A 57671-nucleotide genomic window follows, 5' to 3' on the forward strand; every position below is an offset into this window, starting at 1 on the left:
AAGGTCAAGCACCTTCTACTCTTTACCACCCGCGCCGAATCACTAATTCAAGCCCAGTATCGTCCACCACTATTTTTATCCTAATAAAACTAAAAAAAAGACCAAAAGGTCAAGCACCTTCTACTCTTTACCACCCGCGCCGAATCACTAATTCAAGCCCAGTATCGTCCACCACTATTTTTTATTCTAATAAAACTAAAAAAAAGACCAAAAGGTCAAGCACCTTCTACTCTTTACCACCCGCGCCGAATCACTAATTCAATCCCAGTATCGTCCACCAATACTTCAATAAGTACCTATTAGTTATCAAAAAAGATAAAGGATTCTAAAGATAAAAGTATTCGAATATAAAAAGGTCAAACACCTACTACTCTTTACAACCCGCGCCAAATCACTAATTCAAGCCCAGTATCGTCCACCACTATTTTTAAATCATACATAAACTATTCAGTAAACAACGTCGGCTTCTCTTAAAAAAGCATTTGAACTTTTGCGTCCTATTTTCAATTAATTAAAATATTAAGCGTAAAAGTAAGTTTATAAATTAACGTGGAAATATGAATTATGATATGCACAAATAAAATGTAGCAAAGGCTACAAGACTCTATCCCACAAAGAGTGAGCAAGCATTAGCATTTGATAATGCAAGTTGAAAAAGTTTTGTCTAATCTATGAGAATCTACCTGTTTACTTATGATTTATAAACTTAAGCGAAACATTCGAAGCCGTAAATAATTTTACTTTTATAAGTTTGAGTTGGCTCATAATGAATACTGGCGAAATGCTCTATATTGGGTGCATCAACAAAACCATGACACTCTAAACAAATTCCTGCATGTTTCTCAAAAGGTTGTGCTAGATAGTTGCCAGTGTATATTTGCATGGTTGGCTGGTCAGTAAACACAGATAACAAGACTTTATTATTTGCATTGTAAAGTGTAGATTTCTCTTGAGATAACGGGCCATTATCTAAAATAAAACAATGATCTATACCATTATCTTTTATAACTTGTGGGTAATCACAGTTATCAACAAAGTCTTTAATTAGCACACCGGCTCTCAAGTTATTTTCGAGAACCTTGGTCGATTGTATTTCACCTGTGGGAATACCATTATCAAAACGCGTTAAAAATGAAGACGTTCTTACATTTAAGGTTAAATCCATACAAGAAGATTGCCCTAAATTGAAATACGCATGATTTGTTAAATTCATAGGCGTCACCCTATCAGATGTACCTGAATAACAAATTACTAATTGGTTTGATTCTGTTAGTTGATACTCAACAGTAAAATGATTATTTCCAGGAAATCCTCTATCTAAATCGCTTGTTTTAAATAGAAACTTTACATAACTTGTAGTACGAGAAGACGCTTCTATTTCCCACATACACAAGGCAAAATTATCTTCCCCACCGTGTAAACAGTTTTCATTGTCATTTTCTGACAAGTAATACGTTTGATCACCAATAAAGAAACTAGCATTTGATAAGCGGTTACATACAGGGCCACATGTAGCCCCAAGATAATACTCATCAGATAAAAATTTTTCAGCGTCATCGTAAACGACGGTCATCTCCGTTAACTCCCCTTTTACAGGAAACTTAATTGAGCTGATACGAGCGCCAAAATTAAGAAGTTCAACTTCCATTCCATTGGCATTTGTTAACGTGACTTTACTTAATAAATCATTCAATTTTGATAGCCTTGTGGATTATTAGACTGCCAGCGCCAAGTATCTTCCATCATATCTTGTAAACTTTTTGTCGGCTGCCATGCCAAAATTTCTTGAGCTTTGCTTGAGTTTGCCCAAAAAGCAGGTAAATCTCCACTTCGTCGAGGTGAAAATTCATAACTGATGGTTTGTTTGGTAAAGTTTTCAAATCCATGAACAATATCTAACACAGAAAGTGGCTCTCCGGTTCCTAAGTTAAATGCCTCACAACACCCCTGCTCTTGTTTTAGTAACCAAGTTAGCGCATCAATATGACCAACAGCCAAGTCAGTAACGTGAATATAATCACGTAAACAGGTTCCATCTTTTGTTGGGTAATCGTCACCAAAAATAGCCAATTTATCACGTTTGCCTACCGCCACTTGGGCAACAAATGGCATTAAATTATTCGGTATGCCATTAGGATCTTCTCCTATTTGGCCACTTGCATCTGCACCAATAGGATTAAAGTAACGAAGGTTAGCAATTTTAATTTCAGGATCGCTAACAGCGACATCCATTAGGATCTGCTCAACCATAGCTTTGGTTTTACCATAAGGGCTCGACGGGTTGCCAAGCGGTTGGGTTTCAACGTATGGTGGCTGGTTAGCTTCTCCGTATACCGTCGCTGAAGAGCTAAATACGAGGCAATTGGTGCCGCACTCTTTCATGACTTCAACTAAGGTTAGTGTCCCTTCGACATTATTTTGATAATACGCTAATGGTTTTAAAACTGACTCTCCTACCGCTTTTAAACCGGCAAAATGAATAACAGCATCTATCTTTTCTTTTTTAAATATATTAATAAGTGCAGCTTTATCACGAATATCTGACTGATAAAATGTCAATGATTTACCTGACAGCTTTTCAACACGAGTCAATGATTCTTGTGAGGAATTAAATAAATTATCTACGACTACAACCTCATAGTCGCTTTTTAACAATGCCAAAGCTGTATGACTTCCAATATAACCAGCACCGCCTGTAACTAATATTTTTTTCATAATTAACTCTTTTAATGATTACTTTAAATGACGGCAACGCCTTTAACAGGTTGGCTAATATAAATGCTTTCTTTTAATCCAGAAAATGTTTGATATTTTTGTTCAACCACTGAGGTCACACTGGCAACAAGGTCATCGGGTACTAAAGCAACTATGCACCCGCCAAAGCCACCGCCGGTCATTCTTACTCCACCTTGACTACCAAGTACTTCATGAATAATTTCAACCAAATAATCAATTTCAGCAGTGGTTATTTCAAATAAAGACTTCATTGATTCGTGACTCGCAGCCATTAACGAACTAATTTGCGAGATATTACTTGAATTAAATGCTTGCATCGCATCTAAAGTGCGTTGATTCTCGTAAACAATATGCTCAGCACGCTTTGCCACAACGGGAGATAATTCATGTTTATGTGATTCAAAAAGTGCGATAGAAACATCACGTAAATGACTGACATTAAAATGCTTTGCTGCCTCTTCACATTGCTCACGACGAACATTATATTCGCTATCAACAAGGCCACGTTTAACATTAGAATTAATCATCATAATTGTCATACCGTCAGGTATATGTACACCTGTTAATTCCAGACTTCGACAATCAATACCTAATGCCATTTTGTCTTCGCCACATGACGAAATAAGCTGGTCCATTATACCGCAAGCACAACCAACAAAGTTATTTTCAGCCGCTTGACTAATAAGCGCGATATCCTTGTTATTAATGTTTAAAGAACAAAGGTGATTAAACGCATACGCTATACCAACTTCTAGCGCAGCAGAAGAACTTAAACCGGCTCCTTGCGGCACATTTCCCGTAACTGCAATATTACAACCAGATAAACTATGACCTCTTTTGGCTAATTCAGACACGACACCACGAATATAATTAGCCCACATTTTGTCTTCAATAAAAACAAGTGGTTCATCCAAAGCAAACACATCTGTTTGACCTTCATAATCTAATGCAACCACTTTAACTTGATTATCATCACGTCGAGATACCGCAATTAATGCCGAATAATCAATACAACAAGGTAAAACAAAGCCATCGTTGTAATCGGTATGCTCACCAATTAAATTCACACGACCTGGTGCCTGAACTATAAAATCTGGTGCGTGGGAAAAGGTTTCGGCAAAGCCAGTATTTACTTTATCAATGAGTTCCATACTTTACTCCTGAGACGAGTTTGATTGTGACAAATAATGAATATCAGATAATTCAGCGAGTTTTGATGCAGCTTGCTCAGCCGTTAAATCACGTTGAGCTTCTGCCATCATTTCATAGCCAACCATAAATTTTTTCACACTTGCAGAGCGTAATAGCGGCGGTAAAAAACTCGCATGAAGAGTCCATTCAGGATGCGTATCACCATCAAAAGGAGCACCATGCCACCCCATAGAATAAGGAAATGAACATTGAAAAAGGTTGTCGTACTTAGTCGTTATCTTTTTCAATATATCTGCTAGAGTAACTTTTTGAGATGAGGTCAATTCTGTCATTCTTGCGACACTAAATTTAGGTAATAGTAACGTTTCAAACGGCCAGGCCGCCCAATAAGGAACAACGACGACCCAATCACCATTACTAGTAACAACTCGCTCTTCATTGAGTAATTCTTTTTGCATGTAATCATAAAGTAGGTTTGAACCATACCGCTCATAATAAGCAGATTGGGCCTTTTGTTTTTTCTCAACTAAAGTGGGTAATTGCTGTTGAGCCCATATTTGTCCATGTGGATGAGGATTCGAACAGCCCATCACAGCCCCTTTATTTTCAAAGACTTGCACCCATTGATAACTTCGACTTAAATCAGAGTACTGATTTTGCCAAGTATCAATCACATAACCGATTTCTTTAACCGTTAGCTGCGGCAGGGTTTTACTATGATCAGGAGAAAAACAAATTACTCGACTTTCCCCTTGTTCTGTTGACATCCTAAAGAGTGGGTCATTATTTTCAACTTGCGGGGTATCTTGCTTTAACGCTGCAAAATCATTGGTAAAAACAAACGTATTAGCATAGTTATCATTAACCTCGCCATTAATACGCGTATTACCCGCGCATAAAAAACAGGTTTCATCATAAGCAACCTTTTCTTCCTCACTCGATGATTCTAATTGACCTTGCCATGGACGTTTTGCTCGATGAGGTGAAACCAAAACCCATTCTTCTATTAGAGGATTAAACCGACGATGTGGATGTTCTGTCGGGTCAAATTGATCACTCATAATTAAACACCTAAATTATAATTAATAGTTACAAGATAAAATGTAAACGTTTTCCCCTTATTGTGCAAGAAAAATTTCATGAATATCCATCACAACTTTACCTTCCTTAATTTAAAGACCCACAAATCATCAACCCAATCAAAAACAAAATGTAAACGTATACCTATACAGGCAATTAAAATATTGCTCGTATTGAAAATGTCTGTGTAGAGACCATTTTAAGGGTTGTTAATAACGCAGCTAAAGTCAGTCAAAACATAATCGAGATAGTTTCTTAAATAATGAGAATATTAGTTCTACGCCAAATAAATTGGAGTATTTAACTAGTTATAATAAGTAGAAAGGATTTGCCCGTATTGACAAATGAATAATCAATACGAGCTAGCGCTAAAAAACTGACTATTTAGCGTTGATATATTGGAAAGGGCCAGTCCAGTGATAAGTTTGACCTTTTAGCTGTAATTGATGCTTAGCCGCTTTTTCAATCTGCTTATTAGCAACAACAAAATAGCGGGTATTTCCTTTCACCGTTTTAATGGCTACTGCGGTATAGTTGTCATCATCTTGTAGCACAGTTAATTCAGCAATATTACTGTTTGAATTATGGGCTGACTCAGAAACGGGAGTATAACTGCCATGTGGCTCAATCACTGATGCAAAAAGTGTTTGTTTAGCATTCGCTCTGCTAAAGATAATAGCGGGATCTTTACGTAGGTTAAACTGAGGATCATTCGCGCCAATACGAGCAAGTAACACTTTATCGTCTTTTTCTGTTGCCATAGTTAAGGTATAAAAACTGCCTTTATCTAACCATGAAAATTTAGTATTACTATTATTGGCTTTAGCTTGCGCTTCTAAATAAAGATGTTGATAGCCATTTTTATCGCCTAAAGGTTGTAAACTACTCGGAATTTGGTAATCAACATTTGATTTTAAAATTTGACCAAAATAATAAAAAGGTAAGTCATATTGATGACTGTTTTGTGCATCTGCTTTAAATAAGTCTAAGACAAAGGCTTTTTCAAAATCTTCATCTTTGATCATGGCCATTGTTCTTTGCATTTTAGTACCTGGGTAGGCGTTTAGTTCTTCAGCACTGATCACTTGAACATTTTCATTTGAAGCATCGTAAAAGCGCAATTGAGAATGATGTTGGCTACCTATTTCATATTTTCCAGCAAAATGCGAGGTTCTATTTTGCACTAAGGTATTATGAGCAATGGTTTGTTTTGCCCAAGTTTTATTTTCAGGCAGGTAATTACCGCCACCTTTTTGCTCAATATTAACAAAACGTGCTAAACCGTAGTCCTGCATAATTTCTTCGCCTTGCCCATATAATGAGAATGATAATTTGTCATAATGTCCATGACTTAAGCCTTGGGCAGTATATTTAAATAACAAGGTTAATGCTTCATCACCATGACGTAATAAACCTAAACCACCTTCATCACCCTCTGAGCCATCTGAGTAATTCTCAGAGCCTTTAGTAAACTTTTTCGCTAAGCCATCACGAATACCCGCAGCAACGGCATAACCGGTGTCATCAAGTAACACGCGACCTTGTTGTTGAGCAATACTCAATAAGCGAGGATCTTTATTGCCATAAAAATAGGCGATATTAACCGCCGTGACTACCGCATCATTGTAGTAAGACATGCCTTTTTGGCCATCATTTATAGGGAAAAAATCACCATCAGCGTCAGATAAATTAAGTAAAACATCTACCGCTTTTAATAACACACCATTTTTATAATTTAATACGTCAAGGTCAGGTCTTGCATTATTTAAGGCTTGCGCAAAAACTAAGAACGGGTACATAGCGTAACGTTGATAATAAGGGCCTTCAGTGTAATATCCATCAGGTGAAAAAGGTTCATTTAAGTTTGCGAAAAAACCAGCCCCCTGTCCTTCGACTTTAAGGAACCCGCCGTCATCATCTTTAGCGCCAATTTCTAAGCCATCTTCTTCTAAACCATATAAAGCGCGTTGGATAAGTTCTTCATCTTGCATCACTAAACCTATCATACCAACCGCAGCAGCTCCCCAGGTACTATGGTTGTGAACACGATTAAAAAACTGTGGGCTATCTATAGAAATATGGTCAGCAAAAGGTCTAAATAAATTATCTTCTAAGACTTTTCTATCTGAGGCTGGTAACCAGTCATAAATAGCATCGTAGGCTTGCGCCGCATATACTAACCAATTGGAATCATTGAGCGATTGCCAAAACAGTTTACCTCTTGCATATGAACGTGTTTGCGGATGTAAAGGTAGATCTTTATACATAGCTTCATATTGAAAAAACATGTCACGAACATAGTTTGCGTACTTTTCATCTGCTAAAATTTGAAAAAGTACACCTGCCTTCTGTAATAAAAAGAAATTCGCTTTATGTCGTTGATGAGTATAACCACCAGAAAAATCACGTGGTACAGGTGTATCAATACCCTTAGCTATTTCGGCATCTACTTCTAATTTCAATTGTTGTAACGTTTTATCAAATAAAGGTGTTTTTCCTAAATTTGCTTGAATTTTCGTTATGCCTTCTTTTGTTAATATTAATCCTTTGCGATCACTTGCATTACAGGCTGACAAAACAAGCCAGTTGAAAGCGATTAACAGCAAAGCAATAATTATATTGGGCTTCATGTAGTAGATACCTCATCCATTATTTGAATAATAAAAATAATTAACCATTAGGTTAACACTTAGTTATGCCTAGAAACTTACTGTACATTGTTAACGTTCAGCGCGAATATTAAAATTTTTTGATGGTTCTAACCAAATTAGCCTATATTAATAAATATTAACTCTCTAATTCTGCGTTCAAGCTTTAGATATTTAACACACCATCCCTGTTTTTCTATTAACAATTCACACCAAATTTTGGTTAACACGTCCTTAGTATGAATTAAAACACCTTATTACAAATTGGTTAGAACATCTTCGAGTTAATGTATATAAAAACCCTTAATTGGTCAACCAAAAAGCAATTTAAGGCAGTTAATTCCATCATTTTTAGCTTTATTTTGTTCATTTTACAAACTAATTGTCGATTAATATTTTACCAACTTTTGCTTTCTTCATGACAATCCAAATAAAAAACAAACTAATATTTATCTTATTAATTTCAAACAGATGGAACAAAAACATACCAATTAAAAGCTAGATAACATACAAATTAAACCACATTGGTAATAATAAAATTAGATAAATTTAATAAATACCCTTACCAAAAAGGTTGACCTTTTAGTTTTTAATTGTAAGTATAATGGTAATTCTTTGTAAGGAACTGATGATTTTTTATAAAGAAGGGTTTATCAAAAAAAGCATATATAAAATTTATTCAATAAAAGTGTTAGGTAAAAGAACATTTTTATTTTTAATGATAAGAACCACACTGGGGAAAAACATGAAACAAAAACTATCGAAAATAAGCTTAGCGGTACTTTCTGCTACTGCGCTTAATATGACTACATCTGTCTACGCGCAAGATACAGCGCAAGATGCAGTAAAAAAAGCCAAAGAAGTTGAAGTAATTGAAGTTACGGGTATGCGTAGTTCACTTACAAGCGCACTTTCAGAAAAACGTGATACAGATAACTTAACCGAAATTATCATGGCAACTGATATTGGTAAATTACCTGATCAAAACTTAGCAGAAGTACTTGAAAACGTAACAGGTATTCAAATTACTCGTACCGCTGGTATAGGTACTGGCGTTCAAATCCGTGGTAGTAATGCTAACCGTGTAGAAATTAACGGTGCTTCAACGGTAGGTTCAGGTGCTGGTCGTAGCGGCATGAATTTTGAAGATTTATCTGCAGCTATTATTGCAGGTGTTGAAATCACTAAAGCACCAGAAGCTAAAACAACTGAAGGTTCTATCGGTGGTACAGTAAACTTACGTACAATTCGTCCTCTTGAATTATCTGAAACATTAGGTTCTTTACGTGTTCAAGGTGAAGACAGTAGCCTTACAACTGATGGTGTACAACCTCGAATTTCAGGTGCATATGGTGACAACTGGGAAACTGACTCTGGCCGCTTTGGTGTGGTAGTTAGTGGTAGCTATACGAAACAAGAAGCGACATCTTTCCGTCCTCGTGTTGACCGCGATGGTAGTCTTGTTGAAAACGTAAATGCTGATGTTTACCGCAATGGTTCATTAGAAGATCAAGCGACTAAACGTCCAGTAGCTCAATCTTTTGACTTTTTAGGTGTTCAATTCTTAAACCAAGAATTAGAAAACTTTGAATATGAAACTACTAACTTAGCTACAACGTTTGAATTTGCACCAAATGCAGATATGAAATTTTTCTTTGATGCTATTATTACTTCTCAAGAACGCCGTCAAGACAGTACTCGTGTTCAAGCATCAGGTGTAAGCAGTGTTTTAAACTATAACTTACCGACTGAATTTGAAACGGTAGATTTTGGTTCTTTAGACGGTGTAGATTTAGGTAGCATACAAGCGGCATTACGCGGTACAGTTCAACCAAACTTAGGTGTGGATGACGATGATCCTAACTTACGTTTTAACAGTGATACTGGTGCTCGTGTAACTGACACTCAAGTATTTAGACTTGGTGGTGAATGGCAAGGTGAAGACTTATTTATCAGCGCTGAAGTATCAACTTCTAGCTCTGACACAAGAACACCTTCTTTAAACTCTCAATTAAACTTTATCAACCCGAATCCACTGACACCACTTGATGGTTCAAGTAATGATAACGCGGTACCATTTATTTATGATTTATCTGGTAATGCATTATCTTTTGGTGTTGATTTTGACTCTCCTTACGCACCAACTGTGGAAGACTTATTAAGTCCTAATAACGTTGTACTAGACCAAGTAGATTTAACGCGTAGTACAGTAGATAATTCAGACGACGCTTTCCGTATTGATTCAACCTACTTTATCGACGATAACATTATAACTTCAGTTGACTTTGGTTACCGTTATAACAAAGCAGAACATAGCGCTGTTTCTATTACTGACCGTATTGGTGGTTTCAGTAAAATGGTTGATAGCCCGAACGGTTCATTATTCTCTGAAATTTTAGTTAAAGGTCCAAGTCACTTTGGTGATGCCGATGGCCGTGAATTAGCACACCGTAACTTCTTAATTGTTGATCCTAACCTTGCATTCTCTGACCCTGATAAAGTGTTATCAGTTCTAGAAGGTGCCATGGCTACTCATGGTGGTAGTCAAGATTATTCAGATCTAACACCTGGTGATACAGCGGCATTTAACATTGAAGAGAAAAATCATGCGTTATATGCTCAAGCAAACTTTGAATATGAAATGATCCGCGGTAACTTTGGTGTACGTCACGTTAAAACTGACATTGCATCAACAGGTAACACGGTTGTTAATGGTGTAGTTACACCAACAACAAACACAGCAGATTATAGCTTTACATTACCTCGTTTAAACATTGTTGCTGATGTACATGAAGATGTGCTGGTTCGTTTAGGTTGGGGTAAAGATATTTTACGTCCTAACTTTGGCGACTTAAATACTTCTGTATCATTTGGTACTAACGAAAACCAAGCGGTTTCATTAGGTAATGCGGCACTTGAGCCAGAAGAAGTAACATCTTTTGATATTGGTGCTGAGTGGTATTTTGCTGAAGCTGCTGTGGTAAGTATTGGTTACTTCAAGAAAGAACGTACTAACTTATTCGTTACCGAATTAGACAGTGCTTCACTTGATGCTAACGGGATGAGAGATGATAACCCAGCCTGTTCTGGTGGTGGTATTTGGAACCCTGCTACACAGCCTAACATCCTTGGTGATCCTAACACTGTAGGTTTATGTGTTGACCGTGAATCTAAATTTAACGATTCAGCAACAACAACTCAAACAGGTATTGAAATGGCATTCCAATATGACTTATCAAGCTTTGAAGAGCAGTTAGGTTGGGCGTCAGGATTTGGTATCGTTGCTAACTATACTATTCAAGAATACAAAGGTGGTTCTGCATTCTATACTTCTGCAACACGTGGTACTGATATCTTTAATGCCATTAAAGGTGTGTATGATGACGGTCAATTTGTTACTTACACTTCAGAACGTGGTCTTTTAGATTTCTCTGAAAATGCTTATAACGTTGCTGTTTACTACGAGAAGCATGGCTTATCAGCTCGCTTACGTTACACATGGCGTGATGCATTCCGTACAGAAGATACTGCTGCGGGTGCAAGTCTTAACTCAACGTTAGGTTTCCCAGTAACTACACATGCTAGAGGCCAACTTAATGCAAGTGTTAGCTATGACGTAAACGAAAAGTTAAACTTAGGTTTAGAAGCAGTTAACTTAACTGAATCAGATATTACACAATCTTGTGTTAACGAAGGCGCATTATTATGTGCTCAAGGTATCACAGACCGTCGTATCACATTCGGTGCTAGCTACCGATTTTAATAGCACGTGAATATATTTTCTTGATATATTCACCAAATAGCTGCAATGAAAAGCAAGCCTGATGGCTTGCTTTTTTATTTATATCTTTAACGTCTCAGAAATATTATAAATTAGGTCATATCGCATCTCTTACAATCATAGCTATGATTTATTTACGAATAAAATACATTTGGATACCACTGTATAAGGTTACATGTTATTTAAGCATTTCAATCTCGCTTTCGCTCCCAAAGTGAGTTAGAACTTAAAAATAAATCACACTTTGATATCAGCATGAATATGCAATCAGTAAAAGGTAGTTGGGTGATTTTTGCAGACCATAGCCAAATTTTGTATACGTTTAATCAAGTTTTACATTTTAAAGCTCAATACTATTTAACCATTCATTTGCATCTTTATGGTTATCAAAATATTTAATCTCTACATTGGTTAAAACTACATGTGTAATTTTTAGAACTTCTACTTGAAGATGAAGACTATAAACTACCGCCAAATATTTCAAATTATTCTCATTTAGCCATAGGTTAAAGTCATGTACGTAAGTTCTGATATCTGGAGTCGCTAACTCCCATTGACTTAAATCGACTAGACAAACCCAAGGTTTATCAATTATACCATTTAGAATTGCTTTTGTTTCAGCTCCCCACTTTTTTGCTGTCTCAAAATTCCAAGAACCATATGCTTTTAGAATGTGAGTTTTCTCTTCAATTGCTAAATCATATGAACCATGCTCTTCCATCTTAACCTCAAGGAAAAAGTGATTAAAAATATCCTATATCATGCATCTTCTCGCCATATTGACTTAAAAATCAAATAGGTGTTGTATTACTGTTTAAAAGACAATGACAAGATTGAACAAATTGTTAGTGTGATAGCTGTAAATTTTATTTCTTTCAAGTTAACAGCTACCACCATGCTCAATATGAAAAGGGATTATAATAGAGTCGGTTGCTCTATTAATGAAAAGCTCTGCAGCCTTAATACCTTTTTTTTCACTATTTTGATGAACCGTTGTAATTGGAGGGTTCGAACGCAGCGCTTCATCAATACCATCAAAACCAGTTACTCGTATATCTTCAGGAATATTAAGCCCCATTGAATTAATTTCTTTAATAGCTGCCAAGGCAATCAGATCACTCATACAAAGTAAAACATTTGGCCGAGGAGTAGATGTTAGTGCTTCTCTAACAGCAATCAAAGCAGAATGATGTGTGCTTTGGGGAATATTCCACACCCTATCAGCCCTGAGATCGACATTTAATTCTTCAATAGCCTTGTGATAACCATTTAATCGTTGATGAGCTATAGAACATTGAATGTCTGTATTGGGTAAATCATACACTCTACATGTCAAATTTGAGTCGAGTAATCTTAATCCTAAAATAGCAACAAGATCATCTTTTGTATTTATAGCCAGTTTAGCTATCTCATAAGCAGCTTGCTGATTATCAATACCAACCGAAGCATTACGCTCTATATCAAAATCTGCCGTAACTACTTTTTTTGATGTTGTTCTTAATTGATCAATCAATTTAGTGTTTCGGGGGCTACCATAACAAATAAAACCATCTACGAAGTCTGAAACCGCATTAATATTATCTGATGTTCCAGAGAACAATAATAAATTCACTTTGGACTTTTCTAACACTGACGAAACGCCTTTTACAAAATTACTTGCTACAGGGTCTGTTATCATATATTCAACACTGTCAGGCAACACTAAAGCGACAATATTAAATTGACCCTTTCTTAATGACTGAGCTGCTTTATTAGGGCCCGAATATCCCAGCCTTTCACATGAAGCAAGAATATCCTCCCGCTTTCTTTTAGAGAGCTGATCGGGTCGGTTAAAAGCATTTGAAACAGTTGCATTTGAAACACCAAGTTCTTTTGCAACACTTTTAAGTGTCCATACTTTTTTTTCAGTCATGTGTACCTTTTAAATTTTCTATAAGTTAACTATTTCGTTTTCATATTTTGAATCGTATTATACGCCTATTTCTTTCTAACTTTAATGCGGTAAAACACAACCTTTTAAAGTTTATTGAGCAAAGTATTTAGGCAGATAGTACTTGTTTTATTACCTTCTTTTACCTCAATTAAAGCGCTTTTTTCTGTTCGGTTGAGTAATAAAACTGCGCTCTGCTCACCTTTAATCCACTTCATTTTTAACATTGAAGCATCACTGCTAACTGCAAATTTACCATTAAAAGTTTCACAACTATTACGTAACTGAATAAGACGAATCATCGCTTTAGTAAAAGGTTTACTTAGTGCTTCTTCAATACTTTCGCGATTTAAATATGGACGGTTAATATCTCTTCCCACATTCGTTTTTGCTAATAATGTCATTGCATTTTTTTCCGCTAACAAACCTGCATAATAGATTTGTGGTGTGCCAGGTGAAAAAAACTGAATGGCTCTAGCAACTAAATAGTCAAAATCATTTCGCCCAAGCGCATCATAGTACGTGCAATTCACCTGATACAAATCAACATTGCTTGCTGCTGCTCCTGTCGCTTTTTGGCTTTCACCTTCACTATTTACATGAATGGTTTCAACCAGTTCATCTATTTGGTCATTAGTAAGTAAACCCGCTTTACCATTCATTGGTCCAACATCAATAATCCCAATTCCATCATGTGTATCTAAAACAGTAATACAATTTTTGGGTGATATTGTTAACCACTTAGTTAATGCTGTGAAATCATTACTAAAAAGGCTATGTAAAATCAAAGGAGGTAAGGCAAAATCATAAACTCGATCAACACGTTTAGCTATTTCTATTTGAGTTTTATAGTAGGAATGAATTTCTACTAGCGTTTCTATCCCTAATTTATTTGCTGATTTACTTAAATCATCAATAAATTCAAATGTTTCATCAAGCATGAAACAACTTGTTCCAGCCTTTTTTAGTGCATAACCTGCTGCATCTAAACGGATCATTTTAATATTATTTTCTGCAAACGTGTTTAAGATACGCGTTAAGTAGTCTTTTCCTGATTTAGATCTAACGTCTATATCTATTTGATTATCAGTAAAAGTTGTCCAAAAATCTGCACTTTCATTATTAGGCAATGAAAAATTAGTAAAACAACTACCCGGTCTTGGTCGATAAATTTTCTTTCGCTGCTCTTCACTTAAGCCGTTAGGAAAAACTTTATCTTTAGTTAAGAATAAATCCCAAAAAGGAGACTGTTCACCGTTAGCTAATACATCTTTAAATTCTTTAGACTTAGCCGACATATGGTTAACAATAAGATCTGCCATTAATTCATAGCCTTCTCCTAATTGTTTAACATCATTCCAACAACCTAGCCTACTATCAACTTCAGTATGATCTATTGGATCGAAGCCTGCATCACTGCCATCAATGGGATAATAAAATGGTAACAAATGAACACCTGAAAATAAATCTGCGAGTTGATCATTTAAAATATTATTTAAAGTTTGGGTATTTGATCCGGTTAACCTATCGATGTAGGTGATGAGTTGTACATTATTTTTCATAACTATACCATTAAATTCTAGTTGCATCTTAATCGATTAAGATCTATCTTTATATACATTAAAACTTTAATCAAGAAGAATTTTATTTATTTTAAGTTGTTAAGAACAGGCACAATAGAACAAACACTTAATAACACATTTATTTATTTAACTATTTCTATGTAAAAACATAGTATTTAGAAACACAAACTGCTTTGATACTGCTTTGTTCATGTGTAGTTAAAAACGTAGCCAGAGGAATAATAAAATGACAAAAGCATCTTTTACTGCACCCTTATCTTTTAAAGAAAAAGTAGGTTATGGCGTTGGTGATATGGCCTCAAACTTCTATATGGGGTTCTTTTCGCTATTTCTTCTTTATTATTACACAGATGTTTATGGTATTTCGGCAGCGGCTGCAGCAACCATGTTGTTGGTGACAAAGTTTATCGATGCTATTAGTGATCCTGCGATGGGATTACTTGCAGATAGAACTACCACTAAATGGGGTAAATATCGCCCCTATTTACTATGGATGGCGATCCCTTACGCGTTATTAGGCTATCTTTTATTTTTGGGTCCTGAATTTGGCGACACAGGAAAGTTAATTTTTGCCTATGTATCATATTCATTAGTTATGTTGGCATATACAGCCATCAACGTTCCCTATTCAGGATTAATGGCCGTTATTCATCCCGAATCAAGAGAGCGTACTAAAGCGGCCCAGTTTAGGTTTATTTTTGCATCAATTGGCTCTTTGGTTGTCGGTGCATCCGCTAAACCTTTAGTTGAGTTGTTAGGTGGTGGAAATGAATTGCTAGGTTTTCGTTTTACTATCATTTTATTTGCAATACTCTCTGTAGCTGTATTTTGGTACACCTTTGCCGTGACTAATGAAAGGGTTATAACTAAGAAACATAAAGCTAGCATCAAAGAAGATTTATCAGCTTTATTGGTAAATAAATCTTGGTTAATCTTAGTGTGCACAGGTATTTTTATTGTCGTTGGCTTGGTAGCGCGTTTTGCTTCAATCGCCTATTACACCAAATATTATATGGGCGACGATGGAGTAAATATTTTCTTATGGATGGATCAAACCACGCTGATAATTTCCTGTGGTTTACTAGGGCAATTATTTGGTGCGCTTATCACACCATTTTTGGTGAAACACATTGAAAAACATAGATTAATGTTCGTCATTAACTTATTCCATGCAATATTACTATTCTTCGGTTTTACGATATCACCAGACAACCTTTCATTGACAGTTATAGTTCACACATTAGGCATCATTACTTTTGGTATTGCTATCACCCTATTATTTACTATGTATACAGATTGTGTAGAGTATGGCGAATGGAAAACGGGAAGTAATAGCGCAGGATTAACTGTGTCAGCTTCTATGTTTTCGTTAAAACTTGGCTCTGCAATTGGTGGGGCGTTACCGGGGTTTATCCTTGCTTCATTTGGTTTTATTGCCAATCAAAACCAATCACCTGAATCAATTGAAGGTATACGATATATGTTTAACCTCTTACCTGCCATATTCTTTTTATTGGGTGCAATATTAATCTTATTTTATAAGATAGATCGTCAGCTTCTCACTACAATTGAAAATGACTTAGCTAAACGTCGTCCTTAAGGCTACAATGCCTTCTCATAAATCCAAATAGCTATTATTACTCACAAAGTGCCATGATTTTACATAAAAATCATGGCACTGCTTTAAATCTAAATGTAACAATTTCAAAATTTAATTCCGTTTAAATCGATTCATCATTTATATTTTCAAATTAAATATCTCTGTTTTTCAATAAATTAATTTAATCAGTAAACTTTTTAAAAAAAAATACTTGCAAAATCACTGCAATTCAACCTAACATTATCTTAATCGATTAAGACGATTTGAAGTATTATTAAAAAATTATAAAAAGACTTTAGAAACATGGGGTGAGAAGATGAAAAAAGTTACATATAAAAAATTATTATTAAGTGCATTAGCTATGGCTATAAGTTCTAGCTTAAATGCAGCAGAAACAAATGCTGATGAAGCAGTAGAAAAGAAAGGACTTGATTTTGAAAGAATCGTGGTGACTGGAGTTGCGGGCAAAGGCTCTACGGTAATGGCATCAAGTGTATCGGTAAGTAGCTTATCAGTGGATCAAATAGAAGTAACAACACCAAGAAGTTCAGCTGAGGCATTCAGGTCAATACCCGGTATACGCTCTGAATCTTCTGGCGGTGAAGGTAATGCAAATATAGCCGTACGTGGTTTGCCGGTAGCAGCCGGTGGAGCCAAATTCTTACAAATACAAGAGGACGGTTTACCTCTTTTACAATTTGGTGATATTGCTTTTGGTAATGCAGACATTTTCCTTAGACTAGACAGTACAATGGAGTCAATTGAGTCTATTCGTGGTGGCTCTGCTTCAACTATAGCAACAAACTCACCTGGTGGCATTATCAATATAATCAGTAAAACAGGTGAATCTGACGCTGGCAGTGTTTCTACAACAATCGGTTTAGATTACGACCATACTCGAACTGATTTTGAATTTGGTGGTGAGCTTAGCGACAGCATGTATTTTCATCTTGGAGGCTTCTATCGTCAAGGCGAAGGCCCAAGAGATTCAGGTTATACCGGTAATCAAGGTGGTCAAATCAAAGCAAATATCACTAAAGAATTTGATAACGGTTATGTAAGACTTTACTACAAGCATTTAGATGATAAAACGATTGCCTATTTACCTATGCCTTCAACGATTAGTGGTGGCTCTGTAGGTGACTTTGACCCATCAAGTGACACACCACATTCAGCATACTTTACTTCATTATTGACAACAGATGGTAACGGTAACCGTCGTCGCTCAGATATGCGTGATGGAATGAATCCTAAGGTTGATTCTGTTGGTGTTGAAGCGGCATTTGACTTAGGAAACGACTGGTCAATTGAAAATAGATTTAGAACTTCAAGCACTAAAGGAAGCTTTACGTCTCCATTTCCAGAAAGCATTCAAAATAGCCAAAGTCTTGCCGACAGTCTAGCAGGTTCAGGAGCTACACTAACTTATGCCAATGGTCCTTCTCAAGGTAAAGCCTATACTGGTGACAACTTGATGCGTATTCATACCTTTGATGTTGAAATGAGTAATTTAGACTTCATGGTTAACGATTTAAAAATATTAAAAACGATTGGTGATACTAATATCACGTTTGGTTATTACAAATCATTGCAAAACATTGAACAATCATGGCTTTGGAACTCATATTTATCTGAAGTTAAAGGTGACAACGCAGCACTTATCAATGTTTCAGCGGCAGATGGTACTAGTTTCTCTGACGATGGTTTAATTGCTTATGGCGTACCTGCTTGGGGTAACTGTTGTACACGTAACTATGATCTTCAATATGATGTCACTGCACCTTATTTTGCCATCAATTCTGTTTTTGGTGACTTTACTGTTGATGCCAGTGTTCGTCATGACAGTGGTGAAGCATCAGGAACCTATGCCGGTGCAGTACAATCTCAAATTGATATGAATAGAGATGGCGTTATCTCAGTACCTGAAATGAGTGTTTCCTCTGTGAACAATGCATCGCCTTCTCTTGTTAATTACGACTGGAGTTACACATCATACTCAGTCGGCGCTAACTACATTGTAAATGACGATTTAGCTGTTTTTGGTCGATTAAGTCATGGTGGTACAGCTAATGCTGACCGCTTAGCATTCGGAAAAATAGCAGCCGATGGCTCTGTTAATCAAGAAGATGCTGTTGATGAAGTTGATCAATTTGAAGCGGGTCTTAAATATCGTCAAGATGAATTATCTGTATTTGCTACAGCTTTCTTTGCCGAAACTCAAGAGCAAAACTTCGAGGCGACAAGTCAAAAGTTCTTTGACCGAGTCTATGAGTCATATGGCCTTGAATTAGAAGGTGCCTATTACATTGGAGATTTTGACATCCGTGGAAACGTGACTTGGACTAATGCTGAAATCACTAAAGATGCGGTAAACCCTGGTTCTGTAGGTAATACACCAAGAAGACAAGCTGATTTTGTGTATTCATTGATTACACGTTATAACTTTGAACAAGGTTCGGCAGGTATCAGTTTAATCGGCACAACTGAAGCTTATGCTCAAGATGGAGGAGATCAAAATGCTGCAGATATCCTTAAATTTGATGGATATACACAAGTAAATGCATTCGCTCAATATTATTTATCTGACTCATTTAGTATTGCACTAAATGTAAACAACTTGTTCGACACTACAGGTATTACCGAAGCTGAAGAAGGTAATATTCCTACAAGTGGTATTATCAGAGCAAGAACCATCAACGGTAGAACTAGCAGTATTACGCTTAAGTACGATTTTTAATCGTCTATTTAATTTAATCTAATTAAATCATAACAAAGCCCATATATTTGGGCTTTTTTTTCAAAGGTAAATTTATGCTTTCTTTACTCAGTTATGGAGAAGTGTTGGTCGATTTTTTACCCACTTCGTCAAGCCCCTCTACATACATGCCATTAGCCGGAGGTGCTCCTGCCAATGTTGCGGTAGCTTTCGCTAAATTAGGCGCAACAAGTTACTTTGCTGGTGGTATTAGTGAAGATAGTTTTGGTCAAATGCTAATAAAACAACTAGACCATGAAGGCGTTAATACTACTTTCGTTAAAAGAGTAAAAGATGCAAATACCGCCTTAGTTTTGGTTAGTTTAGATGATTCAGGTGAGAGAACCTTCAATTTTTATCGTCATAATACTGCTGATACGAAATATGGAAAAACACAAGTTGATGAAATCAATTGGCAAGGAATTGGAATTTTTCACTACTGTTCCAATACATTGACTGAAGAGATTATGTATGAAGACACACTTTACGCCTTAAAAAGTGCTAAAGAAAATCAAGCTTTGATCAGCTTTGATGTTAATTTACGCCAGCAACTTTGGCATGGAGTAACGCTATTACCTGAACGAGTTGAAGCATGTATTAAACTAAGCGATATAATCAAGTTAAGCCGAGAAGAAGCTGAGTATTTGGCACAAGCAAAACAAGTAGATGTGAATAGTTATATAAATCATATTTTATCGCTTGGCGCTAAACTTATTGTAATTACCGATGGGGAAAATGCTGCTCAAGCTATTACAACTGATGATTCTATTACCATTAATGTGCCTAAAATATCACCTATTGACACAACCGGTGCAGGCGATAGCTTTATTTCAGGCTTTCTTTTTCATTTAGTCCAATCAGCCAAATCCGACGAAAGCCCCCAAGGGTTATTTGATGCAATTAAACAGATTGATAGAGTTAAAACGGCTGTGTCATTTGGTGCTAAATGTGGTGCATTTACTTGTCAAAAGAAAGGTGCATTCACAGCACTACCTAAAATAACTGACCTCAATTTTTTATAATTTACCTATTATTCTGAGAAATAACATGCAATCTAGAGAACAATTAAATAGCTGGCAACAATTAACTCAACATGCGCAACTGATGAAAAATCAGCATATGAAAGATTTATTTGCACAAGATAGTCAACGGTTTAGTAAATTTTCAATAAAATTGCCATCTATACTCTTAGATTATTCTAAAAACACCATCACAGAAGAGACATTGTCTTTACTCACTGATTTAGCAAAAGAATGTGAAGTTGAAGCATGGCGTGAAAAAATGTTTTCTGGTGTGAATATTAATAAAACCGAAGATCGTGCTGTTTTACATACCGCATTAAGAAATAACGCTAAAACGCCTTTTTTTGTTGATGGAAAAAATATTTCTCAAGAGATTAAAAAAACATTAAATCAAATTAAAGAATTTAGTGACAACATCCGTCAAGGACATTGGAAAGGATATTCAGGTGAACCCATCACTGACATTGTCAATATTGGCGTTGGCGGCTCTAACTTAGGCCCACAAATGGTAACCGAAGCATTAAAACGATTTAGCGATAATCGCGTTAATGTTCATTATGTTTCTAACGTTGATGGTACTCAAATAGCTGAAGTACTACGTCCACTTAACCCAGAAAAAGTTTTATTTATTGTTTCGAGTAAAACATTTACCACCACTGAAACCATGTTAAATGCTAAAACAGCGATAAAATGGCTAACCGCATCATCATTTGATCAATCCGTTATTGCAAAACATTTTATTGCCGTCACTGCCAATAAAGAAAATGCCATGAAATTTGGGATTTCTAAAGAAAACATCTTTGATATGTGGGACTGGGTTGGCGGACGGTTTTCATTATGGTCGGCTATCGGCCTCCCTATCGCGATTAACCTTGGCTTTGAACGATTTCAAGAGCTGTTAGATGGTGCTTATGAAATAGATTGTCATTTTTGTTCTACTCCTTTAGAAAATAATATTCCCGTCATATTAGCTTTATTAAGTGTATGGAATTGCACCTTCTTGGGGGCTCAATCTCAAGCCATTTTACCTTATGATCAATCCTTACATATGTTGTCAGCTTATCTGCAGCAAGCTGAAATGGAAAGTAATGGTAAATCTGTCAATTGGGATGGTGAAACGATCACTTATCCTACAGTTCCCTCAATATGGGGAGAATTAGGTATTAATGGTCAGCATGCTTTTTATCAATATTTGCACCAAAGTAATAATATTGTTCCAGCCGATTTTATTGGCTCTGTCGAAAGTGTTACGCCAATAGAAGGTCATCATGAAACCCTTATGGCAAATTTCTTCGCGCAAACTCAAGCGCTAATGGAAGGCGTTGATGAACAACAAGTTAGGGCTGATTTAGCCGCAAAAGGACGTCCACTTAGCTATATTGATAAAGTTGCCCCACATAAGGTACATAAAGGTAACAGACCAACAAATACATTATTAATGAATAAAATATCTCCTTTTACCATTGGTAGTTTAATTGCCATCTATGAACATAAAATATTTGTACAAGGTATTATTTTACAAATATGCTCATTTGATCAATGGGGAGTAGAACTTGGTAAAGGCTTGGCAAGTAAAATTGAAGATGAACTTCATAATAATATTCAAAACCCATCACATGACAATTCAACTGCTAACCTCATAAAACATTATCAAGAAGTGAAAAATCGTATCTAATGTTAATATATAAATAAAATTATCAACGTGTAAATTTAATATGTTGAAGTTAAAAGAATAAGAATTATTATAAAAAACAAACCCATAATTGATAAACTCTTAAACATAAAAGCTATCATACATATTGCTTACAAACGCCATTAAGTAGAAAAATTAAGCAAACAACTGTCGTAAAACTTTTTAACTTGTAGCCAATATATAAGTTCATTTTTTTCTGGAACATTCGTTGCTAACTATTGAAATTCACCGTAACTATAATGCCAAGACGAGTTGTTAAAATGAATGTCTAGTTTCTGGCGAGTAATTACCTGATACAAAGCGAGATATGAAAAAACATATTCATACCCAATACCACTTTAGAAAGTATAAGCCTGAATAAATAAGTCAGTAAATATTGAAGTGTTATTTAATTAATAACTATATTTTAAATGCTTAGCATCAGGCGTTCTCAACACCTTAATCAAACTATGGTTTATTTTTCTTAGCTCAGCCAAAACAAGTTGCGCGACTTCTCGTGCGCCTAATGCGTTTAAATGGGTATTGTCTTTAATGCCATTAGGGTAATTAGGGTGTAAATTTGCTTTGATATGCATAAACCTTAATGCTGATTGTTCATCACCTAACGCTTGAAAATATGCTTGAGTGACTTTTTCCATATCGATAAAAGTCACCTTAGTTTCATTGGCGACTTCTTTGACAAGATCAGCATAAATAGGATGTGTATCTTTAATTTTGCCATCTTCAGAAAAATAACGCCTGGTAATTGGCGTCATTAAAATTGGCGTAGCATTTTTATTTTTTGTTTGATTAATAAAAAGCGTTAAATTCTTTTTAAACTCAACAGGAGCCGTGTACCGGTCTACTTTATGTTTTGATTGATCATTATGGCCAAATTGAATAATGACATGATCACCTGGGCTCAATTCTTCAATAATCCCTTGCCACAACCCATCGCTAATAAATGTTTTAGTACTTCTACCATTCTCAGCCCTATTTTCAACGGTGACTGTTTCATCAAAAAAATAACTAAACGGCACGCCCCACCCCATCTCTGGATAATCTTTCACATGTTTGATCGACATAGTTGAATCGCCTGCCATAAATATTTTAGTCATAACCTCTGCCGATTTTGCAACTTTACTGACTGCAAACAAGCAAAGTATGCCGTATATCATTACAATATTTTTCATCTCTTAAACTCACATAAAATACTTTTTTCATTAAAATCACATTTTAATCAACTCTCTCGCCTCTTCTAAACGAAACTAAAATTTACGTAAAAACACATAAAAATTTATTATTGATTAAAAATTGACATCCTTATTTGATTGATGCTACATTTTTATGCCACCGGTGGCAACCAATAATTTTAAGCTGATAATAACTTAAGACTAAAATTTAATTAGGATTGAAAATTAATTAATGCTGAATGATTAAAAGTTATGATTCCGGAAAAATAAAACAACAAATACGATAGGCTATCAAAGGATCAAACATGACTAGCATGAAACTAACTACTCTAGCAACGGCGTTAGCAATAGCAATACCTGTTTATGCTCAAAATGCGGAGACACCGCCTAGTAACCAACAAACATCACCACAAGAAAGTGCGGATAAAAAGCCAACTGAACCAAAGTCAAGCAACGAAAATGCAGATGCAATTGAAGTGATCACGGTGCAAGGGGTTTTTCAAGCAGACTTAAAAGCACGAGCAATGGAACGAGACAGTGACAGTTATAGTAATGTCATTGCCACTGATGACTTAGGCAATTTTGTTGATCAAAATATTGCTGAATCTTTACGTCGTGTGCCTGGCGTTACATTAGAGCGAAGTGAAGGTGAAGGAAAATATGTTGCTGTGCGTGGACTTGGCCCTAAATTTGTTGCCGTAAGCATGAACGGTGCTGAGTTATCTGGCATTGGCGATGATCGCAAGGTAGGTTTAGATGGCGTATCAGGTGACTCTCTTGGCGCCATCGAAATATTCAAAACACTCACCCCTGAAATGAACTTAAATTCTATTGGCGGCGCAGTCAATATTAAAGCCATTTCTGCATTTGATCGCAATAAAGACACCTTAAAAGCAAAATTTCAAGAATCTTACAATGAATTAAAAGGCGAATTTTCTCCTAAATTCAGTATTGACGGTACAAAATTATTACTAGACGAAAAACTCGGTATTGGCTTTGCTCTCTCTTACGAAGATCGTAAAACGCAAGTCGATGAAAATCGCCATCATAGCACGCGTGAATTGAATTTTTTAAAAGGCGGTATTGGATTAAGTCCTGATGAATTAGCTATAGCGCCTGAAATATTGATCCCTGCTCAAGTCGAAAACCGCCGCGAATTAGCAAGAAGAAAACGCACCAATGCGACACTCAATATCGAATTTAGATCAGACGAAAATAATTCTTATTACCTTCGCGGCAACTATTCAAATTATACCGATGATGATATTGCCTTACGTGAATATTATAACTTTTATAATGGTGATCAAGATGACGAAGTTATCTTTGTTGATGGTCAAACTAAAGCATTCGCGGTTTCTGATGTTGACGTAATGAACCAATACTTCATTCAAGAAGGCGAGAAAACCACTAAAAACTTCAGCATTGGCGGTCAGCATTTTATTGGAGAGAGTTGGACGTTTGATTATGAATACGCTCACTCTGAAAGTGATGATCTTGGTGTAGGAGACCGAAGAGTTCAGTTTAGAGAAAGAGAAAATATCGTTTATGGCCAAGCCTTTAAAGATCATATCGATGCGCGTGTACTAACCCAAGCAGAAGCAGCTGCCTTGGGTGGTTTTGAATTAAACCCAGATTCAGATGTTTTTAACGGTGAAGCTGATGCTGATATTTCGACTTTATCCAATATGGAATTTGATAATTTATTTATGGAAGACAGCGTCAGAACAGACAAAATAACCAGTATTAAAGCTAACTTACGTAAAGACTTTTATTGGGAGCATTTAAACTATATAAAAACTGGCTTTACTTACAATGCACGTGAACATAACAATAACAAAGATCGTTGGAGTTATGATCCAAGCACTGAAGATTGTCTAGGAAATGAAGCATGTATTTACACAGTAAACTCAAATATTACTGATTATGGCCATGCGATCCCTGACGACCATTTTGACTACCCATTAGCCTATCGTAATGAGGTTGAATTTATTGTTGATAATTCAGTTATCACACGCGAAAGTGCTACCGGTGGCGAGGCTTCAATCGATAGTACTAAAGATGATTATTTGTTAACTGAAGATACCTATGCAGCCTATATAATGGCAGAACTCCCACTAAGTGATGAGTTAACGATTATTACGGGTGTTAGGTATGTGAATACTGAATTTTCTTCAACGGGTAACCTTTCGCTGGAAAATGATGATTGGAATTTTGGTGGCACTCACACCTTAGATGTTTCAGTACCATTACCTGAAGCGTCAATAGAATACAGTGAATATTTTCCTAGTTTACATTTGAGGTATGAACCTGCAGATGACTTATTAGTGCGTGGCTCTTTATGGACAAGCTTTACTCGTCCTTCATTCAAGCAAGCACGTGGCTTTGCTAAGTTTGATGATGACATCACCCTCTGTGATCCAACCGTTGAACAAATACCAGAGCAAAGTGGTCAAGAAGGCTGTTATGCATCGCCAGAAGGACAAAGTGCCATTGAGTTACAAAATTATACCTTAGGACAAAATAATGCAGTTCAGGTAGGTAACCCTAACTTAGTCGCAATGACATCAAACAATTTAGACACTTCTGTAGGTTGGTACCCGTCTAAAGATTTATTTGTTGAAATCGCGTTATTTTACAAAGATATAGATAATTTTATTGTCGATGTAAAAGGTATTCGAAAAGGTTTAGATGAACTACCACTTACCCTACCCGTTGACCACGTCACCGACTTTGTTATTCCACAAGATCTAGCGTTAAACCAAGTGGATATTACATTAAATGGCGATAAAGCAACGGTTTACGGTATTGAACTTAGTTATAACCAGTTCTTTGAAAATGGCTTGTTTTGGCAAAGTAATATGACCTTTGTACACAGTGAAGCGGAATTAGATCCAACCATTCGTGATGAAAAAATGCCTTTACCAGGGCAAGCCGATACCACGGTAAATATTTCATTTGGCTGGGAAGATGATGATTTATCACTGCGTTTAATTGGTAACTACCGCGATAAAATTCTTGAAGAAATAGGCTCTTGTCCAGCAGGGATTGATGTCAATGATCCACGCTACTGTAAAGACTGGATGGATAGATATCAAGACGATCTAGTCACTGTTGATTTTAAAATGAAATACGATATTTCCGATCGAATGTCCGTATATTTTGATGCCATCAATATCACTGAACAAGCTGATCTACGTTATTTACAAGGCAACAGCTTATCAGGCGGCAACGTGCTATATCAAAAAGAAAAATACGGCTCTACCTACCAATTAGGTATTAATTACAAATTTTATTAGTAACTAAAAACAAAATAAAGACAACAACTTAGATACTAAATCAAACTTATTTTACGCAGTGAACTGTTAAAAATAATCAATCATTCCTAGGGGGGGATGTATGAAAACAAAAAATAAACTTGCAACGAGTATATTTACCGCCATAGCCTTAATTGGCTGTGGTGCAGAATCAACCGTAAATGTAAAAGAAGCCCCATTACCGCCTATTCAAGGTGTTATCGTTGATAGTCCAATAGCGGGCATTTCCTATAGCAGTGATTCGGTCAGTAATGGCACCACTAATGCTGATGGACAATTCGATTACTTTCGCGGAGAAGCCATCACCTTTTCGATTGGTGAAATCGTTTTTCCTAGCGTTGCGGCCACGAATATAATCACACCATTAGAAATTTTTAATACTGATACGGCTTTTCATCCTGCGGTGATCAATGCGCTGCGTTTATTACAAACACTTGATAGTGACGGCGATCCTAGTAATGGGATTTCCATTAGTGAGGCAGCGAAAAGTGTCGCCCAATTAAACTTGGCAGAAGGACAAACTGTCACTGACTTTTTCAGTCAAGACGCTGCCGATTTTGATGCTGCTATACACACTTGGCTTGCTGACGCTGGCACAGTGAACACTGCGCTTATTTCAGCAGATCAAGCAATATTACACTTTGTTGATTATCTCTATGAACAATATAACAGTACTCAACCGAATGCTTTTGCAACGGCCAGTTTTACTGGTGAAGTGTTTAATCCATTTTTAGCCGGTAGTACCGCAAGTCTAGAGCAATTACTTTTTTCACCGGCTGATGATACCAACCAGTCAGGCACATTTTCACGCCAAGTTGAAGGCGTAGAAATCGCCGCCGGCAGTTATGAGTTTTTATTTGGCAATCGAGTACTCGCTTTCACCCCTAGCGATTCATCTGACACTCAATATATTATTTCTCGCTCACATAATACGGTTAACGATGCGTATAGTGTGTGTGTTACGAGTGATGCAAGTGCCCTTGCCTCACTCGTGTTAACTTGCGATAACGATGAAGATGCGAAAGATAACATCCTAGTTTTCTCTCAAGAGCAAGCCACCAGTGAGTTAGAAAAACTAACAGAACTTGCCGATCAAGTTGGCATTGCACTTTCTGAAGATTTTGATACCAATACCGATAATTTCTTTTCTTCCAACCATAAGAAACTCTCAGATGAGCAAGGTGCTGGCGCGCTTTACTTCAAAACGGGTGGTAGTCCAAGCTTAGATGAAGCATTAGGTCAACTTACGTTAGCCGGTGCTCGTTTTAGTATTGGTAACACCACACCAGAAGTTGAGACAAAAAGCAGTAATACCACGAGTTCAGGTATCTATAATATCAGTGAAGGTTTTACTATTAGTTTTGACGTTATTGCGCACAATAGCTCAGGCTCACTTTCACTTTATGTAGATAATAACACGACAAGCCAAGGGAATTCGGCACATGGTGATGCCTCTAAATTTTATGGAAAATCAATAAATGAAGAAAACACGCCAGCAGGTCAGCGCTTTAGCTACACTTATGTGCCGGGTGAGGACGTTGTTACGGGTAGTGACTTAACGTCACCAGATGCGCGTGGTGTGTTATCAGCGAGTATTCAAACATCGTTTTTTCAACTTCGTACAGACAGCGCCGCTTCAATCACCATCAATAATTTAACCATTGAAACCATTGCGACAGACGTACCTGATATTGAACCACCCGTTGAGCCTCCTATTGAACCACCAGTGGAGCCACCGGCAACGATCCCGAATGTTGGGCTACCTTTTTCCGCTGACTTTATCGGTGTCACTGCAGATATTTTTTCTGTGGATTACCAAACCATTGTTGATGCAGATGGTCTAGAAATACCAACGTATACCCGTACAGGCGGTTCAGTCAATGTTGTTACTGACGGTCTAGAAATTAGCAGTGGTCGTTTTACTATTGGTAACACCACACCAGATGTAGAGACAACAGCTGATGATACTAGCACGACCGGTGTGTTTGACTTATCTCGTCCTTATAATGTCGTGATGGATATTATTAGTATCGACGACCCTGATGGTGACAATAATTTCCAAATCTACGTTGATAACAATACCTCAAGTAGCTCGAAATCAATTCATGGCGGTGACTCTAAGTTCTACAGTGAATTAATCAATAATTTAACACCGGGTACTACACTAACGGTGCCAGGCTTTATTGCCACTAAAAATTCATTCCTGCAGTTACGTACAGAAAGCGGTGGGACGGTTGTGGTCAATAATATTCGCATTGAATACATCGATGAGAATTTATTATTAGAAGAAACTTTTAATGGTACGACAGCTGACACTTTCTTTACTGCACAGTACAAAGCATTACCGAGTGATACCACAGCGCCTTTATACAATATCACGGGCGGTGGTAGTGCAATGGTATTTGCCAATGATCAATTAACATTAAGCGGGAGTCGCTTCACTATTGGTGAAACCAATCCAGGCACAGATACTGCTGATGGTGTCATGCCAGCAGGCGCTCTTGATTTAAGCAAACCTTATAAAGTATTTGTCGACATTGTTGCTATTGATAGCGCAAGTACCATGACAAAAGACTTTCAAGTGTATGTAGATAACAACACTAGCAGTAGCTCTAAGTCTCACTTAGGGGGAGATTCTAAATTCTTTGCGTCAGATCTTGCTGATTTAACTGTTGGCCAAACGTTAGAAATTGAAGGTTTATTAGCGAGTTCGCATTCATTCTTACAATTTAGAACCGAAAGCAGTGCCACAGTAACCATAGACAATATTCGTGTTGAATATCTTGATAATAAAGAAATTCACAGTGATGATTTTGAAACTACGACTGAGTTATTCTTCACAGCTGATCATCGTAGTTTACCCAATGATGACACCACGCCGCTTTATAAAAAAACAGGTGGTACAGTCGTTATTGACGCCGGTCAATTAAAACTAGACAGCGGCCGTTTTTCACTTGGCAATACCACGCCCGATGTTGATACTTCAGGAAATGATACCATGACAACGGGTGTCTTTGATTTATCAAAGCCTTATAACATCAGTTTTGATGTAGTGTTAGCCGAAGAGCCAACTGACGATCAAGGAAACAGCTTTCAAATATATGTCGATAACAACACCTCAAGTAGCGCTAAGTCGATTCACGGTGGTAGTTCTAAATTCTATAGTATGCCGATTGCAGAACTCACCACCGGAAAAATGGTGATCGAAGGATTTATCGCTACTGAAACCTCTTTCCTCCAATTACGCACAGAAAGCGGCGGTGTCGTCGTTATCGACAACTTAAAAATTGAGTATTTAGCAGACCCTGAAGACGATACGTTTAGCTGTGCTAAAGCAACTGAATTATATTTCTGTGATGACTTTACCGGTGGTAATTTAAATCAATGGCAAATATTGGCCTCTACCAGTGGCTCAACAGCAGAAGGGACATTTGACATTCTGGCCTTAGAAGATGGCAACAAAGTGATGCGCTACACTGCCGGCGGTGCAGGCGGTGAATTAATTGTCGCCTCTGATGCGGCAATGACTAACGTACCAGAAAATGGTAACTACTTTGTAGAAGCGACTATTCGCCCACGTCAAAACAGCACAACCGCTAACAAACAGTTATATTTATTAGGCCGTTATGACAGCGCGGGCAATTGGTATGGCGGTGGTTTAAACCTGCAAAATTCATCTAGCAGTACCCAAGTTGAAGTTGCAATTTCGACTGATGGCTCGATTTCTCGTCCCGTACAAAAAAAATCCCCGCTGTTATTAGGTGAAAAAGACGGTATCGACGATGGCGTTTGGTATACCACGCGTTTTGAAATGATTGATGGTGATTTAACCGTTTATTTAAACGGCGAAAAAATGGGGTCAACAAATGACTCCACTTATACTGCCAAAGGATTAATCGGTATCTTTACCAACAATCGCTCTTTTGAATTAGATAATTTAAAAGTAGGTGATCCAAGTATTAAGCCTATTCAGTTAACCCTTGATTATAAAGAGCCAACCTGGGAAACAACCACAACAACGGCTCCATTAACAATCAATGTGTCAGCATTTCAAGATGACGGTCTTACCGCTGACTCATTTACGGTAACATCAAGTAACCCGAGTGTTGTAGAGGTATCAATTGACGGCAACGTTATTACACTCACGCCAACAGGTGAAGGTGACGCCACCGTTACCTTTGTCTCAGGATCTGATACTAATATCGTACGTACCATAGAAATTAGTGTCGCATCAGGCTTTGTGATGCCTACGGCAGAATATGGTGATATTAGTGATGTCGTCACCCCGACAGTCAGCAGTATCAGTCAATATATAGATACCAATTTATCAATCACTTTTGATTCAGCAATCACTTTAGGTGCTTTAGGTGAAGTCCGTATTTATAAAGAGTCTGACAATTCAATTGTTGATTTGCTGAAAGTTGACCGTAAAAAAGGGGCAAATGTCGATGTAATTTCCGCACCTGATAAAACACGATCACTAAACTACACCCCTATTTCTATTGCCGATGACGGTAAAACACTTAACATTGACCCACGCAACGACGTATTAGAATACGGTGAAAGCTATTACGTTGTTATTAGTGACGATGTGGTAAGCGGCGCACAACTAAATGGCATTGACTTTACCGGCCTAGGTGAAAACAGCAACTGGACATTTACCACTAAATTTACTGCGCCATCGGGCAATGAAATCTTAGTTGATGATGACGGTGCTGCTGACTTTAGAACCCTTCAAGGCGCATTAAACTATGTGATGAATAATGTCGCTAAAGATGACCCTGCGACCATTTCAATTAAAGATGGTATTTACAACGAAATGTTATATTTACGTAATCAAAATAACATTACCATTCAAGGGGAAAGCCGCGAAAATACTATCGTTCAATATGACAATTATGAATCATTTAACGGCGGTTCAAGTGGTCGTCCGGTATTTTTAGTTGAGTCAGCAGATATGCTTGTTCTCAACAACTTTACCTTAAAAAATGCCCATATTCGCAGTAATGAATATTCAAATCAGGCTGAGGCTATTTACTTTAATAGTAGCTATCGTTTAGTGGCAAACAACATGAACTTTATTAGTGAACAAGATACGTTACTTGTCAAAGGTTATAGTTGGTTTTACAACACGTTAGTCGCTGGTAATGTCGATTTTATTTGGGGTTACCCTGTAGCCGCTTTATTTGAAGAAAGCGAAATTCGCACTATTGGAGATTCCAAAGATGGTGCGACCGATATTCCTGTTAGCGGTGGCTACATTTTACAATCACGTACACCTATTGAAACAGACCCAGGCTTTGTTTTCTTAAATAACGAGTTTACCAATGGACCTGGTCCATTAGGAAATACCGTTGCTGACAATTCAACCTATATCGCGCGAAGTGCAGGTAAAGCTGACGCATTCGATAACGTTACCTTGATCAACAATAAACTCGATACACATATTATTACTCAAGGTTGGTATGAGTCACCGACTGCAAACCCTGAATTTCCAACAGTTGCTAGCGGTTGGAGAGAATACGGTAGCATGGATATTAACGGTAACCCGCTCGATATAAGCGGCCGTGTTGGTGGATATGAACTATCTGAAAATGAAACCACAAACTTTTTAACTCGCGCCGCTATATTTGCTTCTTTCAATAACAATGCAGGATGGGATCCTCAACCTTTAGAGACCCCTATTTTGCCTGACGAGCCTGCTGGTGGCGCAGACACGCCAGAAGCAACCATTGGTTATGGCTTTGCAGGCTACAATTTTGAAGTGACAGGTGGTGCCGGTGGCACAACAATTACTGTCGATAATGGTGCTGATTTAATCGCTGCCTTAGCAGATGCGAAATCAAGTAATACCCCCATCATTATTTATGTTGATGGCACAATTACCGACGCTAATAGCGGTTCAAATGGCACAGCAATCGATATCAAAGATATGGATAATGTCTCAATTGTTGGTGTTGCTGACAGAGGGGAATTTGACGGTATTGGTATTTCAATTCGCCGTGCTAATAACATCATCATTCAAAACTTGAAAATACACGAGGTATTAACCCAAGGTAAAGATGGTATCTCTATCGAGGGTGATGATGACGGTTCAACGACCTCAAATATTTGGATTGATCATAACGAACTATATGGTTCATTAGAGGTTGATAAAGATTATTACGACGGATTAATAGACTCAAAATCTGGTGCAGAAAATATTACGATTTCGTACAACTATCTACACGACAGCTGGAAAACCTCATTACATGGCCATAGTGATAATGATGATAGCCCGAACAAAAATCGTCATATCACTTTTCATCATAACCGTTTTGAAAACTTAGAGTCTCGCGTACCCTTATTCAGATTTGGTAAAGGGCATATCTATAATAATTATTACAATAACATCCATTCAACCGCCATCAATTCACGCATGGGCGCTGAACTACATATTGAAAATAACTATTTTGAAAATACGCAAAATCCGATAGTGTCTTTTTATTCAGATCAAACAGGTAGTTGGCATAGCTCAGGAAATTTCTTTGGTGAAAATGTCACTTGGACAACACCAGATTCAGGGGATTTAAGTGCTGAAGACGGAGCATCGACAAGTAGCTATCAAGCACCATACGATTATGTGTTAGAAGATGCACAAGCTGTGAAAGCGAGTGTGATTAATAATGCCGGTATCAATAAAATTGACCAAAGTGACTTAGACATTCCTGAGATCACTGAAACAACGCCGGTTGATCCTCCTATCCAAAGCACCCTTGATTTACCTTTTGAAGAAAACTTCTCTGCCGCGGATGCTGATGCATTTTTCAGTAATAGTTACCGAGACCTTTCAGGCTCAGCCGGTAGTGATACCCCTTTATTTCATCGGGTAACAGGAAGCGTTAACGTATCAAACGGCGAGCTAACGATGACAGGTGCTCGTATTAGTATTAGTAATACAACACCTGAGGTATCAACGACGGATGGTGACACAACCACGACTGGGCTTTTTGATTTATCAGTGCCGTATCAAATATCGTTTAAAGTGATTGCAATAAGTGGCAATACGGATAAAAACTTCCAAATTTATGTCGACAATAATACCTCTAGCAGCAGTAAGTCTATTCATGGCGGCGCTTCTAAATTTTATTCTGTTGCATTAAAAGATCATGTTGTTGGCCAAACTTATGTCGTCGATGGTCTTGTTGCTTCGTCAACCTCGTTTATTACGCTTAGATCAGAGAGCGATGCCACGATTACGATAGATGATTTAACTATTGAATAATTGACCAAATAATTTAATAGCAGTCGTCGTAATAAGTCATGTAACCTAAACTCCCTAGGGTTACATGACTTACCTTTTTCCTTGAGAAAATAATGCCCTCCCCCAAGTAGCACCTGAACACTTATAATCGGTTAAAGTGACATATTCGTAATAATAGCTACTAGAACAAAAATCTTACCTAGTTCACTCAACCCTTATATTGAATAAAAGTACAAAAATATAATTTTCATATCTAAACGAAAATGTGATGACTTATAATTAAAAGTTAAAATAATAATGAATTTTTTAAAATTCTTCCGATAAAAACCCATAGCAAATCTGCCACCGGTAGCAATTTCATTGACTTTCAGGCAATCACTTAACTATAGGCTACGTATTTACTAGTAATACAGCTTAAATTTTTCTTATATAAATTATTTGACAACCTTAATATTACCGTGTAGTTTTTTATTAATGCCACCGGTAGCATTAATCAAAAAATGATAATAACTCGCACATTTAGTTTAATAATTTTAAAAAATACGTTATTAACTTCAATCGATATGCCACAGGTAGCAATGTGTTAAAAGTCTAAAAAAGACAAAGACAGTACTTAAGTAATGTCTCATTAAATAAAAACATAATCTCGGGGAAAAACATGGAAACTAATCTGAAGAATTTTAAACTCAATCGCTTGCTAACCTGTATGCTATTAAGTAGTACTATTTCCGGTGCTGCGTATGCAGCTGAACAAAATACAGCGACTACGCAAGAAAACAAACAAGCTGCTGATGAAATAGAAGTGATTGAAGTTACCGGTAGCTTTAGAGGGGCACTCAGCAGAGGTCTTTTCGAAAAACGTAACGCGACGAATTCAAAAGACACCATCATGAGTGAAGATGTCGGTAAAATGCCAGATCTCAACCTTGCTGAGTCGCTACAACGTGTACCTGGTGTCGCTATTACACGTGAAGGTGGTGAAGGTCGAAATATCACGGTACGTGGTATGGGCGCAACTTACTCACAAGTCACGTTAAATGGTATGCAAATTCCAGCATCAACGGGGGGGTTAGATTCTTCAGGTGGTGTTAACCGTGGTCGTTCTTTTGATTTCAACATGTTTGGCTCTGAATTGTTTGGCCAAATGGATATACACAAAACGTATGCGGCAAGTTTAGAAGAAGGCGGGGTCGCCTCAACAGTTTCTCTGCATACGCTACGCCCGTTAGATAAGCCAGGTTTTCATGCGACGGGCTCTCTACAAAGTTCGTACAACATACAAAATGGTGATACCAATCCCCGTATCAATGGTTTTGTCAGTAATACATTTTTAGAAGATACTGTCGGTGTGTTAGTAGGTGTCAGTACTAGTAAACGTACTGTTAAACAAGAAGGGTTTGGTACCGTTCGTTTTACAGGTCCTCACGTCAGTGGTGAAAGTTGGGCAGACACAAGTTCAACCATTATAAATGGAACACCTAACCCTTCAGCGAATAACCCAGATTTTGTTGATGGTGTTGATGATCCGCTTGATTCTATGTGGACACCACGATTACCTCGTACAGACTTATTTAACCAAGAACAAAGTCGTAATAGTTTTTTAGTCTCTCTACAAGCCCGTCCAATGGATGATCTTGAACTTAGCTTAAATATTTTGGATTCAACACGTGATGCGGATGTGGAATCATATAACTTCTTTGCTCAGTTTCGTAATGTATATGGTACGCTTACACCAACAGAAGTCACCTTAGATCCTTCAGGTCGTTATATCACCGCAGGTAAGTTCAGTGGTGTCGCTCCTCGTTCTGAAAGCCGCGGGCAATATTCTACCAGTGATTTTAACCAAACCGTCTTTAATGCTGATTATCAACTAAACGATGATATCACCTTAAGCTTTATGGCAGGTAAAGCCACGTCAGAGCATGATGAAGAGCAATACCGTTATAACTTAACCGGTAATGCCACCACATTTGAATATGACTTTACTGGCAACAGTAACTTACCCACCATGTCTTATGGCTACGACATTACTGATTTTACTAACTTCAGTTGGACAGGCCCACATCACCGCCGCGATAATGTCACGCGTGAAAATGAGACAATACGCGCCGATATTACGTGGGAATTTAATGATGAAGGCTCAACCCTTAGAGCGGGTTACACTTCAAATAGTCGTGTAATTGACTCAACTCACACTCGTCAACCTGGTGGTTTAACGTCCCCTAATGACCCAAGTGCAAGTAATACTAAGAGTTTATCATCAATTGCCTCTGATTTTGGTGATACTATTGGTGCGCCCAGTGGCATGTTCTCTGACTGGTTAGTGGCTGACATTGCTGTTGCACGTCAAGAATACAGCGCTGGCACATTTTTACCAGACAATCGCAGTGGTAATTATGTTGTCTCTGAAGATACGGAAGGTTTTTATGTCGATGTTGATTACTATTTTAATGAACTCACTGTAAATGCAGGTGTTCGATATGTAGAAACTACCGTTTCAGGTGATGCGAGTGATTTAGAAGAAACCTATGACAATACCTTACCAGCATTAAATTTAACGTATAACGTCACTGATGATTTATTGGTGCGTGCCGCATGGTCAAAGAACGTTGTTCGCCCTAATCCTCAGTCTTTAACAGGTCAAGTAATTGGCACACCTATCAATGGTAGTGCGTCAGTTTCAAACCCTGGTGTAGGCCCAGAAACTGTTACTTCAATAGATGTCAGTGCAGAATGGTATTTTGCAGATGAATCATATGTTGCCTTTGTTTATTTCCAAAAAGACATCACCGATGCGATCACTTCAACCACCCAAAATGGCGTGACACTGCCGGCTGAATATGCGGAAATAATTGCAACAGATCCTATTTACAATGTAGGAAGCCCAAGTTATGACCCAAGTGCTGTTGACGCTTATGCGACCAACCAGTGGAACTTAACCACTCAATCAAACTCTTCAGAGGTTGATGAGATTTCAGGTTTTGAAATTGCGGCACGTTACGTATTCCCAATTGGCGTAGGTATCGATGCAAACTACACCAGAATAAAAAGTGACGACATTGTGCAAGGTTTATCTGAAAACGCTTATAACCTAGGTGTTTTTTATGAAAACGATACCTTTGGAGCGCGCTTATACGTTAACGCACGTGACGATTACCAAACCGGTGGTTCAGCTAATGGTAACTTGACCCAAAACAACACTGGCCCGACTCGTGTTGACTTCTCATCATCATATAATTTCAGTGAGACTTGGACTGCCACACTAGAAGTTATCAACCTGACAAATGAGCAAGAACGTAATTTTACCACTGGCCCAACGGGTGACATGAATTTAATTCGAGAGTACAACTCAACCGGTACAGAGTTAATTTTAGGTGTTCGCGCGACATTCTAAGTTAATCACACAGCGTTTATCACTAAAAGCTCGACATGAAAAGGTCGAGCTTTTTTATATCAAAAGAACGCTTTAATTCTCAAAAAAATATACGACTTTACTCGGCTTATTACTTGAAGATGAGACGCAGTTAACTCTGGCTAAACTCACAAATATGTAGCGAATAAGCTAATAAAAAAGTGACAACAATGTCACCCCACGTAGAAGGTTTTTAACTTTTATGAAAAATTTTTCATTAAAAAACAAAATATCTCATCTATTGATATGCAGTCTGTTTATCAGTATATCAGCGCATGCCAACAATGATATCCCAGCAAGTGTTTCAAACAATGATTGGGCAATGGTGGATAAAATACTTGCCAAGATTCAACTACCTAACATTCAATCACAACGCTTTACTATTTCAGACTTTGGCGCAATTTCTGGCGGTACAAATGATACTAGGCCAGCCATTTTGGCAACCATCGCACATGCGGTAAAACACGGTGGCGGAAAAGTCGTTATTCCTCAAGGTATTTGGTTAAGTAACGGCCCTATTATTTTACAGTCGGGCATTAATTTACACCTTGAACAAGGCGCTACATTACTATTTAGTGCTAATGCTGACGACTATTTACCTGTGGTAAAAAAACGTTGGGAAGGCACAGAAATCTTTGGCTATTCTCCTATGATATATGCCCATAATGTTGAAGACGTCGCGATCACCGGTAAAGGGGTAATTGACGGTAATACCGATAGTGACTTTCATTTATGGCACGCCAAGCAACAGCCAGATATCATCACATTAAGAACTATGGGCATCAAAGGTGTACCGGTAGAACAACGACAATTTGGCCAAGGGCATTTTTTACGCCCGGAGCTCATTCAATTTTTTGGCGCTAAAAGAGTGTTACTTGAAGGTTATACAGCGAAAAACTCCCCCTTTTGGGTCAATCATTTAGTCTATACCGATCATGCTACTGTGCGCGATATTAAAGTAGACAGCCATAGAAGTAACAACGACGGGATAGATATTGAGTCAAGCACTTATGTATTAGTCGAGCATAGTCATTTTCGAACGGGTGATGATGCGGTGGTAGTAAAATCTGGCCGAGATAAAGATGGCCGAGATATCGGCAAACCTAGTCAGTACATAGTTGTGAGAAATAACGACATGGGCGGCGAAGATGGTATTGCACTTGGCAGTGAAATGTCTGGCGGTATCAGTCATGTTTATTTCACAGATAACATATTAAGAAGTGGCAAAGCCGCTATTCGTTTTAAGGGCTCGCTAGATAGAGGCGGCTTGGTTGAACATATTAGAGTTCGCAATATGACCATTGCGGAATTTGACGATATTTTTTGGTTTCAATTAAACTACCCAGGCGTGATTGAAGGTGGACACCCTTCTGTTTACCGTGATATTGTTTTTGAAAATATCACAGTAGAAAAAGCCAAGCGAATCGTATTTGAAGCACATGCTTATAAAGACTTTCCTATTGAAGATATCCTATTAAAAGATGTTACAATAAAAGAAGCAAAACAAACGCTTATATTGGAACATGTAAAAAATTTAATTTTCGATAATGTCTCAATTAATGATGAAGTGATCAATAAAACCTATAATCAACACTAACTTTTAATCCATTTCAAACAATATCTAATGGGATTTAAGTTTGCGTTAAGCGTAAAATCAACCCCATTAGATAACAAATAACATGACCTCATCAGATAATATTTTTTCTCTTTTAAATATCGCATTTAGTGTTACAGCGCCAATTTTCATCCTGATTTCATTAGGGGCATGGCTTAACCATATAAAATTTATCAATGAAGAATTTATCCGTATTGCCTCAAAAGTTATCTTTAATATTGGTTTACCGATAATGTTATTTACCAATACGGCTACTCATGACTTTAATAAGCTGATCAACCTGACTCATTTAGCGATTATTTTAATAACCACAATCTCTGTATTTTTTATTAGTCAGTTTACAGCGAAAAGATTTGTTGAAGCTAAACGTGATACAGGTGTTTTTGTTCAAGGTGCATTTAGAGGAAATTTGATTATTCTAGGGTTAGCTTTTTGTGCAAGTGCCTATGGCGAAAAAGGAATCGCTATCGCTACCCTGCCAATGGCGATCATTATTATTGTTTATAATTTATTATCAATTTACACCCTTAACGCAAGTATACTCTCGCAGAGTTTTTCCGTAAGAAAAAGTATTGATGACATCATTAAAAACCCCTTGATCATCGGTATAGTGACCGGCTTATTAGTTAATGCCATCAAATTACCAATACCAAATGTGATCATGAAAAGTAGTCATTATCTATCACAAATGACCTTACCTTTAGCTTTATTAGCTATTGGTGGTTCGCTCAATTTTTTACAAATGAAAGATAATTTAAAACCGGCAATCGCAGCAAGCGTCCTTAAAATCATCGTCAGCCCGATCATCATGATTATTTTATTATTGCTAATTCCGATTGAAAAAACAGCCGCGGGAGTTTTATTCTTTTTAGCCGCCTCACCTACCGCCACTGCCAGTTTTATTATGGTTAAAGCCATGAATGGTAATAGCGATTTAGCAGCAAAAATTATCATTCTATCAACATTCGTTTCAATCATTACCGTAACATGTGGCTTTGCCATACTTGTTGCGTGTAATTTAATCGCGTTAAATTAAGTCATTAACAAACCTCATTTTCTGATTAAAAGACATTAATATTGCGACTTTCAATCAAGATTGCTTTATCAATAGTAATGAAAATTTTATTTTAAACAAAAACAATTGCCACCGGTGGCAATTGTTGATAAAGTTCAGTAATAAAGTTAAATAAAAAATAAAACTATACCTATGCTATTAAGTTACATAGCTATTCGCTAAATTTCATAGTGTGAGTTTACACGACAGTTAAAGAGATTCATCCCAATGGATAATAATAGAAGATTTGTACTTAAAACCTTAGCATCAAGCTCTATGGCTTTGGCTGGATTATCGGCTTGCACAAATAATGCACTCACTGACATACTTGTTACTGATGCCGCTCCTGTAGATGATTGGCTACAAGCCCAAATCATTCGCGATTCAATTATTGTCCCAAAATTTCCTGAAAAAGAATTTAATATCGAAGCATTCGGTGCGATTAATGATGGTAAATTTGACTGTACATCAGCGATTAACGATGCCATTCAGGCTTGCCATCAAGCAGGTGGAGGTAAAGTAATCATACCTGAAGGTAAGTTTTTCACTGGCGCTATTCATTTACTTTCAAACGTTAACTTACACCTTGCTGATAAAGCGATACTTAGTTTTAGTACGGATCCTAATCATTACCTACCCGCCGTATTTACTCGATGGGAAGGGGTTGAAATGATGGGCTATTCACCGTTAATTTATTCGTATAAACAAAAAAATATTGCCATCACAGGAAATGGCACGCTAGAAGGCAATGCTGACAACAACACGTGGTGGCCATGGAAAGGACCTCATAAAGAGGCTCATTGGCAACTTATTGCTGGCGAAGACCAAAAGCCCGCTCGAACACAATTAATTCAAGATGCTGAAGATAACGTACCAGTTCAAGATAGAAAATACAGTGAAGGTGCCTTTTTAAGACCCCCTTTTATCCAACCCTATTTATGTGAAAATGTGTTAGTAGAAGGCATCACCATTAAAAACTCGCCATTTTGGCTATTAAATCCTGTACTGTGTAAACACGTAAGAGTGACAGGTGTAACCTTTTTAAGTCATGGACCAAATTCCGATGGTTTTGACCCTGAAAGCTGTGATCATGTTTATATCGATAATTGCTTATTTGACACCGGCGATGATTGTATCGCGATTAAATCTGGTCGTAATGCGGATGGCCGACGCTTAGCAACCCCTTGTGAAAATATTGTGATTGAAAACTGTCATATGAAAGAAGGTCATGGTGGCGTTGTTATCGGTAGTGAAATATCAGGCGGCGTCAATAATGTCTTTGTGCAAAATTGCACTATGGATAGCCCTTACTTAGAGCGAGCGATACGTATTAAAACCAATTCGATACGTGGTGGGCTTATCGAACATATACGGGTAAGAAATATCGACGTAGGTACAGTAAAAAATGCCATCGTAGTGAACTTCTACTATGAAAAAGGCGATATTGGAAAATTTGATCCCACCGTACGTGATATCAAAATTGAAAAACTGCATTGTAAAAATGTATTAGATAAAGCGCTATATCTACGAGGGTTCGAACGTGCTCCTATGTACGATATTCATTTAATCGATTGCAAATTTGATGCTGTAGCAAAACCATCAATAGTCGAACATGTTAAAAACTTTACCCTTACAGCAGTATTTATCAACGGTAAAGAAATATCGAACAACACATAAAACACTTAAGTTAACGCAAGGTTTATCTACATAAATAAGCATTAATTTAACTTTCATATGCTACCGGTAGCGATATTTAGATAGCATTGAATTTAAACAAATATATACGAAAGAAGGTTTAAGGAATTTTACATGACAAACGAGTCAACTCTATTAGCATTACACCCTGATAGATTATTTTCAAGCGATGCTGCTGTGATCAAAGTTGCACGTGAACTTTATGAATCAGTAAAAGATTTACCCATTATTAGCCCACATGGTCATACTGACCCTCGTTGGTTTAATGAAAATGAAAACTTTGGCAATGCCACTGAGTTATTTTTAAAACCAGATCATTACGTATTTAGAATGCTCTATAGCCAAGGGGTTAAATTAACCGATTTAGGCATTCCTCAACATGGTGAACAAGGCGATTTAGCCTCTTCAAAAGCAGCAGATCCTACCAAAGCATGGCAAATATTTGCTGATAATTACCACCTATTTGCAGGGACACCTTCAGGTTATTGGTTAGATTCGGTATTTTGCGATGTTTTTGGTTTCAAAGAAAAGCTTTGTAGCGCGAATGCTCAACACTATTATCAAGAAATTACCGCGCAACTTGCAACGCCAGCATTTAAACCTCATGCATTGATGGATAGATTTAACATTGAATTTATTGCAACTACAGAAGGTGCATTAGACGATTTAAAACACCATAGAGCAATCAAAGATACCCCTATGGCAAAACGTGTTGTAACTAGTTTTCGTCCTGACGATGTAGTTGATGCTAGCCGTGAAGACTTTATCGACAATGTAAAAAAACTCGGTGAAATCACAGGTAAAGATACCAATACGTGGCAAGGTTACCTTGATGCAATTAAAGTCAGGCGCGCTTACTTTATTACGGAAGGACGAGCAACGGCAACAGATCACGGCCACCCTACAGCATTAACGGCTGATTTATCATTAGCCGAATGTGAAAGCTTATTCGCTAAATGCTTATCGGGTCAATCAACTGAAGATGAGCAAGAGTTATTTCGAGGACAATTACTGACTGAACTAGCAGGTATGAGTATTGAAGATGGCTTAGTGATGCAAATTCACCCTGGCGCGCATCGCAATCATAACCAACCAATATTTGACGTATATGGCCGCGATAAAGGTTGTGATATTCCAAGCCAAACCGAATACGTCAACGCATTAAAACCACTATTGAGTAAATACGGTAACCACCCTGATTTAAACATCATCTTATTCACATTGGATGAAACCACCTATAGCCGAGAATTAGCGCCGTTAGCAGGACATTACCCAAGCTTAAAACTAGGTCCTGCTTGGTGGTTTCATGATAGCCCTGCCGGCATGTTAAGGTTTAGGCAACAAACTACTGAAACCGCAGGTTTTTATAATACAGTGGGGTTTAATGATGATACTCGGGCATTTTTATCAATCCCTGCCCGTCATGATGTTGCTCGTCGTGTGGACTGTCGATACTTAGCTGAGCTGGTGACCAATCATCAAATTGATTTAAAAACGGCTCATGAGTTAGCCTACCAATTAACCTACGGCTTAGTAAAAAAAGCCTATAAATTATCACAATAATACTCGAGAGCTAACACGTAGAATAAAGTGAAGATAACATAGTCATTGATATCACGCTTTGTTCTACTTTAATAAGACCGTCTGGGGGAAAGAATGTTAACCAGTAATAAAGCTTTGATTAAAAATAGAAGGTTCACAACCTCGTTAACGCCTTGCTTAGCGCTGACGATGTGTTTGGCAATGCTTGGCTGTTCAAAACCAAGCAATATCGAGCAAACGTCAGATAAGTCATCAATTAAAGAGGCTTTGCTGCCGACACACAAAAAAATTGCCGAAGTAGAAATTATCAACCCGTCAACATTTGTTCGAAAAGACGAACCCATATACTTTAGTTATTATGACCTAGGTATTTCAGCACCAACATCAAGTGATAGCATCGAAGTATTTCATCAAGAAAACCAGCTTCCTACACAACATATCGACAGTGATTATGATGGTAAAAATGACGGTATTTTATTTTTAATCGATTTACTCGATAATCAGACAAATACCGTGACCATTAATAATAACAGTGTACAACAAGCAATTTCACCGCCTGTTTTTAAAAAACGAGTACAAGCTGAAATCTCTCATAAAGTTGACGGACAATGGCTAGCTCATACTAAGCCTGCCGAACATTTAAAAGATAAGAACCTGCAAGAATATCAGGGTGGAAAATTTCAAAATGTCTCACAACTAACACCACCAGATTATTATTCAGATCATTCAAATTGGATCCGTTATGAAGGTCCTGGCATTGAATCAGACAAAGTGGCTTATCGATTCTACCTTGATTGGCGTAATGGTTTTGATATTTTTGGTAAATTAACCAAAGACCCTATTCTTGACCAAATAGGACAAGATGGTTATGAGTCTTATCATCATATGCAACCTTGGGGGATGGATATTCTCAAAGTTGGCGGGTCATTAGGTGCTGGTGGTTTTGGCTTAATCGCTTCTAGCAAAACACCGACTTTAGAACATGTAAAAGATGTTACAAAACGCCAAGCCATCATTGCAGAAGATGGCAATATTCAAAGTCGGGTTAACATTAATTATGTCGGTTGGAAAAACAGCCTAAATACACAAGATTTAATCGCTAATATTTCAATGGTTGCAGGCTCTCGATTAGCTAAAGTACATTTAAACTTAGAAAAAGACTTACCTAATATCACCGCAGGTGTTGTTAAACATCAGGGGAGTCAGTTTATTCAAGGGGAAATTAATACTAGTGCGTATCAATATTCATACATCGCAAGCTGGGGTAAACAAAGCTTAGATGATAGCCTATTGGGTATGGCGATCTTTTTCAAAAAAGGCCAATTAATTAAAGTCCTCGAAGATGATAAAAACTATTTAGTGCAACTGAAACCACGAGGTAAAAGTGGTGAAACTACCGTAGAATATTATTTTGCTTCAGTTTGGCAACCAGAAAGTGGCATTGATAACAAAAAGGACTTTATCGCTTATTTAGCACAAGAAGCTGAAAAACTGACAAGAAAACCAAGAGTTTACTTATCTACAGCACTAACTGAGCAAGCTCATTCAATGCCCTTAACGGCTGAAAGCGCACTCAACTGGGGAAAAGCGTTAGCCGACGCTGAATTAAATCGTAAAGCCTTAGGGTATTTTCATAATGGTTGGGATGTAAATCGAGCACGTAAACCTAAGTTTGAATACGATATTATTGGCCTACAACCTTTCACTTTTGACTTATTAGCAGATTTAACAGGTGACGAAAAATACCGTCAAGTTAATGATAAAGTGACTGCAAGTTTTATTACCAACCAAGGAAAAATACTGTCTTATCATAAGAAAAATTTCAATATAGATAACATTCCTCCAGGTAGAAATTTGCTTAAACTATACCAAAGAATAAACGATGAAAAATTCCGCCTCAGTGCGGCCGCATTAAGGCAACAATTAACCGAGCATCCAAAGACCTCTGAGGGCGCTTTTTGGCATAAAAATAGATACCCAGATCAGTTATGGTTAGACGGTGTATATATGGGTATGCCATTTCTAGCCGAGTATGCCATGATGTTCGAACAAGGTCATCAACAACAAGAAAGCCTTCATGAAGTCGTCAATGAGTTTAAATTAACACGTAAATACTTACGCGACGCAAAATCGGGCTTGTATTATCACGGTTGGGACGAATCAAAAAATCAAAGTTGGGCAAACAAAACTACCGGACAATCGCCTGAATTTTGGGCGCGTGGTGTGGGCTGGTTAGCAATGGCACTTGTTGATGTGTTAGATTCGATCCCTGAAAAAAATGTTGATGATAGAGCATTTTTAATTGAAATGATCAATGAACTCGCCGTCGATATTGCCAAAGTACAAGACAAAACATCGGGTGCCTGGTGGCAAGTGTTAGACAAACCCAATGAAGTTGGTAATTACAAAGAGTCTTCGGCAACGGCTATGTTTAGCTATTTCTTTGCTAAAGCCATAAACAATGGTTATTTAACTGATGAATATAATGCGGTTGCTCAATCTGCGTTTAAGGCACTAATAAACGAATTTACTATCCTGCATTTAGATGGCACAACAAGTATGACCAACCAATGTTACGTAGCAGGCTTAAGTTATGGCCGTGATGGTAGTTATGACTATTACATGAACGAGCCAATTAGCGTTAATGACCCTAAAGGCACAGGTCCTTATATATTAGCCAGCATGGAAATGTATAAACTCTTGAAATAAAAGAGAAGCTAAGTTTCAGATATCATTTATATAGCTCAAAACTCACCAATAAAAAAAACCTGATAGGTTAATCTGACCTATCAGGTTTTTTATTATTATTAGCCTAGTTTCATTTAAGCAATCTAACTCAAAGATTATTTTTTATCAGTAGATTCTCGTTTGACTAAATGAGGTTTAACCAGCTCATCTAAGGTTATTTTTTCACTGTCAGCTGATTGGCTTTTATTGATGAGTTTTTGTACCGCTAAACGAGCCATATTGCTAACGGGTCTTTTTATTGTCGTTAACGAGGGAATAATTCTTGAGGCTAAAATATTATCATCAAAGCCTGCAACAGATAGTTCTTCAGGCACTTTAATGGCTAAATCACTGGCAACACGAAGCACTCCTGCAGCCATTTCATCGTTGTTTGCCACGATAGCCGTTGGTCTTTTGCTAGCAGAATTATTGGCGTTAGCTGAATCGGTTGTTCCTAAAAGCTGATGAGCACATGTTATACCGCTTTCGTAACTGTTTTTTCCTTCGATAATCCGCTCTGGCGGTAAAGTCACGTTACATGATTCAAGTTCTGCTAAAAAACCTTCCATACGCTCCATTGAAGAGCGATATCTGCGAGGACCAGAAATAAAACCTATATCGGTATGTCCTAACTCAACAAGATGATCCGCCATAGCTTTCATGGCCTCACGCTCGTCTGAAACCACAATATTATCATGATCATCTAAATCAACTGAAGCTAAGCGCACATAAGCACAATTTGCTTCTCTGATTGCCGCTGCCAATGCTTTATTTTCAGAAACTGGCGGCAAAATAATTACGCCATCTAATTTTGAACGAGCAATAAAAGATAAACAATCTTCGATAAAATCAGGGCTTTTAGAATGGCATGGGTGAACAACAAGCTCATACCCTAATGCCGAACAAACACTGAGCGCACCACGTTGCACTTCATCAATATATAAAGCATCAGGGTTATCGTATATTAATCCTAATAAATATGATCGACTCGACGCTAGCCCTCTCGCTTGTTTATCTGGCGAAAAATTAACTTCTTCAATGACTTTAAGCACCTTTTCTCTCGTCGCTTCACCTACCGCAGGCGAGCGATTAATGACCCGAGAAACAGTCCGCTTAGAAACCCCTGAAAGTCTTGCTACATCATTTATGGTTACCGACATAAATATTCCTGCCTATAGTGAGTCGGCAAGTTTATCACCAACCTCTGTTCCTTAAAAGATCTAACCTAGATCTATGTTTATTTTGATTAAAACACCTTATCGCATTCACTAACTCGTTTAATTTATTAAACCGAAAAATCGAGGTAAGGTTTCGCTAATAGCTGGTACATAAGTGACTAACATCAATACAGCGAACATCACTAAATAAAGTGGCACCATAGGTTTAATAATTTTATGCAGTGACGTTTTTGCTACAGCACAGCTCACAAATAACACACTTCCTACAGGTGGTGACACAAGCCCTATCGATAAATTCAGTACGATCATAATACCAAATTGAATGGGTGACATGCCAAACTCCATTGCAACCGGTAAAAATATTGGCGTGAAAATTAACACTGCCGGTGTCATATCTATAAAAGCCCCCACCACGATTAAAATTAAGTTAATTAACAATAAAACGATTAAAGGGTTTTCACTTAATGTTAAAAAGAATTCACTGATCGTTTGAGGAATATGTGTGTAGGATAACAACCAAGACATTGCGGAAGATGCGCCAATGATTAACATAACAATCGCGGTAGTTTCACACGCTTTTAATAATAAAGCGGGTAACGCTTTAGGATCAATTTCTTTATAAATACCAACCGAAAGAACCAGTGCATAAAGTACCGCTATCGCGCCGGCTTCAGTCGCTGTGAAAATGCCACCAATAATACCGCCAATCACAATAAACACTAACAATAAGCTAGGTAAAGCAGCCACTATTTTTTCAAGAGCGACTTTTAATGGTAAACGTGCCGTTACCGGATATTTATGACGAATTGCATATAAAGAACACACCAACATTAATGCTAACCCTACTAAAATTCCGGGTAGATACCCGGCGACAAATAATGCCGCAATAGAAACACCACCACTTGCAATGGCATAAATAATTAGGATGTTACTTGGCGGTATTAGCATTCCCGTGGTGGCTGCAGACGCGGTAACTGCCGCGCCAAATTCAGCACTATAACCATGCTTTTTCATTTCAGGGATCATAAAACTACCAATAGCAGAGGTCGCGGCAACAGCAGAGCCAGAAATAGCACCAAAGAGCATACAAGACATAACATTAACGAGTGCTAATCCCCCCGGTAAAGCGCCAATTAACGCCATTGCACATTCAATTAATCGTTTAGCAATCCCGCCCTGCCCCATAATTAAGCCAGACAAAATAAAGAAAGGGATAGCTAATAATGCAAAACTATCAATACCGCCTGCCATTTGCTGCGCAATGGTCATCGCGGCTGGCGTAAAATCAATATGCATGATCAATGCGACTAAGGTTGCCACACCAATACAGATTGAAATAGGTACATTTAAAAACAATAAAACGAAAAAACTAACCACTAAAACAATTGCGGTAATATCCATTAGCTTTCTCCTTTTATGGGATCTTTTGTTTGTGAGTTGGAAGCACTGGGTGTGGATTCAATTAGTCGAATAATATTATCAAGACAAAACAGCATAATTAACGTGCCAGATAAAGGTATTGCTGAATATATCAATCCCATATTTAACCCTAATGCGGCAGAGGTTTGCTTTAATTCAATGTTCATTAACACAAGCAATGCTCCGCCATACATCATGACACCGCAAGCAAACACTAAAACAATCAATTCAATTAAAATTCGTACTGGTTTTTGTTTTACGGGTGCAAGTTTATCGACAAAAAGATCTAAACCTAAATGCGCTTTAGATTGATACGCGTAAGCAGAGCCTAAAATACCAATCCAGATAAGTAAAAAACGAGCCAACTCTTCAGTAAATGAGCTTGGCGATTGCATAATAAAGCGTGAAAACACTTGCCAAGTAACGGTTACCACAATGGCAGCCATCGCTAACATCAATATTTTTTCGAGTAATTTACTAATAAATGACAACAGCATTTGCATCATTTTACCCCTTACATCTTTTTAATTTGAATGATTTGCTCAGCGACAGGGCTGTCAGCAAAAGAAGCATGAAAATCAACCATTTTGGCTTGAAATGATGCTTTGTCGGGATAAATAATCGTAGTACCGGCTTGCTCTACCGCTAACATCGCTTCCTCAGATGCCTTTTGCCATAATAGTTTTTGATGTGCCACGGCATCACGCATAGCAGCCGTTAACCAAGCTTGCTGTTCGCGAGACAAACCTTGCCATACAGGTAAACTTGCCAGAATAACGTCAGGCACAAAGGTGTGCTCATCTAAACTGTAATATTTTGCAATCTCGTAATGACGAGAGATAAAGTAACTTGGTGGGTTGTTTTCGGCCCCATCAACAACACCTTGCTGTAATGCAGCATAAAGCTCCCCCCAAGCAATTGGCGTAGCCGCGCCCCCTAAAGCCTTAACAGCAGCAACGGCTGTAGGGCTATTTAAAACTCGGATCTTTTTACCAATTAAATCATCTGGCGTATTAATCGGCCCATGTGAGGTATAAAAACTCCGGCTGCCTGCATCAAAATATCCCATGCCTTTAAGACGAACCTTTTCAACTTTTTTAAGCAACCCTTGACCAATATCGCTATCGAGTACGCGCCAAAAATGCTCTCGATCACGCATCAAATAAGGAATACCAAACACTTGCATTTCGGGTACAAAACCCTCTAACGGGCTCGCTGAAACCTTAGTCATAGATAAACTACCAATTTGCAACAGCTCGATCATCTCTCGCTCTGTACCAAGTTGTGCCCCCGGATATATCACCACCTCCATTTTGCCGTTAGAATAATGCTTTATTCGTTCAGCCATATATTGCATAGCAACATGAACCACATGACGCGTGTCATGGGTGTGCCCCAAGGTTAATGTAGTTTTTTCGTTTTTAGTCATACAACTAACAAGAAGCAAACTAATTACTAGCGTGAAAGCCCTTAACAATAATTTATTTTTCAATGCCTTAATTTTCATTTTTACTTCTCATTAATGGAATGAAATAACTCTCGACTATCGCAATTGGTTGGGTTGATATTTATCCATATCGTCATAATCTAGATTTTCACCCGCCATGCCCCAAATAAAACTATAGTTTTGTGTGCCTGAGCCTGAGTGAATTGACCAAGGAGGAGAAATAACCGCCTGTTCATTGTGTACCCAAATATGACGGGTTTCTTGAGGTTCGCCCATAAAATGGCAAACCGCTTGCGCTTCTTCAACCTCAAAATAAAAGTACACTTCATTTCGTCTATCATGCTGATGCGCTGGCATGGTATTCCAAACACTGCCCGGCTTTAAACAAGTTAATCCCATCTGAAGCTGACAAGTTTCTACGACGGTATTAATCAACATTTGGTTAATGTCGCGCTCGTTTGATGTTTCCAAGCTCCCAAGGTGAAGGACATTAGCGTCTGCGGTTGTCACTAATTTGTTTGGATATTTATGATGCGCTGGTGCAGAATTTAAATAAAATTTAGCCGGCTGCTTTGCATTATCGCTAGCAAATACAACTTCTTGAGTATCTTTACCGAGATATAAAGCATCTTTATAACCTAATTGATAAATCTCACCATCAGCGGTAACTGTGCCTGAAGCGCCAACATTGATAATGCCTAGCTCACGACCATGTAAAAACGTTTTTGCTTTTAATGCATCTAATGTTTCTAACTTTAACGGTGATGATGTTGGTACCGCACTGCCTACCATAAAGCGTTCATAGTGAGAATAAACCCAATAAACACAGTCTTTTTGCATTAACTTTTCAACTAAAAACTCATTTCTTAACTGCGCAGTATCAAACCCTTTAACTTCGTTTGGTCCTACCGCATATCTAACTTCAATTTCTGTGGACATAACTTATCCTATACTTATTTAATTAATTCTTTTCTTATCAACATGTAAACTATCAACAACTCAGCTAGCACTTAAACTATCGAGCTAACCAGCCGCCATCAACAGCAAGCACATGACCATTGACATAATCACTCGCGGATGAAGATAAAAATATTGCTGCACCAGCTAAATCTTCAGGATCTCCCCAACGACCTGCTGGAATTCGCTTTTCTATCTCACTATTTCTAACGGGATCATCTTGAATAGCTTGCGTATTATCGGTTTTAAAATAACCAGGTGCGATGGCATTAACTTGAATATTATGACAAGCCCATTCATTAGCTAACGCTTTTGTCACACCAGCAATCGCATGCTTACTCGCCGTATATGCTGGTACCGTCATGCCTCCACTGTATGACAGCATTGAAGCGATATTAATAATTTTTCCACTACCTTTGGCGATCATCGTCGGTGCTAATGTTTGTGCTAACACAAAACTTGCATCTAAATTTACCGTCATCACCCGCTGCCATTCTTCATATGAATACTCAATGGCAGGGCTTCTAAAAATAGTACCACCAACATTCACTAAAATATCAATACAGCTATGTTCACTCAGTAACGCTTGTGCCGTAGTTTTTACATTCGCAATATCACTTAAGTCGACGGTACGCTCTGATGCAATGCCACCATTTGCTTCGATCATACGAATGGTTTCTGCACAACCATTCTCTTTACTACTGCTACAAATAACTTCAGCTCCGGCGTTTGCTAATCCAATAGCTATTTGTTGACCTAACCCTCTGCTTGCTCCAGTAACTAACGCTTTTTTGCCATTTAAATCGAAGAGCTGTATTGCCATTTTTTTTCTCACTTTGATCATTCTTTTAGAATCGTAGATTGCCACGATGTGGTTAATGAAGTCTATTTTTCGCTACCGGTGGCAATTTGTCAAATATTATTTGCCACCGGTGGCAAATTTAAGTAGGATATAAAAAACGCAAAAGCAATATAGGTTTAATCATGCAAACATTAAATAGGAAAAATTTTAATAAAAACAGTTACCCAACCAAAATTATGCAGTTTGGTGAAGGAAACTTTTTACGGGCTTTTGTTGATTGGCAAATAGACAAATTAAATGAAACAAGTGACTTAAATGCAGGTATCGCGATTATCAGACCAATTGACTATGATGCCCTGCCCTTATTAAATGAACAAGATGGTTTATACACCACAGTGATTCGCGGTATTAATGAGTCAGGAGATACCGTAGCGGAGCAACGTATAATAAGCTCGGTAAATGAAGAAATTCCAGTGTATAAAGAGTTTGGCAAATTTTTAGCGCTAGCCGAGAATCCGGATTTAAAAATTATTTTTTCTAATACCACAGAAGCGGGTATTGAATATATTGATACAGATAAGTTAGCTGATGCGCCAGCGAAAGCATTCCCGGCAAAGTTAACGCAATGGTTACATCATCGTTTTAACACTTTCAAAGGCGAAAATGACGCAGGTGTAGTGATTATTCCGTGCGAATTAATTGACTATAATGGTGAAAAATTAAAAGAAATCGTCTTTCAATACTGCCAACTTTGGCAACTAGACAATGAATTTATCGAGTGGTTAGAAAATAGTAATCACTTTTGTTCAAGCTTAGTTGACAGAATTGTAACTGGCTTTCCGCGCGATGAACATGCAGCACTTCAAGAAGAATTCGGTTACTTAGATAACTTTATGGTTACCGCTGAGTACTTTCATTTATTTGTTATTCAAGGGCCAGACTTTTTATCCGATTTATTATGTTTAGAAAATTCAGATCTCAACATTAAAATTGTCGATGACATTTCACCCTTTAAACAACGTAAAGTTGCTATTCTTAATGGTGCTCATACGGCACTTGTACCACTTGCGTATATGGCTAATATCAATACGGTTGGCGATGCATTAAATTCACCTTTATTTGAACGTTATTTAAAAGCCCTGATTTTTAATGAAATTATTCCAACGTTAGATTTACCTAAAGATGAATTAGAGTCGTTTGCCAACGATGTGCTTAATCGCTTTAGAAATCCTTATATTTGCCATTTGTTGATGTCTATCTCGTTAAACAGCATGACAAAATTTAAAACACGTTTGTTACCGCAATTATTAAAATTTGTTGACATTAAACAAGCAATACCACCACAACTTGCTCTAGCTTTTGCCGGTCAAATTTTATTTTATCGAGGTAATCGAAATGGTGAATTTATTGACTTGTCAGACAGTGAGCAATGGGTTGATATTTTCAACCAGCTTTGGCGCAAATACGACACAGGTGTCATCGATTTGCACACTTTAGTCAATGAAGTGTTATCAGCGCAATGGCACTGGGAAACAGATCTTAGCCAAATAAATGGTTTCGCTTTGGCTGTTTGTGATTATTTAGCAGCCATGTTGGCCGATGGCGTTGAAAAAACGATCGCAAATACCCTTTAGGTTATAACAATGAAAGAACTAATTAAATTACATCATAGCGATACCGTTGCTATCGCATTACAAGATTTGACTAGTGGTCAAACGATTAATGTAAATGAAGTCACGATAACGCTAAAAGAAGATATAGGTAAAGGGCATAAAGTTGCGCTTGTTGATTTAAAGAAAGACGATCAAGTGATCAAATATGGCGCGCCAATTGGTTATGCGTTGTCTGAAATTTCACAAGGGGCATGGGTCCATACACAAAATATTAAAACCAATTTGCATGATGAATTAAGCTATCAATATAAGCCTGACTTTTTGCCCCCCACTACAGCGGTTGATTCACCGCCTGTCAACATTTACCGTCGGGCTAATGGTGAAGTAGCTATACGCAATGAAATTTGGTTGATCCCTACTGTTGGTTGTGTGAATGGCATGATCAACCAAATGAAAAAAGAATTTTTAGCCCAACATCCTGATCTTGATATTGATGGAATTCATACTTTTCCTCATCAATTTGGTTGTTCACAATTAGGTGATGACTTAGAAACCACGCGTATTTTATTACAAAACATGGTGTTACATCCAAATGCAGGTGGCGCATTAGTGGTTGGGTTAGGCTGTGAAAATAACCAGCTTTCAGTATTTAAAGAAAGTTTAGGTGATTTCGATGATAAACGCGTGAAGTTTCTGATAACCCAGCAATCTGATGATGAAGTCGCAGATGGTGTTGCGCTATTAGAAGAAATCTACAGCGAAGTTAAAAAAGATAAACGCGAAGCAGGTCGCTTATCTGAAGTTAAATTTGGTCTAGAATGTGGAGGAAGTGATGGGCTTTCAGGCATAACTGCCAATCCACTTCTAGGCTATTTTTCTGATTATTTAATTGCACAAGGTGGCACAACAGTACTCACTGAAGTGCCCGAAATGTTTGGTGCTGAAACCATTTTAATGTCGCGTTGTAAAGACAAAGCCACTTTTTATGACTTGGTTGATATGGTTAATAATTTTAAGCGTTATTATACCGATCATAACCAACCTATTTATGAAAACCCCTCGCCCGGTAACAAAGATGGCGGTATTACGACACTAGAGGATAAATCTCTTGGTTGTACGCAAAAAGCCGGCAGTAGCCAAGTGCAAGCGGTTTTAAAATATGGTCAGCGACTTTCTGTACCTGGGCTCAACCTACTTGAAGCTCCCGGTAATGATCCTATTGCCACCAGCGCATTAGCATCAACGGGTTGTCATATGGTGTTATTTACTACCGGTCGTGGTACGCCTTATGGCGGCTTTGTACCTACCCTGAAAATAGCGACGAATAGTGAACTTGCCAATAAGAAAAAGAGATGGATTGATTTTAATGCTGGTGTTCTGGCTGAAAATAAAACCATGGAAGAAGTACACCATGATTTCATTCATTTACTTGTTGAAATTGTCAATGGCAAACAAGCCTGGAATGAAGTAAACGACATTCGTGAAGTAGCCATTTGGAAAAAGGGAGTAACACTATAATGGCTAAAAAGAAGATAGCAATTATCGGCGAATGCATGATTGAATTATCCGGTCAGCCTTTTTCTCCTATGAGGCAAAACTATGGCGGTGATACCATCAACACCGCCATATACCTCAACATGCTAAGCAATAGCGCTATTGATACCCATTATGTAACCAGTATGGGAGCAGACCCGCTGAGCACTGCGATTGTTAATAAATGGCAAGAGCATGGTGTTGCTACCGATTTTGTTTTAACGAACCCTGATAAACATGCGGGTTTATATATGATTCAAAATGATGCAGACGGCGAACGAACGTTTCAATATTGGCGCAATGATTCTGCCGCTAAATATCTTATTCAGCATGAAAAGTTTATGGGTGTACTCGACACAATCAATCAATTTGACGCGGTATATTTGTCAGGTATTTCACTGGCAATTTTAACTGAAGAAGATTGTCATTTACTGCTTGGTTATATTGCAAAATTAAAAGCCAATGGCGTTAAATTTATTTACGACAGTAATTATCGCCCAAGTTTATGGTCAAGCAAGAATCATTGCGTAACCGCCAATAATAAAGCTTATAGCATGGCAGATCTTGCACTAGTAACTTTCGATGATGAAGCACTATTATGGCAAGACTCACACATTGAAGAGACCCGAGCTCGCTTACATAAAGTTGGCGTAACAGCTTTAGTGGTAAAAGATGGTGCAAATGGCTGCCAATACAGTGAGCTCAATCACAATAACGACATCATAGTGTTTAAGTACTCAACTCAGGCTGTTGATCAGATAGTAGACACTACTGCTGCTGGCGACTCATTTAATGCAGGCTTTTTATCTCAGTGGCTGCTAGGACATTCAATAGAGCAAAGCGCACATTGCGGCAATGCGCTTGCTCGACAAGTGATCCAACAACAAGGCGCTATAGTACCTATCGACAAAACGTTAATAGTAACTGCTTTGCAAATATCACCTTAATTTAACTATTGAATTCATTTACCTTATTTTTCACTTATTTTATTTATATCTTAGCTAAGCAGGTGTCACGCTCATGAGTAACATTAATAAAACATTTTTTTATCACCTGCTCATCATCAGCATTGTGTTTTTGGCATTTGCTATATTCACAAACGCACTAGCGAATACGCCGCCCATCGGCTTAGCACCCGATAAGATCTTGTACGTCGATAAAAATAATCCTGACGCCTTTCACACGATTCAAGCAGCAATTAACCATAGCAGTGAGTATAAGTCAGTGATCGTACTCATTGCGCCAGGTTATTATAAGGAAAAACTCTTTATCACGAGAAATAATCTCAGTTTAGTGGGCAGTTCGGCAAAAAGCAGCATCATCGCATTTGACGAATTACGTAGTAATTGGCGAGAGAATCATCAAAGTGATTGGGGGGCAGCCGTGATTAATATCGCAGGTAGTGATATTAATATTGTGAATTTAACCGTGATTAATAATTATGGTAGAAAGCATAATACCTCTGAGCACCAGTTTGCGATCAGAGGTTTTGAAAATGCCACTAGGATCACCTTACATCAATGTCATATGATTGCCGATGGCGCTGACACAGTCAGCTTATGGAATAAAAAAAATGGCATGTATTATCATTCTTACTGCACATTTGAAGGCTATACCGACATGGTATGTCCACGCGGAAGTGCATTAATCGAAAACTCTACGTTTATAAACCATAAACAATCAGCAACCTTATGGCACGATGGCGAATTAGATCCACAGCAAAAACTCGTGGTAAAAAATAGTTATTTCAAAGGTACACCAGGTTATTTATTAGCGAGACACCATTATGATGCGCAGTTTTATCTTATCGATAATCATTTCTCTAAAGAGATGGCAGACACGGCTATTTTTAAAAAAACATATAACGACACGTCTAAAAATAGAGCAAATAAATATGGCAGCCGATATTTCTTTTATAATAACCAATCAGAAAATAGCTATCCGTGGCTAAAAAATAACTTTGTACCTGATGACAATTATTTAGGGCATCAAACATATGAGCAATGGGTATTTGATAATCAATGGTCGCCAAAACAACACTTAGCAATAATAGAAAAAGCCATTACAGAAACGGCATTTGCATTTGATGGCTTCTCTTATTGATATAACGAATAAACGTTTTAACAAGGTAATTAGCAAATGAAAACATTAACGACCTTAGTCGCGACTATCTCTTTACTTGTGTGGTTTATTTCTCCCGTAGCTTATGCTGATCACTTCGTTAAAAAAAATCTCGCTTTCCCTGGGGCAAAAGGGTTTGGTCAATATTCTCAAGGTGGCAAAGGTGGCGATGTTTATATTGTGAATACGTTAGCAGATGATCCGAAAAATCCGCTCAAAGGCAGTTTACGTTATGCGCTAAAAAGAAAGCATCCTAGAACTATCGTTTTTTCTGTCTCTGGTGTTATCCATCTAAAATCACCAATAATTATCAAAAGTGGCTATCTCACCATTGCTGGACAAAGCTCACCAGGTGGCATCACAATAGCTGGTGCTCCCATTAAAGTTTCCAACACAGAACATATCATTATTCGTTACATGCGCTTTAGACTAGGTACTTTTGGGCTTGCAGAAGATGCTATGTCGGTAAGAGACAGCTCTGATGTGATTATCGATCATTGCTCTTTTAGTTGGGCAGTAGATGAAGTTGCCAGTTTTTATAATAATACTCGATTTACTCTCCAACACTCCATTATTGCCTATAGCTTAAATGATTCAATTCATCCAAAAGGAAAACATGGTTATGGCGGCATTTGGGGGGGGAATGAAGCAAGTTTTCTTAATAATGTAATCGCCAATCATAATAGCAGAACACCTCGCCTTAACGGCCATAGATTAAAACCACCCTACCCACAAAAATTTGAGTTTGTGGAAATGGCGAACAACGTTATTTATAACTGGGGATCAAATAATATCTATGGCAGTGAAAATGGTCGATTCAATTTGATCAACAACTACTATATACCGG

The 57671-nt window shown here is 37.7% G+C and carries 33 protein-coding genes (1 of these 33 running past the window's edge); 18 read left to right on the forward strand and 15 right to left on the reverse strand.

All coding sequences use genetic code 11. The features are described from left to right. Window positions 1-706: 706 nt before the first annotated feature. The 5 genes from Q4493_RS11440 to Q4493_RS11460 form a co-directional block, all read right to left on the reverse strand. A complete protein-coding gene (locus Q4493_RS11440) occupies window positions 707-1693 on the reverse strand; it encodes an aldose epimerase family protein (RefSeq protein ID WP_303452700.1) in 987 nt (328 codons plus the stop codon). Then, window positions 1690-2715 carry a UDP-glucose 4-epimerase GalE gene (gene galE, locus Q4493_RS11445; RefSeq protein ID WP_303452702.1) on the reverse strand — a complete coding sequence of 342 codons (1026 nt, stop codon included), beginning with the start codon at window positions 2713-2715 and terminating at the stop codon, window positions 1690-1692. Before galE ends, Q4493_RS11440 begins: the two co-directional genes overlap by 4 nt. A gap of 23 nt (window positions 2716-2738) precedes the next feature. Then, window positions 2739-3887: a galactokinase gene (gene galK, locus Q4493_RS11450; protein ID WP_303452704.1), complete on the reverse strand. Its 1149-nt coding sequence runs from the start codon at window positions 3885-3887 to the stop codon at window positions 2739-2741. A 3-nt stretch (window positions 3888-3890) separates the two neighbouring features. Continuing rightward, complete coding sequence (locus tag Q4493_RS11455) at window positions 3891-4949, reverse strand: UDP-glucose--hexose-1-phosphate uridylyltransferase (protein WP_303452707.1); 1059 nt, start codon at window positions 4947-4949, stop codon at window positions 3891-3893. A gap of 399 nt (window positions 4950-5348) precedes the next feature. Continuing rightward, the gene (locus Q4493_RS11460) at window positions 5349-7598 is read right to left on the reverse strand and encodes an alginate lyase family protein (RefSeq protein ID WP_303452709.1); all 2250 of its coding nucleotides are present in this window, start codon (window positions 7596-7598) and stop codon (window positions 5349-5351) included. 763 nt (window positions 7599-8361) lie between these two features. Here Q4493_RS11460 and Q4493_RS11465 point away from each other — a divergent pair. After that, the gene (locus Q4493_RS11465; protein ID WP_303452711.1) at window positions 8362-11379 is read left to right on the forward strand and encodes a TonB-dependent receptor; all 3018 of its coding nucleotides are present in this window, start codon (window positions 8362-8364) and stop codon (window positions 11377-11379) included. Window positions 11380-11737: 358 nt separating this feature from the next. On the opposite strand, the gene Q4493_RS11470 is transcribed toward Q4493_RS11465, so the two are convergent. The 3 genes from Q4493_RS11470 to gtfA form a co-directional block, all read right to left on the reverse strand. Beyond that, a complete protein-coding gene (locus Q4493_RS11470; protein ID WP_303452713.1) occupies window positions 11738-12118 on the reverse strand; it encodes a hypothetical protein in 381 nt (126 codons plus the stop codon). Window positions 12119-12277: 159 nt separating this feature from the next. Then, on the reverse strand, window positions 12278-13309 hold the full coding sequence (locus Q4493_RS11475) for a LacI family DNA-binding transcriptional regulator (protein ID WP_303452715.1): 1032 nt from the start codon (window positions 13307-13309) through the stop codon (window positions 12278-12280). A gap of 104 nt (window positions 13310-13413) precedes the next feature. Further along, entirely contained in the window at window positions 13414-14889 is a 1476-nt protein-coding gene (gene gtfA / locus Q4493_RS11480; protein ID WP_303452717.1) for a sucrose phosphorylase, read from the reverse strand. Window positions 14890-15136: 247 nt separating this feature from the next. Here gtfA and Q4493_RS11485 point away from each other — a divergent pair, with 247 nt between their 5' ends. The 4 genes from Q4493_RS11485 (at window position 15137) to pgi (ending at window position 21962) form a co-directional block, all read left to right on the forward strand. After that, window positions 15137-16510, forward strand: coding sequence for an MFS transporter (locus tag Q4493_RS11485; protein WP_303452719.1), 1374 nt, complete (start codon window positions 15137-15139; stop codon window positions 16508-16510). Window positions 16511-16826: 316 nt separating this feature from the next. After that, a complete protein-coding gene (locus Q4493_RS11490; protein ID WP_303452721.1) occupies window positions 16827-19247 on the forward strand; it encodes a TonB-dependent receptor in 2421 nt (806 codons plus the stop codon). 74 nt (window positions 19248-19321) lie between these two features. Beyond that, window positions 19322-20287 (forward strand): carbohydrate kinase, encoded by a 966-nt coding sequence (locus Q4493_RS11495; RefSeq protein WP_303452722.1) that lies wholly within the window; start codon window positions 19322-19324, stop codon window positions 20285-20287. Window positions 20288-20312: 25 nt separating this feature from the next. Then, complete coding sequence (pgi, locus tag Q4493_RS11500) at window positions 20313-21962, forward strand: glucose-6-phosphate isomerase (RefSeq protein ID WP_303452724.1); 1650 nt, start codon at window positions 20313-20315, stop codon at window positions 21960-21962. 410 nt (window positions 21963-22372) lie between these two features. On the opposite strand, the gene Q4493_RS11505 is transcribed toward pgi, so the two are convergent. After that, window positions 22373-23152 carry a rhamnogalacturonan acetylesterase gene (locus Q4493_RS11505; RefSeq protein WP_303452726.1) on the reverse strand — a complete coding sequence of 260 codons (780 nt, stop codon included), beginning with the start codon at window positions 23150-23152 and terminating at the stop codon, window positions 22373-22375. A gap of 305 nt (window positions 23153-23457) precedes the next feature. Here Q4493_RS11505 and Q4493_RS11510 point away from each other — a divergent pair, with 305 nt between their 5' ends. The 8 genes from Q4493_RS11510 (at window position 23458) to Q4493_RS11545 (ending at window position 45736) form a co-directional block, all read left to right on the forward strand. Beyond that, window positions 23458-26448 carry a TonB-dependent receptor gene (locus Q4493_RS11510; protein WP_303452728.1) on the forward strand — a complete coding sequence of 997 codons (2991 nt, stop codon included), beginning with the start codon at window positions 23458-23460 and terminating at the stop codon, window positions 26446-26448. A 100-nt stretch (window positions 26449-26548) separates the two neighbouring features. After that, complete coding sequence (locus tag Q4493_RS11515; RefSeq protein ID WP_303452730.1) at window positions 26549-33730, forward strand: pectinesterase family protein; 7182 nt, start codon at window positions 26549-26551, stop codon at window positions 33728-33730. Between the two features lie 637 nt (window positions 33731-34367). Then, on the forward strand, window positions 34368-37103 hold the full coding sequence (locus tag Q4493_RS11520; RefSeq protein WP_303452732.1) for a TonB-dependent receptor: 2736 nt from the start codon (window positions 34368-34370) through the stop codon (window positions 37101-37103). A gap of 220 nt (window positions 37104-37323) precedes the next feature. Beyond that, on the forward strand, window positions 37324-38718 hold the full coding sequence (locus Q4493_RS11525) for a glycoside hydrolase family 28 protein (RefSeq protein ID WP_303452734.1): 1395 nt from the start codon (window positions 37324-37326) through the stop codon (window positions 38716-38718). Window positions 38719-38800: 82 nt separating this feature from the next. Next, complete coding sequence (locus Q4493_RS11530) at window positions 38801-39772, forward strand: AEC family transporter (protein ID WP_303452736.1); 972 nt, start codon at window positions 38801-38803, stop codon at window positions 39770-39772. Between the two features lie 246 nt (window positions 39773-40018). Beyond that, a complete protein-coding gene (locus Q4493_RS11535) occupies window positions 40019-41467 on the forward strand; it encodes a glycoside hydrolase family 28 protein (RefSeq protein WP_303452738.1) in 1449 nt (482 codons plus the stop codon). Window positions 41468-41599: 132 nt separating this feature from the next. Further along, window positions 41600-43048, forward strand: coding sequence for a glucuronate isomerase (gene uxaC / locus Q4493_RS11540; RefSeq protein ID WP_303452740.1), 1449 nt, complete (start codon window positions 41600-41602; stop codon window positions 43046-43048). A 93-nt stretch (window positions 43049-43141) separates the two neighbouring features. Beyond that, a complete protein-coding gene (locus Q4493_RS11545) occupies window positions 43142-45736 on the forward strand; it encodes a glycoside hydrolase family 88 protein (protein WP_303452742.1) in 2595 nt (864 codons plus the stop codon). Between the two features lie 134 nt (window positions 45737-45870). Here the strand turns inward: Q4493_RS11545 and Q4493_RS11550 are convergent, their stop codons facing one another. The 6 genes from Q4493_RS11550 to kduD all read right to left on the reverse strand — a co-directional run bounded on the left by Q4493_RS11550 (window position 45871) and on the right by kduD (window position 51578). Continuing rightward, window positions 45871-46914, reverse strand: coding sequence for a LacI family DNA-binding transcriptional regulator (locus tag Q4493_RS11550; protein ID WP_303452744.1), 1044 nt, complete (start codon window positions 46912-46914; stop codon window positions 45871-45873). A 117-nt stretch (window positions 46915-47031) separates the two neighbouring features. Then, on the reverse strand, window positions 47032-48333 hold the full coding sequence (locus Q4493_RS11555; protein WP_303452746.1) for a TRAP transporter large permease: 1302 nt from the start codon (window positions 48331-48333) through the stop codon (window positions 47032-47034). After that, window positions 48333-48857, reverse strand: coding sequence for a TRAP transporter small permease (locus tag Q4493_RS11560; protein WP_303452749.1), 525 nt, complete (start codon window positions 48855-48857; stop codon window positions 48333-48335). The genes Q4493_RS11555 and Q4493_RS11560 overlap by 1 nt, the downstream gene beginning before the upstream one ends. 8 nt (window positions 48858-48865) lie before the next feature. Next, a complete protein-coding gene (locus tag Q4493_RS11565; protein WP_303452751.1) occupies window positions 48866-49780 on the reverse strand; it encodes a TRAP transporter substrate-binding protein in 915 nt (304 codons plus the stop codon). Window positions 49781-49894: 114 nt separating this feature from the next. Then, window positions 49895-50737, reverse strand: coding sequence for a 5-dehydro-4-deoxy-D-glucuronate isomerase (kduI, locus tag Q4493_RS11570; RefSeq protein WP_303452753.1), 843 nt, complete (start codon window positions 50735-50737; stop codon window positions 49895-49897). 76 nt (window positions 50738-50813) lie between these two features. Continuing rightward, a complete protein-coding gene (gene kduD, locus Q4493_RS11575; RefSeq protein ID WP_303452756.1) occupies window positions 50814-51578 on the reverse strand; it encodes a 2-dehydro-3-deoxy-D-gluconate 5-dehydrogenase KduD in 765 nt (254 codons plus the stop codon). 161 nt (window positions 51579-51739) lie between these two features. Here kduD and Q4493_RS11580 point away from each other — a divergent pair, with 161 nt between their 5' ends. The 5 genes from Q4493_RS11580 to Q4493_RS11600 all read left to right on the forward strand — a co-directional run. Continuing rightward, entirely contained in the window at window positions 51740-53191 is a 1452-nt protein-coding gene (locus Q4493_RS11580) for a tagaturonate reductase (RefSeq protein WP_303452758.1), read from the forward strand. 9 nt (window positions 53192-53200) lie between these two features. Then, window positions 53201-54688, forward strand: a complete 1488-nt coding sequence (locus Q4493_RS11585) for a UxaA family hydrolase (RefSeq protein ID WP_303452760.1) — start codon at window positions 53201-53203, stop codon at window positions 54686-54688. Continuing rightward, entirely contained in the window at window positions 54688-55650 is a 963-nt protein-coding gene (locus Q4493_RS11590; RefSeq protein WP_303452762.1) for a sugar kinase, read from the forward strand. Before Q4493_RS11585 ends, Q4493_RS11590 begins: the two co-directional genes overlap by 1 nt. Window positions 55651-55723: 73 nt before the next feature. Further along, on the forward strand, window positions 55724-56806 hold the full coding sequence (locus Q4493_RS11595; protein WP_303452765.1) for a polysaccharide lyase: 1083 nt from the start codon (window positions 55724-55726) through the stop codon (window positions 56804-56806). A 36-nt stretch (window positions 56807-56842) separates the two neighbouring features. Continuing rightward, window positions 56843-57671 carry the 5' portion of a polysaccharide lyase family 1 protein gene (locus Q4493_RS11600; protein WP_303452767.1) on the forward strand. 560 nt of this gene lie beyond the right edge of the window, so only the first 829 of its 1389 coding nucleotides appear in the window; its start codon is at window positions 56843-56845; the stop codon falls past the right edge of the window.

The sequence above is a fragment of the Colwellia sp. 1_MG-2023 genome, from assembly GCF_030546755.1.
Lineage (GTDB): Bacteria > Pseudomonadota > Gammaproteobacteria > Enterobacterales > Alteromonadaceae > Thalassotalea_H.

Coding starts and splice junctions, on each gene's coding strand:
- galE (WP_303452702.1), bottom strand. CDS start 2,715: ATGAAAAAAATATTAGTTACAGGCGGTGCTGGTTATATTGGAAGTCAT.
- galK (WP_303452704.1), bottom strand. CDS start 3,887: ATGGAACTCATTGATAAAGTAAATACTGGCTTTGCCGAAACCTTTTCC.
- Q4493_RS11455 (WP_303452707.1), bottom strand. CDS start 4,949: ATGAGTGATCAATTTGACCCGACAGAACATCCACATCGTCGGTTTAAT.
- Q4493_RS11460 (WP_303452709.1), bottom strand. CDS start 7,598: ATGAAGCCCAATATAATTATTGCTTTGCTGTTAATCGCTTTCAACTGG.
- Q4493_RS11465 (WP_303452711.1), top strand. CDS start 8,362: ATGAAACAAAAACTATCGAAAATAAGCTTAGCGGTACTTTCTGCTACT.
- Q4493_RS11470 (WP_303452713.1), bottom strand. CDS start 12,118: ATGGAAGAGCATGGTTCATATGATTTAGCAATTGAAGAGAAAACTCAC.
- Q4493_RS11475 (WP_303452715.1), bottom strand. CDS start 13,309: ATGACTGAAAAAAAAGTATGGACACTTAAAAGTGTTGCAAAAGAACTT.
- gtfA (WP_303452717.1), bottom strand. CDS start 14,889: ATGAAAAATAATGTACAACTCATCACCTACATCGATAGGTTAACCGGA.
- Q4493_RS11485 (WP_303452719.1), top strand. CDS start 15,137: ATGACAAAAGCATCTTTTACTGCACCCTTATCTTTTAAAGAAAAAGTA.
- Q4493_RS11490 (WP_303452721.1), top strand. CDS start 16,827: ATGAAAAAAGTTACATATAAAAAATTATTATTAAGTGCATTAGCTATG.
- Q4493_RS11495 (WP_303452722.1), top strand. CDS start 19,322: ATGCTTTCTTTACTCAGTTATGGAGAAGTGTTGGTCGATTTTTTACCC.
- pgi (WP_303452724.1), top strand. CDS start 20,313: ATGCAATCTAGAGAACAATTAAATAGCTGGCAACAATTAACTCAACAT.
- Q4493_RS11505 (WP_303452726.1), bottom strand. CDS start 23,152: ATGAAAAATATTGTAATGATATACGGCATACTTTGCTTGTTTGCAGTC.
- Q4493_RS11510 (WP_303452728.1), top strand. CDS start 23,458: ATGACTAGCATGAAACTAACTACTCTAGCAACGGCGTTAGCAATAGCA.
- Q4493_RS11515 (WP_303452730.1), top strand. CDS start 26,549: ATGAAAACAAAAAATAAACTTGCAACGAGTATATTTACCGCCATAGCC.
- Q4493_RS11520 (WP_303452732.1), top strand. CDS start 34,368: ATGGAAACTAATCTGAAGAATTTTAAACTCAATCGCTTGCTAACCTGT.
- Q4493_RS11525 (WP_303452734.1), top strand. CDS start 37,324: ATGAAAAATTTTTCATTAAAAAACAAAATATCTCATCTATTGATATGC.
- Q4493_RS11530 (WP_303452736.1), top strand. CDS start 38,801: ATGACCTCATCAGATAATATTTTTTCTCTTTTAAATATCGCATTTAGT.
- Q4493_RS11535 (WP_303452738.1), top strand. CDS start 40,019: ATGGATAATAATAGAAGATTTGTACTTAAAACCTTAGCATCAAGCTCT.
- uxaC (WP_303452740.1), top strand. CDS start 41,600: ATGACAAACGAGTCAACTCTATTAGCATTACACCCTGATAGATTATTT.
- Q4493_RS11545 (WP_303452742.1), top strand. CDS start 43,142: ATGTTAACCAGTAATAAAGCTTTGATTAAAAATAGAAGGTTCACAACC.
- Q4493_RS11550 (WP_303452744.1), bottom strand. CDS start 46,914: ATGTCGGTAACCATAAATGATGTAGCAAGACTTTCAGGGGTTTCTAAG.
- Q4493_RS11555 (WP_303452746.1), bottom strand. CDS start 48,333: ATGGATATTACCGCAATTGTTTTAGTGGTTAGTTTTTTCGTTTTATTG.
- Q4493_RS11560 (WP_303452749.1), bottom strand. CDS start 48,857: ATGATGCAAATGCTGTTGTCATTTATTAGTAAATTACTCGAAAAAATA.
- Q4493_RS11565 (WP_303452751.1), bottom strand. CDS start 49,780: ATGACTAAAAACGAAAAAACTACATTAACCTTGGGGCACACCCATGAC.
- kduI (WP_303452753.1), bottom strand. CDS start 50,737: ATGTCCACAGAAATTGAAGTTAGATATGCGGTAGGACCAAACGAAGTT.
- kduD (WP_303452756.1), bottom strand. CDS start 51,578: ATGGCAATACAGCTCTTCGATTTAAATGGCAAAAAAGCGTTAGTTACT.
- Q4493_RS11580 (WP_303452758.1), top strand. CDS start 51,740: ATGCAAACATTAAATAGGAAAAATTTTAATAAAAACAGTTACCCAACC.
- Q4493_RS11585 (WP_303452760.1), top strand. CDS start 53,201: ATGAAAGAACTAATTAAATTACATCATAGCGATACCGTTGCTATCGCA.
- Q4493_RS11590 (WP_303452762.1), top strand. CDS start 54,688: ATGGCTAAAAAGAAGATAGCAATTATCGGCGAATGCATGATTGAATTA.
- Q4493_RS11595 (WP_303452765.1), top strand. CDS start 55,724: ATGAGTAACATTAATAAAACATTTTTTTATCACCTGCTCATCATCAGC.